The 44,923-nt window shown below is 69.4% G+C and carries 40 protein-coding genes, 1 tRNA gene, 1 pseudogene and 1 riboswitch; of the genes and pseudogenes, 18 read left to right on the top strand and 24 right to left on the bottom strand.

Going from position 1 to position 44,923, the window contains the following annotated elements; genetic code table 11:
- Positions 1-114: 114 nt before the first annotated feature.
- The 9 genes and pseudogenes from H9641_RS20880 to H9641_RS02110 all read right to left on the bottom strand — a co-directional run.
- A pseudogene (locus H9641_RS20880) lies at positions 115-321 on the bottom strand (IS3 family transposase); the annotation flags it as partial.
- 948 nt (positions 322-1,269) lie between these two features.
- Positions 1,270-1,809 carry a hypothetical protein gene (locus tag H9641_RS02145; RefSeq protein WP_191800556.1) on the bottom strand — a complete coding sequence of 180 codons (540 nt, stop codon included), beginning with the start codon at positions 1,807-1,809 and terminating at the stop codon, positions 1,270-1,272.
- Positions 1,810-2,162: 353 nt separating this feature from the next.
- Positions 2,163-3,266: a glycosyltransferase family 4 protein gene (locus H9641_RS02140; RefSeq protein ID WP_191800554.1), complete on the bottom strand. Its 1,104-nt coding sequence runs from the start codon at positions 3,264-3,266 to the stop codon at positions 2,163-2,165.
- Between the two features lie 8 nt (positions 3,267-3,274).
- Positions 3,275-4,804, bottom strand: a complete 1,530-nt coding sequence (locus H9641_RS02135; protein WP_191800552.1) for a DUF6270 domain-containing protein — start codon at positions 4,802-4,804, stop codon at positions 3,275-3,277.
- Positions 4,801-5,949, bottom strand: coding sequence for a non-hydrolyzing UDP-N-acetylglucosamine 2-epimerase (gene wecB / locus H9641_RS02130; protein WP_191800550.1), 1,149 nt, complete (start codon positions 5,947-5,949; stop codon positions 4,801-4,803). The genes H9641_RS02135 and wecB overlap by 4 nt, the downstream gene beginning before the upstream one ends.
- Before the next feature lie 2 nt (positions 5,950-5,951).
- Positions 5,952-6,887 (bottom strand): ABC transporter ATP-binding protein, encoded by a 936-nt coding sequence (locus H9641_RS02125; RefSeq protein ID WP_191800548.1) that lies wholly within the window; start codon positions 6,885-6,887, stop codon positions 5,952-5,954.
- Entirely contained in the window at positions 6,874-7,815 is a 942-nt protein-coding gene (locus H9641_RS02120; protein ID WP_191800546.1) for an ABC transporter permease, read from the bottom strand. Before H9641_RS02120 ends, H9641_RS02125 begins: the two co-directional genes overlap by 14 nt.
- Complete coding sequence (locus tag H9641_RS02115; protein WP_191800544.1) at positions 7,812-9,560, bottom strand: glycosyltransferase family 4 protein; 1,749 nt, start codon at positions 9,558-9,560, stop codon at positions 7,812-7,814. The genes H9641_RS02120 and H9641_RS02115 overlap by 4 nt, the downstream gene beginning before the upstream one ends.
- Positions 9,557-10,789 (bottom strand): glycosyltransferase family 4 protein, encoded by a 1,233-nt coding sequence (locus H9641_RS02110; protein ID WP_318244324.1) that lies wholly within the window; start codon positions 10,787-10,789, stop codon positions 9,557-9,559. The genes H9641_RS02115 and H9641_RS02110 overlap by 4 nt, the downstream gene beginning before the upstream one ends.
- Positions 10,790-11,097: 308 nt before the next feature.
- Here H9641_RS02110 and H9641_RS02105 point away from each other — a divergent pair, with 308 nt between their 5' ends.
- Complete coding sequence (locus tag H9641_RS02105) at positions 11,098-12,201, top strand: LCP family protein (protein WP_318244323.1); 1,104 nt, start codon at positions 11,098-11,100, stop codon at positions 12,199-12,201.
- Between the two features lie 189 nt (positions 12,202-12,390).
- Entirely contained in the window at positions 12,391-12,567 is a 177-nt protein-coding gene (locus tag H9641_RS19870) for a DUF6270 domain-containing protein (protein ID WP_225219759.1), read from the top strand.
- A gap of 101 nt (positions 12,568-12,668) precedes the next feature.
- Here H9641_RS19870 and H9641_RS02100 read toward each other — a convergent pair whose 3' ends face one another.
- Entirely contained in the window at positions 12,669-13,136 is a 468-nt protein-coding gene (locus H9641_RS02100; protein WP_235534045.1) for a hypothetical protein, read from the bottom strand.
- A 107-nt stretch (positions 13,137-13,243) separates the two neighbouring features.
- Between H9641_RS02100 and H9641_RS02095 the strand changes: the two genes are divergently transcribed.
- Together H9641_RS02095 and H9641_RS02090 are read left to right on the top strand one after the other, a co-directional pair.
- On the top strand, positions 13,244-13,711 hold the full coding sequence (locus H9641_RS02095; RefSeq protein ID WP_056645445.1) for a MarR family winged helix-turn-helix transcriptional regulator: 468 nt from the start codon (positions 13,244-13,246) through the stop codon (positions 13,709-13,711).
- Positions 13,708-15,051, top strand: coding sequence for an MFS transporter (locus H9641_RS02090; protein ID WP_191800540.1), 1,344 nt, complete (start codon positions 13,708-13,710; stop codon positions 15,049-15,051). The genes H9641_RS02095 and H9641_RS02090 overlap by 4 nt, the downstream gene beginning before the upstream one ends.
- 87 nt (positions 15,052-15,138) lie before the next feature.
- On the opposite strand, the gene serC is transcribed toward H9641_RS02090, so the two are convergent.
- Positions 15,139-16,272, bottom strand: a complete 1,134-nt coding sequence (gene serC, locus H9641_RS02085) for a phosphoserine transaminase (RefSeq protein WP_318244322.1) — start codon at positions 16,270-16,272, stop codon at positions 15,139-15,141.
- Between the two features lie 132 nt (positions 16,273-16,404).
- Here serC and H9641_RS02080 point away from each other — a divergent pair, with 132 nt between their 5' ends.
- The 3 genes from H9641_RS02080 (at position 16,405) to H9641_RS02070 (ending at position 19,576) form a co-directional block, all read left to right on the top strand.
- A complete protein-coding gene (locus H9641_RS02080) occupies positions 16,405-17,121 on the top strand; it encodes a metal-dependent transcriptional regulator (RefSeq protein WP_191800538.1) in 717 nt (238 codons plus the stop codon).
- Positions 17,122-17,341: 220 nt separating this feature from the next.
- Positions 17,342-17,531: riboswitch (cyclic di-AMP (ydaO/yuaA leader) on the top strand.
- A gap of 149 nt (positions 17,532-17,680) precedes the next feature.
- Positions 17,681-18,319, top strand: a complete 639-nt coding sequence (locus tag H9641_RS02075) for a C40 family peptidase (RefSeq protein WP_225219758.1) — start codon at positions 17,681-17,683, stop codon at positions 18,317-18,319.
- Positions 18,320-18,631: 312 nt separating this feature from the next.
- The gene (locus H9641_RS02070; protein ID WP_191800534.1) at positions 18,632-19,576 is read left to right on the top strand and encodes a universal stress protein; all 945 of its coding nucleotides are present in this window, start codon (positions 18,632-18,634) and stop codon (positions 19,574-19,576) included.
- Between the two features lie 83 nt (positions 19,577-19,659).
- Here the strand turns inward: H9641_RS02070 and H9641_RS02065 are convergent, their stop codons facing one another.
- From H9641_RS02065 to H9641_RS02045, 5 genes are all read right to left on the bottom strand, one after another.
- Positions 19,660-20,502 carry an ABC transporter permease gene (locus H9641_RS02065; RefSeq protein ID WP_191800532.1) on the bottom strand — a complete coding sequence of 281 codons (843 nt, stop codon included), beginning with the start codon at positions 20,500-20,502 and terminating at the stop codon, positions 19,660-19,662.
- Positions 20,502-21,563 (bottom strand): ATP-binding cassette domain-containing protein, encoded by a 1,062-nt coding sequence (locus H9641_RS02060; protein WP_191800530.1) that lies wholly within the window; start codon positions 21,561-21,563, stop codon positions 20,502-20,504. Before H9641_RS02060 ends, H9641_RS02065 begins: the two co-directional genes overlap by 1 nt.
- A 157-nt stretch (positions 21,564-21,720) precedes the next feature.
- Positions 21,721-22,992: an aminotransferase class I/II-fold pyridoxal phosphate-dependent enzyme gene (locus H9641_RS02055; protein ID WP_191800528.1), complete on the bottom strand. Its 1,272-nt coding sequence runs from the start codon at positions 22,990-22,992 to the stop codon at positions 21,721-21,723.
- Between the two features lie 10 nt (positions 22,993-23,002).
- The gene (locus H9641_RS02050) at positions 23,003-24,379 is read right to left on the bottom strand and encodes an aspartate aminotransferase family protein (RefSeq protein ID WP_191800526.1); all 1,377 of its coding nucleotides are present in this window, start codon (positions 24,377-24,379) and stop codon (positions 23,003-23,005) included.
- Complete coding sequence (locus H9641_RS02045; RefSeq protein WP_191800524.1) at positions 24,376-25,338, bottom strand: dimethylarginine dimethylaminohydrolase family protein; 963 nt, start codon at positions 25,336-25,338, stop codon at positions 24,376-24,378. Before H9641_RS02045 ends, H9641_RS02050 begins: the two co-directional genes overlap by 4 nt.
- A 401-nt stretch (positions 25,339-25,739) precedes the next feature.
- Here H9641_RS02045 and H9641_RS02040 point away from each other — a divergent pair, with 401 nt between their 5' ends.
- Positions 25,740-26,732: a PadR family transcriptional regulator gene (locus H9641_RS02040; RefSeq protein ID WP_191800523.1), complete on the top strand. Its 993-nt coding sequence runs from the start codon at positions 25,740-25,742 to the stop codon at positions 26,730-26,732.
- A 369-nt stretch (positions 26,733-27,101) separates the two neighbouring features.
- Here the strand turns inward: H9641_RS02040 and H9641_RS02035 are convergent, their stop codons facing one another.
- From H9641_RS02035 to H9641_RS02015, 5 genes are all read right to left on the bottom strand, one after another.
- Entirely contained in the window at positions 27,102-27,683 is a 582-nt protein-coding gene (locus tag H9641_RS02035; RefSeq protein ID WP_191800521.1) for an SRPBCC family protein, read from the bottom strand.
- Positions 27,680-28,693 carry a hypothetical protein gene (locus tag H9641_RS02030; protein WP_191800519.1) on the bottom strand — a complete coding sequence of 338 codons (1,014 nt, stop codon included), beginning with the start codon at positions 28,691-28,693 and terminating at the stop codon, positions 27,680-27,682. The genes H9641_RS02035 and H9641_RS02030 overlap by 4 nt, the downstream gene beginning before the upstream one ends.
- Positions 28,694-28,757: 64 nt before the next feature.
- On the bottom strand, positions 28,758-29,237 hold the full coding sequence (locus H9641_RS02025) for an OsmC family protein (RefSeq protein ID WP_082608424.1): 480 nt from the start codon (positions 29,235-29,237) through the stop codon (positions 28,758-28,760).
- A 94-nt stretch (positions 29,238-29,331) separates the two neighbouring features.
- Positions 29,332-29,679, bottom strand: a complete 348-nt coding sequence (locus H9641_RS02020; RefSeq protein ID WP_191800517.1) for a hypothetical protein — start codon at positions 29,677-29,679, stop codon at positions 29,332-29,334.
- A gap of 136 nt (positions 29,680-29,815) precedes the next feature.
- On the bottom strand, positions 29,816-30,487 hold the full coding sequence (locus H9641_RS02015) for an Abi family protein (protein WP_191800515.1): 672 nt from the start codon (positions 30,485-30,487) through the stop codon (positions 29,816-29,818).
- Positions 30,488-30,703: 216 nt separating this feature from the next.
- On the opposite strand from H9641_RS02015, the gene H9641_RS02010 reads away from it, so the two are divergent.
- The 3 genes from H9641_RS02010 to H9641_RS02000 all read left to right on the top strand — a co-directional run bounded on the left by H9641_RS02010 (position 30,704) and on the right by H9641_RS02000 (position 33,714).
- Positions 30,704-31,543 carry a thymidylate synthase gene (locus tag H9641_RS02010; protein ID WP_191800513.1) on the top strand — a complete coding sequence of 280 codons (840 nt, stop codon included), beginning with the start codon at positions 30,704-30,706 and terminating at the stop codon, positions 31,541-31,543.
- Positions 31,540-32,130, top strand: a complete 591-nt coding sequence (locus H9641_RS02005; RefSeq protein WP_191800511.1) for a dihydrofolate reductase — start codon at positions 31,540-31,542, stop codon at positions 32,128-32,130. Before H9641_RS02010 ends, H9641_RS02005 begins: the two co-directional genes overlap by 4 nt.
- A 114-nt stretch (positions 32,131-32,244) precedes the next feature.
- Positions 32,245-33,714, top strand: a complete 1,470-nt coding sequence (locus H9641_RS02000; protein WP_191800509.1) for an ATP-binding protein — start codon at positions 32,245-32,247, stop codon at positions 33,712-33,714.
- Here H9641_RS02000 and H9641_RS01995 read toward each other — a convergent pair.
- Both H9641_RS01995 and H9641_RS01990 read right to left on the bottom strand, forming a co-directional pair.
- The gene (locus H9641_RS01995; RefSeq protein WP_191800507.1) at positions 33,711-35,084 is read right to left on the bottom strand and encodes a sensor histidine kinase; all 1,374 of its coding nucleotides are present in this window, start codon (positions 35,082-35,084) and stop codon (positions 33,711-33,713) included. The genes H9641_RS02000 and H9641_RS01995 overlap by 4 nt on opposite strands.
- Positions 35,081-35,737, bottom strand: a complete 657-nt coding sequence (locus tag H9641_RS01990; RefSeq protein ID WP_056645481.1) for a response regulator transcription factor — start codon at positions 35,735-35,737, stop codon at positions 35,081-35,083. The genes H9641_RS01995 and H9641_RS01990 overlap by 4 nt, the downstream gene beginning before the upstream one ends.
- A 144-nt stretch (positions 35,738-35,881) precedes the next feature.
- On the opposite strand from H9641_RS01990, the gene H9641_RS01985 reads away from it, so the two are divergent.
- The 6 genes from H9641_RS01985 (at position 35,882) to H9641_RS01960 (ending at position 42,140) form a co-directional block, all read left to right on the top strand.
- On the top strand, positions 35,882-36,496 hold the full coding sequence (locus tag H9641_RS01985; protein ID WP_191800505.1) for a hypothetical protein: 615 nt from the start codon (positions 35,882-35,884) through the stop codon (positions 36,494-36,496).
- Entirely contained in the window at positions 36,493-37,650 is a 1,158-nt protein-coding gene (locus H9641_RS20560) for a peptidoglycan-binding protein (RefSeq protein WP_318244321.1), read from the top strand. The genes H9641_RS01985 and H9641_RS20560 overlap by 4 nt, the downstream gene beginning before the upstream one ends.
- Complete coding sequence (locus H9641_RS01975) at positions 37,647-38,495, top strand: ABC transporter ATP-binding protein (RefSeq protein ID WP_191800503.1); 849 nt, start codon at positions 37,647-37,649, stop codon at positions 38,493-38,495. The genes H9641_RS20560 and H9641_RS01975 overlap by 4 nt, the downstream gene beginning before the upstream one ends.
- Positions 38,489-39,688, top strand: coding sequence for an ABC transporter permease (locus H9641_RS01970; RefSeq protein ID WP_318244320.1), 1,200 nt, complete (start codon positions 38,489-38,491; stop codon positions 39,686-39,688). Before H9641_RS01975 ends, H9641_RS01970 begins: the two co-directional genes overlap by 7 nt.
- Before the next feature lie 166 nt (positions 39,689-39,854).
- Positions 39,855-39,927: transfer RNA gene (locus H9641_RS01965), tRNA-Arg, on the top strand.
- A 125-nt stretch (positions 39,928-40,052) separates the two neighbouring features.
- Entirely contained in the window at positions 40,053-42,140 is a 2,088-nt protein-coding gene (locus H9641_RS01960) for a DUF262 domain-containing protein (protein ID WP_191800501.1), read from the top strand.
- 35 nt (positions 42,141-42,175) lie between these two features.
- Here H9641_RS01960 and H9641_RS01955 read toward each other — a convergent pair whose 3' ends face one another.
- A complete protein-coding gene (locus tag H9641_RS01955) occupies positions 42,176-43,360 on the bottom strand; it encodes an alpha/beta hydrolase (RefSeq protein ID WP_191800499.1) in 1,185 nt (394 codons plus the stop codon).
- Between the two features lie 839 nt (positions 43,361-44,199).
- Here H9641_RS01955 and H9641_RS01950 point away from each other — a divergent pair.
- Positions 44,200-44,844 carry a vitamin K epoxide reductase family protein gene (locus tag H9641_RS01950; protein ID WP_191800497.1) on the top strand — a complete coding sequence of 215 codons (645 nt, stop codon included), beginning with the start codon at positions 44,200-44,202 and terminating at the stop codon, positions 44,842-44,844.
- Positions 44,845-44,923 lie beyond the last annotated feature (79 nt).

Raw genomic sequence — 44,923 nt, 5'->3', positions numbered from 1 at the left:
CTTGCCATGATCAGATCTTCTCGCTTCCTCCAGGGCGAACCTGGAATCAGCGTGTCCACGATCAGGGGTCAAGGCCCCCCAAGGAGTACCGCGACGGTGCGTTTCGTACCGGGTTTAGTGGTGACTTGGAACTGATGCTTCGATGGTAGTCGGAGCGAGGTTTTGATGGCGGTGGGCGGACTCGAACTCGGTCGGCGGGACGAGTCCGATCTCGCCGAGCACGCGCCGGTGGTTGAACCAGTCGATGTACTCGGCCGTGGCGATCTCGAAGTCGTCGATGCTCTCCCAGGGGCCATTGTTGCGTACGAGATCGGCCTTGAAGAGCGTGTGAAAGCCTCTGTCAGAGCGTTGTCGTAGGAGTCACCGGCCGATCCGACCGAGGCCACGACACCGGCTTAGGCGAGGCGCAGGGTGTGGCGATTGGCGATGTAGAGGGCTCCTCTATCGCACCCTACAGATCAGCTCGACCCCGAGCTCACGTCCCTCGACGACCTCACCACGGTGGACGTCGAGCTGGGCCACTACCTGGGCGATGGGCGGTCGAGCTCCGCCGCGAGGAAATCCGACGCCGTGCGCAGAATATGGTTCGCCGGCCGGCAACCTACGGTTCTCCCGCCAAAGCTCAGCCAACCACTGCCATCGCTCGCCGTGGTCACGGACCGAACACCAGCATCGACCTCCGCCCGCGTGACCCAGTTCCGCAACGTCTCAGGATTGATCCCGAGCTGCTCAACAACCCTGGCCAAAGCGCCCTGACGGGTCGCAGGATCAAGCCGCGGATCGACCGACATGCGGATCGCACAGTCCCGAAGCCCCTCCGGGGGTTTCCTCGGTGCAGCCATGACTTCCATCCACTCGGGGAATGAAAGCCTGGGCCAGACCCGCCACGAGACACTGCGGCGGACCCGCCAGAAGTCCGCCGAGCCACCATAACCACACACAGCGCCACGGCGATCGGGCCCGACAGCAGATGCCGCACCCCACGCGCCTGACGGGGGATCGGGAATGTCGGCCAGTACGTCATCTGATGCTCGCGCCGCGAAACAGTCCCACCCGCGGACAAAGCGATACAAGACGACGACATTCGCGAGTGTGCTCCCGGGCCGGATGAAGGCGTCGGAACCTGTCATTCAACCCGAGACCTGCAAGCCCGCACCGGCATGTCGGCCAGCAAAGACGCAGGCCACAGCCCCACATGCCAACTTTGCCGGGAGCCTGCTTCAGACCCCAACTACACCCACAAATGCGACGATTCTTAAAGACGGACCGCTAGATTACCTCCGCTTCCCGGAAGCCGAGGTTGGAGAGGATGCTTGACCAAGCTCCGTCGTCCAAACAACCTTCCAGTAGGCTTCTCAGGACGACCTTAGAGGGTGGAGTGTGCCCAGGCCCCCAGGCATCCTTAAGCATCCAGATCGAGTTCTCCGGCATGTTCGCCTTGACAAACGGGTTGTAATGACGTTCAACATGATATGCATCCTGCGTGTTCTGAAGAAGTGCAACAGTATTTCCCTGACGAGTTGAATACAAGTCGCACAAATCGGTTACGGCTCGCCGCTCCACGTACTCGAGTGGGTCGTACTCGTTCGCTTCGATGTTCCAAGCGGAGCACGCATATTCGCGCACCTTCCCCGAGATGTACCTTCGAATACTCGTCTGAGGATTGTAGGCAATGCAGAGACTTCCGGCAAACTTGGCAGAGTAGAAGAGTGAAGCATAGCCACCTGCGGAGCCGCCGAAGAACACTACTCTGCCTGCCCCATGGGAGTCCACTATGGCCTTCAGAATGCAAACTAAGTCGGATTGCAAGTGCGGAGCGTAGGAATCGCCAATGTGCCAACCGATAGTGATATCAGGAGCGCTCGTCAGTGCAGGGTCGGAAACAAAGACACGATTGAAATTGATTCCACGTGAGATCTCCTGACCGGCAAAGTAGGGAAGTCGAACGTCGCGAGGAGCTGCGCCGTGAAGGAAAACGACCGTGGTGTCCGTTACGGATCTACTCGGAACATTGTAGATGTCGAGTGGCCGCCCGTTTTGCCGGATCACAAGCATTCCCGATGGGACTTTCGAAGTTTGAAGGAACGACTCAACTGATTCGAATGTAGAAATTTGATGCTGTGACCCATCGATGGTTCGTTTCCGCACGTTCATCTCGGTTCCTAATCGACTTCACTGACGAGGTTGCTTCTGTTGGGCCACTGGGCGCTCAAAGTTGAACGCATTATGACGGCTTCATAGATTGCGTGAAGACGCCTGGTGCTCGCCCCGGAATTGTAAAATAGGTCCACCACACGTCGTGTTTGATGGCTCAGTTGTTCCCATAGATCGGGGTCTTCTGCAAGGCGTCTACAATTCAGGTAGACGTCCCGCCCGCGGACCATCTCACTACCGGGATTTCCAGCAAGTAGGGAGAGTGGATCACCAAATGGAGGAAGCGAGAAGCTGCCAATCTGACGGGTGAGGATCGTAGGAACCCCGCGCCGCATCGCATCGAGAGCCGCGCGGCCCGGAGCAATAGCCAAGAACGACCGATCATACATGGTGGAAAGCTCCGTAGCGTCCAACCAGCCAATGAGGCTTGTTCTAGGTGCGTATCGTCCGGACCAGACATTGGCCACTCGGCGCACAACCTCTCCGACGTGGGAGCCTGTTCCCGCTATCGTGAACATCCACCGCGGGTCTTCGTATTCCTGACAAGACGCCGCGAAGTCGTCCAATATTGAGAGGACCGGTCCAAAATCGCGATCAATCCGCGAAGCAATCGCAATCATGAATGGGGAACGTGCAGGCTGAAATGGGTGAACCGCTCCCCGCTCCACCTTGAACCGATTATCGATCGTAAATACTCTGGATTGATCAATACCTGGCGTTGCCCGAAGCCTGGTCGAGATCGCGTCGGTTACTCCGATGATGGCACTCGCCTTTGAATGCCACTCGCTAATCTTGTCATCGTACCAGCCGTGGATGGTGACGACGACTGGGATCTTGAGCACTTCCGCGGCAGCGAACGCAAACTCACGAGCGCCAAAAGGGTGCGAATGAATCAGATCCCAAGGCCCATATTTCTGCACGTCACGCATAGCGTCTTCGGTATCTGCCGGATCGGTTGCAATTACATTCAATCCAAGGTTCTTGAGTCGGTCGAGAAAGACACCTCTACGACCAAGGACGGTCACTTCTACGCCGAACTGGGGGGCCGAGACGGCAATTTCCTCGATATGATCGTGAAGCCCACCAGACTCTGCAACATAAGAGACCGGCATGAGAATCCTCATCTCTGATTCGCCAATATCATACGATCAAGTTGTGCCAAGATTGAATCTTGCAACTTCTCGGTCGAAATAGTGGCGAACGGTGCCTTTTCATTCGTGAACGTGTGAATCTTCGTGGTTCGCTTGGCTATCGGTGAAGAATTCATTTCCAACAAATCGGCAATGACGCGGAGTTGGCTGTTCCACTGTTCTGGATGGGACTGGTTAACAAAGACCTCGAACGAAGGCGGAGAGGCTCCTGCAGGCATTGCTCGAATGTCAGTCAGATCAGTCCCAGGTTCCGAGGCGTTATCATATATACGTTGAACAATCGCCCGAGGGGCTTTTCGTTCGAACCAGCCTAGGTCTGGATTGCAGAGAATTGCAGCGGGCGCCCCGTCACGGATACTTAGCTGGGCTGCGATGAATCCAGAAGCCCCGGATCCGACATAGATGCGATTGCTGCCATCCTGGCCTAGGACCCGATGGATCAAATGGAGCATTGCGGGAATCCCGGGGGTGCCCTTGGTCCCAAGCCCCCACCCTATTTGTATCGAATCGTTCGAGGTAAGGGTTGGATCGTTTAGAAAGACAAGATTCGCGGCACCATCGAGGTCTAGTGATTCGCGAAGCCAATTGGATCCGCTTCTCACTTCCTCCTCGGTCAAGTTCTCGATGGCTATTACGGTGGGCCTCGATGGGCTGAGGGTGCGAAATTCGTGAAGTATGTGCACATCGCCTACGGTGCTCAACTGGCGGGGGTGGTGCTCTTCTTTAAGGCGTGGAGTTGGAGTTGATTGTGATACCGCATCTGCTGATCCGGTGATGTTCCTGGCTAGCGAACGATATACTTCGTCTGTGTAGTGGAAGGCCGCGACGCCCCACCTACTGTTCCGATCGGCTCGTGGTGAGGGGTGTGTGATGCGAGCGCGCCCGAGAAGTTCCTCGACGTACTCTAGGTAGGGCTCCATTAGCTGGTTGGCTTGGTTTGCGGTAAGGCCGTAGCTTTGAGGTGTTTCTTCGGAATTGTTGTCGAATTGGGCCCATGGGGGTGCTAAGAGGATCGTCTTGTCAAGGAGGTTCAAGTTGCTGAGACGCTGTGCAAGGCGATTGCAGGCTGACGTCCAGATGGAGAAATGTTCGCTCGTCCCGAACTGGATGTGCCTGAGCGATGCGCGCGCGACCTTCGCAGTCATTCCGACCTGATCGAGTTCTACCATGCGTGTGACGTAGCTCCGGTCGGACATTTCAAAAACGCCGGTTCGTTCGTCGGTGATGTCCCATATGATTAGGTCAGGGCGTGCGTCTTCGAGGCTTGCGAGGAGATTGCCTTCCAGGCTTCCGCGTACCATTCTGCGCTGGAAGCGCGATGTCAGCGGAGTCAGGTCGATATCAAGTGTTGTCGGTGGAGAGATTGCGCTGAGTATCGATTGCCGTGCTATGTACTGTACGAGTTCGAACTTCTGTGGTTCGAGATGGCTAAACGTGTCACGAGATACGCAACTGCCAAAGACCAGGGTCTTTATTCGGGATGAAGCCTGGCCGGTCATGATGTGAACTCATCAATGTGGTCACTCGAACCGATCAGGCGGTTCCGAATCGCAGATACGGTCCGTCGAGACGCTTCGCCATCTCCGTAGGGGTTCACCGCGTTGGCCATTTTCGCGTACTCGATCGGGTTGCTGAGGAGCTCGGTGACGTCTGCGACGATTCTCTCCTCGTCGGTGCCGATCAGTCGAACTGTCCCGGCGGTCACCGCCTCTGGACGTTCAGTATTCTCGCGCATGACGAGGACAGGCTTTCCGAGGCTCGGGGCCTCCTCCTGAACGCCGCCAGAGTCCGTGAGGATGACCGTCGAGAGTGAGAGCATCCGGGTGAATTCGCCGTAAGCCAACGGTTCCGTCACGGTGATGTTTGGAAGACCGACGAGGTGGGGGAGGACCGCTTCGCGCACGATGGGGTTGCGGTGAGCGGGAAGAACGATCTCCGTCTCAGGGAAGGCGGTGGCGATGCGGGCAAGTGCTCTGCCGACGCCTTCCATCGCGCCACCCCAGTTCTCCCGCCGGTGTGTGGTCACCAGGAGAATGCGGCGTTCGGAGGCAGCGAGGGACTCCAGTGCCGGGTCCGAGAAAGGGAGCTCCTTTCCGACCGTAGTGAGCAGTGCGTCGATGACGGTGTTGCCGGTCACGACGATGTCGGCGTTGAGCACCCCCTCGGTGAGGAGATTGGCCTTGGAGACTTCGGTCGGCGCCAGGTGCAGTGCTGCGATCTGGGTCGTGATCTTGCGATTCGCCTCCTCCGGGAACGGAGAGGAGATGTCACCGCTCCGAAGGCCTGCTTCCAGGTGGATGACCGGAATCTGCCGGTAGAACGCGGCGAGGGCGGCGGCCGTCGACGTGGAGGTATCGCCCTGGACGATGACCGCCGTCGGCTTCTCCTTCTCAAGGATTTGGTCGAGTCCGTCGATGACACGCGCGAAGATCTGCGCGAGCGTCTGTCCATGGCTCATGATGTTCAGGTCGTGGTCGGGGACGATCCCGAACAGCTCGTTCACTTGGTCGAGCATCTCGCGGTGCTGGCCGGTCACAACTGTCACCGACTCGAAGTGAGCGCTCTCCTCGAGGGCCCGGATGACCGGAGCCACCTTGATGGCCTCAGGACGGGTGCCGTACACGGTCATGATGCGGGGGCGCATCGCTACCTACTCTCTGCATTGTCGGCGCGGGTCTTCGGCCGCTGCCCTCGTACGTGGCGGGGGGTGTAGAGCTTCCCCGGGGGTTCTTCGATCTTGACGAACGTGTCCTCACGCTCGCTGAGCGCGTCCTCGATGATCGTCTTGGCTTCCTCTGGTTTCTCCTTGGCGATCGCCCAGGCCCACTTGCGGTAGCGCAAGGCCACATCCTCGGCGGGACCATCCAGGATGAGACGGCCGTGATTGAGCCAGATGGCCCGGGTGCAGGTTTCCTCGATGGTCTGTGCAGCGTGGCTCACGAGGAAGACGGTGCCCGCGTTCTCGCGGAGCTTCTCCATCCGGACCTCGCTGCGCTCCTTGAAAGCGGCATCCCCGGTCGCAAGAGCCTCGTCGATGAGGAGGATGTCGGGGTTCGCTGCCGTCGCGATGGCAAACCGAAGGCGAGAGCCCATGCCTGACGAATACGTCTTCATGGGGAGGTAGATCGACTTCCCGAGGCCGGCGAGCTTGATGACGTCCGGCACAGCCAGCGCGGTCTCCTCGGGGGTGAGTCCCATCGCGAGGCAGCCGAGGCGGACGTTCTGTTCCCCCGACAGGTCGGGGACGAGGGCTGCGTTGACACCGATCAGGACCGGGGTGCTTTCCGCGAGCACCTGTCCGCGGGCAGGCTTCTCGAGCCCGGCAATGATTCGCAAGAGCGTGCTCTTGCCCGAGCCGTTCTGACCGACGATCCCGATCTGCTCGCCGGAGCGGGCGACGAAGGAGATACCGGCGAGAGCACGGACCAAGACCATGGGCTGCTGGCCCAGGAGCGTCTTGGCCGCACGGGCCAGAGGGTTCGCTCGGCGCCTCTCGGACGCGTCGGTCGACGGGACGCGATAGCGGACGTGGACGTCCTGGACCGCCACGGTCGCGGACGCGAACGGATCAGAGACGACCATAAGACTCCTCCCCCTGCCAGAAGACGAGGAAGCCCACGATGAGTGCACCGAATGCCCAGGCACTGAGAGCGAGCCACATGGAGCCCGGTACCGACACTCCGTAGAGAAGGCTGTTCCGCACGATGGTCAGCACCATGAACATCGGGTTGGCTTCCATGAGCGACAGGATCGTGGGGTGGTCGATGAACCTCTCGTAGGAGAAGAACACGGCTGAGCCGTAGAGCCACAGGCGCATCGCGAAGGAGATGAGCTGGTTGAGGTCCGGAAGCTTGGCGGCGGCGCGCGCGAGCAGCAGTGCCAGACCCGTGCAGAAGATCACCTGGAGTGCTAGGACCAAGGGGATCAGCGCGAGCCGCCAGGTAAGGACCTCAGTGGGCGGAAGAATGAGGATGATCGCGAACATGGCCGCGAGCACAGGGATCATGTTGAGCATCTCGCGGAGCACCACGGAGATGGGGAGTGCCGCCCGGGGAAACGCGAACGCTCGGATGAGGTTCCGTCCTGCGGTGATCGACCGTGCGCCGCCGGTCACACAACGTGTGGTGAACGAGAAGAGGAAGGTGCCGATGATCAGGTAGCCGACGAAGTTGTCGACACCACGGCCGGACTGCAGCAGCAGTCCGAAGATCAGGAAGTACGTCAGCCCGTCCAGGATCGGCTTGAGCACGAGCCACGCCGTGCCGAGCAGCGTCTCGCGCGTCCCGCTCGTGACCTTGGCGCGCGCGTCGGCCCACAGGAAGTAGCGCCGGTCCCAGAGCTGGGCGAGGTACTCGCCCAACGGCGGACGCGCTCCGACCCGCGTCAGGCGCCCCGCCGAGATGACCTCGACCTTGGTCTCGGGCCCCTCGAAGAGCATCGAGTAGAGGTCGACCGGGCTGGCCTTCCCCTCCGTCTGCCCCGTCGTGGGAGCCTTCGATGATGCGGTCATGCGGTGAATCCTAGGCAACGTCGGTAGATACCTCGGTACGCATCCGCGTTTTTCGCCCACGTGCGCTCGCTCGCGAGTACTCGACCTCGGGCAACGAGCTCCCCGGCGACGGCCGGGTCGTGCTGCAGCGACTCGATCGCATCCGCCCACCCGGGTAGGTCGTCGGGGTTGACGAGCAGCCCCCCGTGCGGTGCGTCGAGCACCTCGGCCAGGGCCGGCAGGTCGCTCGCGATCACAGGACGCCCGATCGCCATGGCCTCGACCGGCTTGAGGGGCGTGACCAGGCGGGTCACGCGGTCGTCGCGGCGCGGCACGAGGAATGCGTCGAGCGCTGACATGTACAGCGCGGCCTGCTCGTGGGGCACCCGCCCGGGGAAGGTCGCGTGCGGCCCCAGTCCCAGCTCGTCGGCCAGGCGCAGCAGGCCTGGCCGGGCCACACCGTCGCCCACGACGAGAGCCGTCACGTCGAGGCCGCGCCGACGCAGCAGCGCGACCGCGTGCAGGATCGTGTCGTGCCCCTCGTACCCGACGAGGCTGCTCACGGTGCCCACAACGAACGACGCCTCGGGCAGCCCCAGCGACGCACGCGCAGCAGCGGGTGTCGGATGCTCGGCCAGGAGCGACGAGCGCACGGCGTTCGGCACCACCGAGATCCGCTCGGCCGGGACTCCCCGGGAGACCAGCTCGTCGCGCATGGTCGCGCTCAGGGTCACCACCGCATCGGCGGCTACCGCGAGCTCGGTCTCCTTGGTGCGCAGCAGGGCGCGTCGTTCAGACCGCTCCGCGACCTCACGGGCCTCGGGTGTGCTGTGCGACGCGACCCACGTCTCCTCGGGCAGCCCGCGCACCTCGTAGACCCACGGGATCCCCAACCGCTCCGCGGCGGCACGCGTGACCTCTCCGTTGGTCCCGGGCGTCGTGGTGTGCAGGACGTCGGGCTCGAACCTTTCCGCAGCCCGGACCAGCAGGTCCGTTGCGTCCGAGAAACGGCGCGCCGGATCGTTCGGCAGGCCGGTCGGGATGAGCCGTCGGTAGGGGATCCCGTCGACCACGTCGACGCCCCGCGCACCCAACGAGCCGATCGTCACGGGATAGCCCGCACGTGTGGTGGCCTCGACGCGCAGCCCCGCGTCGCGCTGCGCGGTGAGGACCGCGTGGCTGCGCAGGGTGTACCCGCTCTGGGTGTGCGGCAACGAGTTGGTGAGGTGGTGCAGCACGGCGAGCGGCGCCGTCGGACCGGGGGAGGGCGCGGCAACCTCCCGCAGCCGGACCTCCGCGCGCGGCGCGAGCGCGTCGACCTGACCCAGCAGGCTCGCCAGGACCCGCTTCTCGGCGCGACCCGACGCGTGCGCAGCACGCAGGGCCGCGACGTCGCCTCGCTGCCACAGCGCCCGCAGTCCTGCGGGCCCGGGGGAGAGGACGCTGTCCAGGAGGTCGGGACGTCCGACGGCGACGGCGACCTCGGCGCCGATGCGCGAGCGCCCGCCCGACGTCTGGAGGAGCCGTGACGACTCGTCGGCGGCACCGGACGAGTCGCCCGCGAGGTAGCGCGAGAGAGCGCGCGAGGCCGAGGGGGACGGTGCGAGCCCCAGCGCACGGACCACGACGGCGCGGACCCGGGCCGGCGAGCGCCGCACGGCCTGGATCACGAGCCACACCGGGTCGTCGAGGACTGCGTGCGTCGCGAAGGACGCGGCGAAGCGGACGTTGCGCGCGAGCTCGCGCGCGGAGGACGGGCGGCTCATCGGGTGAGGCCGTCGAGCAGCGCGAGGTAGGTCTCGGCGAGGACGTCGTCGTTCGCGTGGGCAGCGACCCATGCGCTGGCTGCGTGGCTCGCAACGGGTGCTACCCCGGACGTGGCGTAGCCCGCCCAGAGGTTCGCGAGCGCCTCGACGTCCCCCGGGGGCACCACGTCGCCCGCCTCGAGGGACAGGACCAGCTCGGCTGACTCTCCCGCGACGCACGCCGTGACGTGGTGGCCCGACGCCATGACCTCGTACAGCTTGGACGGCACGGTCCACTGGAACGGCTCCCAGTCGCGCAGGGAGACCACCAGGGTGTCGGCCCAGCCGTAGAGGGCCTCGATCTCGGCGTGGGGGATGGGCGGGCCGATCGATACGGGCGCGCCCAACGACCGGGCGAGTGCGGCGAGCTGCGTCGCGTCGTTGCCGGCGCCGACGATCCTGACCTCGATCGGCAGCCCACGGGACTCGACCACGGCAGCCGCGCGCACCACGACCTCGAGCCCCTGGGACCTGCCGAGCGTCCCGGCGTAGACGACGCGGAACGGACGGGGTGCGAGGTCCGTGCCCGGAGCCACGGCAGGCTGGCTGACCACGGGGAAAGCCGTGCCGTTGCGCACGACGGCCACGTTGCGAGCACCACGGGAGCGGACGACGTCAGCGAACGTCTCGGTGGTGGTCACCACCAGGTCGGCGCGGGACTGCAGCCGCGTGATGACCCGGTGCGCGAGAGTCGTCGCGAACGCCCGGCCAGGGCGTCGCTGGGCGAGCGAACCGGTCATGATCCCGCTCGGGCGGATGAGGTCGGGCCAGGCGTCGCGCATCTCGACGACCAGGGCCGCACGGAAGATCCGTGCGAGCGCCCAGGCCGCGAACATGCTGGGGATACCGGGCACGGTCCCGATCACGACCGTGGGGCGGACGGTACGGCGACGCAGGCGCCGCCAGCCGAGGTGGATCGAGCTCAGGGCGGCCACGAGATGGTCCAGCGTGCGCGAGACCAGGGAGGTCGTGTGCTCCCGGTAGCGCACGCGGATGATGCGCTCGCCGTGTGCGCCGCGCGAGACCGTTCCCGGAAGGTGCGCTTCCGCCCCGGGGGCGAGGATCCCCGAGGGGTAGTGCGGCGGCGGAGTGAGGACGCTCACATCGATGCCCGCCGGGACGAACCGGGCGACGAGTGCTCCCCACCGGCGCTGCGGGGCCCCCGTCTCGGGCGCGTAGTGATGGGTCACGAGGAGGACCCGATGCCCCGACGACGGCTTCCGTCGCGCATGGAGCGCTCCCCTCGGTGCGCGACCGGTCATGTCCCCTGGTTTCTCTCAGCGATCCCGGCAGGTCGACATCGACACTGCTCGTGGTCTGGGCTGGTTCGCCCGAAATATTGCACGTGTGTCCCACGTGTTCGACGCGAAACCTCCACAGTCTATCTCCGTGCCAGGGGACCGTTGGTACGCCAAGAGATGGGTAGGTGGGGTGAACATCCGCGCGAGGGCGCCGATTCGGGGACCCTGAGCCCTGACGGTGTCCTAAGATCCTTGCCGTGTCAGACAACGAGCTGCTCCCCGTCGGGACCGAGTCCACCCCAGGTTCCGGCGACGTCGGGGCAGGTCGCCGTCATGTCCGCAAGCGCCGGCGCGGCGCCAGGACGGCGCTGATCGTCCTCGGAACGCTCGTCGCGGTGCTCTGCCTGGGCGGGGTCGCAGCTGTGGTCGCCTTCCGGAACAATCTCGACAGCAACATCGAGAAGCTGGCTGACCCGTTCGAGGGGATCCAGAACCGGCCGGAGGCCGCGCCAAGTGACCCCGAGGTGCCCGACGAGGCCGTCAACATCCTGGTGCTCGGGTCGGACAGCCGCATCTCGGCGGGCGACCCGTCCCAGTGGAAGGCGGGGGCGCAGCGCACCGACGCGATCATGCTCGTCCACCTGCCGGCCGACCGGAAGTCCGCCCAGGTGGTCTCGTTCCCGCGTGACAGCTGGGTGCCGATCCCGGGGCACGGCGAGGCGAAGATCAACGCGGCCTTCTCCTACGGCGGCCCGGCACTCATGATCGAGACCGTCGAGCAGCTCACGGGCGTGCGGATCGACCACTTCGCGCTCACCGACTTCACGTCCTTCACGTCCTTGACCGATGCCCTGGGCGGCGTGCAGATCCGCATCCCCGAGGACATCAGCGACGGCAAGAAGGTCCAGTTCGAGGCCGGCGTGCACATCATGACCGGTGAGCAGGCCCTCGCCTACACGCGTCAGCGCCACGGCCTGCCCAACGGGGACTTCGGTCGTGCGCAGCGTCAGCAGAACTGGATGCGCTCGATCCTTGCCAAGGTCAACAACAACCGTAACGACGTGCCTCTCATGACGTCGTTCTTCACGGCCTTCAGCCAGTCCGTGGCGGTCGACGAGCAGTTCACGATGGACCGTATCCAGAACCTGTACATGAGCGCGCGCGGGCTGTCGACCAACGACGTCACGTTCCTCACGGCCCCGCACAACGGCACGGGCCGCTCGGCGGACGGCCAGTCGATCGTGGTGCTCAACCGTGAGCTGCTCGACCCCCTCATGGCGTCGTTCGCGAGCGACAGCGCCGCGCAGTTCATCGAGGAGAACAAGGGAGTGCTCACGGTGCTTCCCGCGACGGTGAAGTGAGCATCCCAGCTCCCCCGGGCACGTCGCCTGTGGCGTGACTGTGGCGACGTGCAGGTGGACGTGATCGTCGTCGATCTCGTCGGCTGACGGTTCGGGATCCTCGTGGACGACCGCTCATGCGTCGGGACCTCGTCGGCGGGGATCTTCCATGCCTGCAGCGACTCGCCCGCGATCTCCGATCGGACTCGGATGTACGGGCGGTTGCGGAGGGACCTGGCGCCGCACCAGTTCGTCCGGGTGCCGGCGCATCTTGCGGTCGGCGACCCCGACCACCGGTGGGGGCGCTCGCCCGTCCACTACGTCGAGGAGTACTACCGGACCTTCCTCGACCTGCTCGACCACGCGACGGCGTCGCCTCGCCGCTGAGGTCGGCCTGCACCGCCACTGAACAGTGGCTTGGTCCCGCCGCTGAGCGTCGCGGGGCGTCGCTCAGCGGCGGGACGGGTCGAGGGGCCCAGGGAGGTCGGTCAGGCAGCGGTTCCGTCGAGCACGACGAGCCCGTCCCGGAACGACACGTCCGCGACGCTGGCGCCGGGGAGGCGGGCCTGGAGGAGACGCTGGACGTCGAGCGCGATCCTCGCGTCGGGCAGGACGCGTACCGAGCCGGCCGGCAGCCCCTTGGCGGTGACGACCGTCTCGATCCGGCTCGCGGCGAGGCCGAGGAGCTTGTGCGCGGGCAAGCCGCCCGCGTGCGCGTCCACGGAGAACGTCGCGACGCCGTCGGTCACCTCGACCACGCGCAGCGTGGCGCGGACCGTGGGCGCGAGGCGGGTCGCGAGCTTGAGGGGGGCGGGCAGGCGCTTGACCTGGCGCGGTTCCGCGACGAGGTCGAGCGCGTCGTCGCGCCCCGAGACGGAGGTGATGAAGGACGGCAGATTGCGGCCCATGAGCCCGAGGAGGTGGAGCGTCTCGGCGAGGGTGAGTTCCTGATGCACGGCGCACACCATAGCGGACGTTCGGGGCGAGTCGGGTGCCCCGTCGGGAGCGTTCTCGTCCCACCCGAACCCTTTCCTTACCTAAGGTAATGAGTTAGGGTAAAGAGATGCCTGCTGCGGAACCGATCACGTCCTCGTCCCCCACGAAGGCGCAGTGTCGGCCCGCGACCCTCGGTGGTGACCTGCGGGTCGCCCTGACCCGCGTCTCGCGCGCGCTGCGCTCGCAGCGCGGAGGAGCTGACCTTCCCGAAGGACAGTTCGGGGTCCTGACCGTGCTCCACAAGCACGGCGGCATGACCCCCGGCGCGCTCGCCACGCACGAGCGCATCCGGCCGCCCTCCATGACGCGCACCGTGAACGCGCTCGTCGAGCTCGGCCTGGTCCACAAGGTCGAGCACCCCACGGACGGGCGCCAGGTCGTCGTCGCGCTGACCGACGCCGGCGTGCTCGAGGTCAAGGAGACCCGGCGCCGCCGCGACGCGTGGCTCACCCAGCAGCTGACCAGCCTGACCCACGAAGAAAGAGAGACCTTGGCCCGCGCCAGTGACCTGTTGACCCGGATCGCCGCACGATGAGCGCGACGTTCTCCTCCCTCAAGTACTACAACTACCGCCTCTGGTTCGGCTCCGCGCTCGTCGCGAACGTCGGGACCTGGATGCAGCGCATCGCCCAGGACTGGCTCGTCCTGACGGTGCTCACGGCGAACTCCGGCGTCGCCGTCGGCGTCATCACGGCCCTGCAGTTCGCGCCCGTCCTCGCGCTGTCCGCGTGGGCCGGCGTCCTGGCGGACCGCCTGCCGCGCCGCAAGATGCTCATGGCCACGCAGGGCGCCTCGGGCGTGCTCGCGCTCGGGCTCGGCGCCCTGGTGCTCTCGGGGCACGTCGAGCTGTGGCACGTCTACGGGTTCGCGCTCGCGCTCGGGTGCGTGTCCGCGCTCGACGGCCCCGTGCGCCAGACGTTCGTCGCCGAGATGGTGCCGAGCGACAAGCTGTCCAACGCCGTGGGCCTCAACAGCGCGTCGTTCAACGCGGCCCGGTTGATCGGCCCCGGCGTCGCGGGCCTGCTGATCGCCGCGGTGGGCACGGGCTGGGTGTTCATCATCAACGGCATCAGCTTCGGCGCGACCATCTTCGCGCTGTCCCGGATGCGCACGCGCGAGATGCACAAGCTGCCCAGCGCGTCGCGCGAGAAGGGGCAGATCCGCGAGGGCATCCGCTACGTGCGCGGACGCTCCGACATCATCGTCATCATGGTGGTGCTGAGCGTCGTCTCCACGTTCGGGCTCAACTTCCAGCTCACGTCCGCCATGATGGCGCGCGTCGAGTTCGGCATGGGCGCGGGCGAGTACGGGATGCTCGGGTCGATCCTCGCGATCGGCTCGCTGACCGGCGCCCTCATGGCGGCGCGGCGCGAACGGCCGCGCGTGCGCCTCGTGATCGGGTCAGCGTTCGGCTTCGCGGTGGCCACGGGGGTCATGGCCCTCATGCCGAGCTACACGACGTTCGCGCTCGCGTGCATCCCGGTCGGCTTCGCGTCGCTGACCATGATGACCGCGGCCAACACGACCATCCAGATGACGACCGACCCCGTGATGCGTGGGCGCGTCATGTCCCTGTACATGATCGTGTTCCTCGGGGCGACGCCCGTCGGCGCGCCGATCGTCGGCTGGATCGCCGAGGCCTACGGGCCCCGCTGGGCGATCGGGATCGGCTCCATCACGGCGCTCCTGGTCTCGGTGGGTGCAGCGATCTGGGCCATGCGGAACTGGAAGTTCACGGTCAGCTACCGCGTGACGCAGCGCCCGCACCTCCTGGTGACCTACCCCGTGGGCGGCGCTGCGCGGCGCGCGAGCCGCAGCGACACACGCGGGCAGCTGGGCGTCGACGACGCGCAGGACGTGGCCGAGGCGGCCTGACCTCGCTCGGCCGCGGGCCGAGCCGACACGCCAGGAGTGGCCCGCCAGACTTCCCGGGGCGGGCCACTCCTGGCGTGCGGGGGAGGCTCAGGCCAGCGCGTCGACCACGAAGTCGATGCTCTGCGTGAGCAGTTCGACGTCCGTGGGCTCGATCGCGGGGAACATCCCGATGCGCAGCTGGTTGCGGCCCAGCTTGCGGTACGGGAACACGTCGAGGATCCCGTTGGCACGCAGCGCCGCGATGACCTGGGTCGCGTCGATCGACTCGTCCAGGTCGATGGTCCCGACGACGGTGGACCGGTCCTCGGGGCGCGTCACGAACGGCGTGGCCCACTCGCGCGACTCGGCCCACGCGTAGAGCGTGCGTGCCGAGGTCGCCGAGCGGGCGCTCGACCACGCGAGGCCGCCCTGCTCGTTGAGCCAGTCGACCTGCTCGGCGAACGTCACGAGCGTCGAGACCGACGGCGTGTTGAGCGTCTGGTCCTGGCGCGAGTTCGTCAGTGCGGCCTGGAGCGAGAGGAACTCGGGGACCCACCGGTCGCCGGACTCGATCTCCTCGAGGCGCGCGACGGCGTCGGGCGACAGGATCGCGACCCAGAGCCCGCCGTCGGACCCGAAGACCTTCTGCGGCGCGAAGTAGTAGACGTCGGTCTCGGCGAGGTCGACCGGGAGGGCGCCCGCGCCCGACGTCGCGTCCACGAGGGTCAGCGCACCCTGCTCGCGCGAGCCCTGGACGCGGCGCACGGGGGCCATGGCCCCCGTCGAGGTCTCGTTGTGGGGCCAGGCGTAGACGTCGACGCCGTCCGCGAGCTGCGGCACCGCGACCGACCCCGGGGGAGCGGTGAGGACCTGCGAGGGCTCGAGGAACGGCGCGCGCGTGGTCGCGGTCGCGAACTTGGCGCCGAACTCGCCGAACGCGGCGTGCTGGGCGCGCTCGCGCACCAGGCACAGCGTCGCGACGTCCCAGAACGCCGACGAGCCGCCGTTGCCGAGCACGACCTCGTACCCCTCGGGGGCGTCGAACAGGTCCGTGAGACCCGAGCGGATCCGGCGGACAAGGGACTTGACCGGCGCCTGACGGTGGGACGTGCCGAGCACGGACGTGCCGGCCTCGACGAGCGCGCGCACCTGTGCGTCGCGGACCTTGGAGGGGCCGCAGCCGAAGCGGCCGTCGCTGGGCAGCAGGTGCGGGGGGACGGTGATCTGGGTGGGCTCAGGCACAGGGCAACGATAGTCCGGCCTGGCGCGAACACCGGTGGGCGTCCACAATGTCGGTGGCTCGGACCTAAACTAGGGTCAGCGGCCCGCCGGTGCGGCAGGTGCCCCCAAGCCCTCAAGCGACAGGAGCGCGACGTGACCGACCTGATCGACACCACCGAGATGTATCTGAAGACCATCTACGAGCTCGACGAGGAGGGCATCGTCCCCCTGCGTGCGCGCATCGCGGAGCGACTCGGACACTCGGGACCCACCGTCTCCCAGACGGTGGCCCGCATGGAGCGGGACGGTCTCGTCGTCGTGACGGGGGACCGTCACCTCGAGCTCACCCCGGACGGCCACTCCAAGGCCCAGCGCGTCATGCGCAAGCACCGCCTCGCGGAGCGCCTGCTGACGGACGTCATCAAGCTCGACTGGGAGTTCGTGCACGTCGAGGCCTGCCGGTGGGAGCACGTCATGAGCGAGCTCGTCGAGAAGCGCCTCATCGGCCTGCTCGACCACCCGCACTACGACCCGTACGGCAACCCCATCCCGGGGCTCTCGGAGCTGGGTGAGGACATCCAGGAGATCGAGTACCTCGACGGCGTGGTCTCCCTGCCCGCGTACGTGGCCGCCGCGGACCGTGCGGGGCGCGAGCCCGGCGGGCTGCGCGTCGTCGTGCAGCGCATCGCGGAGCCGCTCCAGACGGACACGGACCTGCTGGCCCGCATCGCGGCCGCGGGCATCCTGCCGCGTCAGGAGGTCACGGTCACGCCGGAGGCGGGGTCGTTCACGGTGTCCGCGGAAGGTGCGGAGACGGTCCTCGACCTGCCCGACGACGTCGCTCGCCACATCTTCGTCACCGCGCCCTGAGCGCAGCGCGCGCCGCGTCCTGACGCCGCCCCGCACCCCCTTCGTGGGGTCTGGGGCGGGGTGCGTCCGGACCGTTCACGGGGTGCCCGGGGCAACGATCCTGTGGTGGTTCGTCCTGCTATACCAGGCTTTTCCAGGGCGTCGTGACGGGAACGTGACATTCACCCGGAGGTCGTGTACGTTCGGTTCTGCTTCACGGATGAATCGTCCGTCGAGGCCCTCGCGCGGAACGCCGAACCCTGTCACCGCGAGAGGAGCACCACGACCCGATGACAGGGACGGGGGACCCAAATTCGGGTACCGGAAACGGTGCCCTTGGGGTGAAGCCAGACGGACCTCGGTCCCGACGGCCGGGTGATTCTCCCACCCGAACCCGACAGCTGACCTCGCAGGCGTCCAGGAGAGGTATCCAGTGAACGCAGTCACGACCGGCGCACGCCACCGTGCAGCGCGACGCCCGCTTTCCACACTTGCTTCGGCGGCGACGGCTTCCTCCGTCGGCCGCCGCACCGCTGTCGTCGCTGCCTCGTCGGGACTGATCGTCTCGATGCTCGGCGCGATGCCCGCCACCGCTGCGCCCGTCGACCACGACACGGCCAAGCTCAACACCGTCGACCTGAACGCACTCACGACGCAGGCCCGTGCCGCGCTCGAGTCCGCTCCGTCCGTCACGGTCGCCGCTGAGGCCGGCTTCACGATCGAGAGCGCGGCCGTCGCCGTGACCCCCGCTCCTGAGCCCGAGCCCGAGCCGGTCGTCGAGCGTGCCACGCAGGTCACCTCGCGTTCCGCGGCCCGCACCGCGACCACCTCCGCCACGACCTCCACGACCGAGAAGGCGGCCTCGGTCTCCATCCCGGCCTCGGCCAACGGCAGCGCGATCGTCTCGATCGCCAGCCGCTACGTGGGCGTCCCGTACGTCTACGGGGGCACCACCCCGGACGGCTTCGACTGCTCCGGCTTCACGAGCTACGTCTTCGCGCAGGTCGGCATCACGCTGCCTCGCCAGTCGAGCGCCCAGGGCAACGTCGGCACCAAGGTGTCGCGCGCCGACGCCCAGCCCGGCGACCTGATCTGGACCCCCGGCCACATCTCGATCTACGCCGGCGACAACATGCAGATCGACGCGCCGCGCCCCGGCAAGACGATTCAGTTCCGTCAGATCTGGCAGTCGAACCCCACGTTCATCCGCGTCGCCTGAGAACCCGCAAGGTCCTCTGAGCGGCTCGCTCGCACGGAACCCCGTCGCCCCGCCTCGTGCGGGACGGCGGGGTTCTGTCGTCGGTCCGGTAGTCGGCTCAGGCGGAGTGCTGCGACGGCCCTCCTGCGCCAGGAGACGACGGTCTCGGGAGCTGTTCCGACGCTCGGAAGGTGGGGAAGGGCAGGGACGTCAGCGGTGCTGACACCGCGATGACGTACGACAGGAACGAACCCTGTGCCTCGGTGGACTTTGCCTGTTCTTTCGATAGGTTTGTCTCAGGATGGTGCTTCGCCATCGGGAGGAGATGAAACCATGACTCGTGCAGAGATCGTGCTCGTCGGGGTCGACGGTTCGGCGCCCAGCCTGCACGCCCTGGACTGGGCTGCTGCGTACGCGCGACAGGTCGGCTGGCCCCTGCACGTCGTGTGTTCGTACTCGCTCCCGTCGTTCACCGCGGCCTCGCTCGACGGCGGCTACGCGGCCCTGGACGACACCGCAATCCAGGAGGGCGCCAAGGCCGTCCTGGCCGAGGCGACCCAGCGTGCCGAGGCGGCGGGCGTCAGGACGACCGCCGCGATAGCGACCGGTGACGCCGCAGGTGTCCTGGTCGAGCTCTCCAAGGACTACGGCCTCGTGGTCGTCGGGACACGGGGCCGTGGTGGGTTCACCGAGCGTCTGCTCGGCACCGTCTCGTCGGCGCTGCCTGCGCACTCGCGGTGCCCCACGGTCGTCGTCCCGCTCAAGTCGGGCGGGGACGACGGTGACCTCCCGGCGATCCAGCCGCTCAAGCGGATCGTGGTCGGCGTCGACGGCTCGCCGTCCGCGGACATCGCGCTGCGGCACGCCATCAGGCAGGCCAGGGCGTGGGACGCCGAGCTCGTCGCGGTCGCCGGGGTGCCCGTGGGGGCCGGTGCGGGGCTGCTCGCGTGGCTGCCGGCCTCGATCGACCACCAGCAGGTCCTCGACGACATCACCGAGGGCCTCAACGTCATCGTGGACCGGCACGAGGCCGGGAACCCCGACGTCCCCATCAAGCGGATCGTCCTCGACGGCACGGGCGCCGAGCTCCTCACGGAGTTCTCGACGGCCTCGGACCTCGTCGTGGTCGGGTCGCGCGGGCGCGGAGGGTTCACAGGCCTGCTCCTGGGATCGACGAGCCAGGCCGTCCTGCACCACTCGGCCTGCCCCGTCATGGTCGTGACCAAGCGCTGCGAGGACGAGAAGCCCCCCGCGGCGAAGGACGCGACGACGGACTGACGTCGCCCGCCCACGTGAGCACGCTCGAGCGGGCGTGACCCTCGAGGTCGCGCCCGCTCTGACGTGCCGACGGTCTGGCGGGATCAGTTGCGGGTGCGGTACAGGTGCATCGTGATCGGCGCGAAGACGGCCGTGAGCAGTACCGAGGCCAGCAGCACCCAGCCGATCTGGTCGAACGTCGCGGTGCCCGCCATGAGTGCGCGGACCGCGGTCGCGAGGTGGCTCACGGGGTTGATCTCGGCCCAGGCGCGCAGCGCGGAGGGCATGGTGTCCGGGTTGACGAAGATGTTCGACGCGAAGGTCAACGGCATGAGGACCAGCATCGAGACGCCCATGACCGCGTTGGGGGTGCGCATCACGAGACCCAGGATCGTGAAGATCCAGCTGATCGCGAACGCGAAGACCAGCAGCAGGGCCACGGCCAGCAGGACGCCGACCACCCCGCCGGCGGGCCGGAACCCGATCGCGAGCCCCAGACCCACCGTGATGGCCGACGCGATCGTGTACCGGACCGTGTCTCCCATAAGCGCGCCGACGATCGGGGCGGGACGCCAGATCGGCAGTGACCGGAAGCGGTCGAACACGCCCTTGGTGATGTCCGTGTTGAGGGTGAACCCCGTGTAGACCGTGATGATCAGGACCGTCTGCACCAGGATGCCCGGCAGCAGGTACTGCAGGTAGGTCGTGGTGTCCCCGGCGATCGCCCCGCCGAACAGGTACGTGAACATGAGCGTGAAGATGATCGGCGTCAGCGTGACGTCGAACAGCTGCTCGGGGACGTGCTTGATCTTGAGCAGGGCCCGCCACGCGAACGTCAGGGTGTTGGCGAGCGGCGAGGGTCGGGTCGGGTGCTGGTCGATCGCGATGGCCTCGCGCAGGGTCTGTGCCTCCGGGGTGGTGATCACCTCGGTCTGGGTCGCGGCCATCAGGCCACCTCCTCAGCGTCGTTCGCCGTGTCGCGGTCGTTCGCCGTGTCGCGGTCGTTCATGGCACCTCGGCCGTTCGTGGCGACTCCGTCGTCCTGGTCCTCCTCGTCGACCGGCTGGCCCGTGAGAGCCAGGAAGACCTCGTCGAGGCTCGGTTGCCCCAGCGTGAACTCCGGTACCGCGATGCCCGCGTCCGCGAGAGCGGGCAGGAGCTGTGCCGCCAGGTCCGCGCCGTCGTCGGGCACGCGCGCCGAGAACGCGTACGGGTCCGGCGCGAGCACGACCTCCGCGCGCAGGACGCGCTCGACGATCTCCGCGGCCCGGAGCCGGTCGCCCGAGTCCGCGAGCCGCAGGCTCACCGACCCTTCGCCGACCGAGCGCTTGAGCTCGGTCGCGGTGCCCTCGGCGATGACCTTGCCGTGGTCGATCACGGCGATGCGGTCCGCGAGCTGGTCGGCCTCCTCCAGGTACTGGGTCGTGAGCAGCACGGTCGCGCCGTCCGCCACGAGCACGCGCACGATGTCCCACACCTGGTTGCGGCTGCGCGGGTCGAGCCCTGTGGTCGGTTCGTCGAGGAACAGCACCCGCGGGCTCATGACGAGGCTCGCGGCGAGGTCGATGCGGCGGCGCATGCCGCCCGAGTACGTCTTGACGGGCCGGTTCGCGGCCTCGGCGATGCCGAACGCCTCCATGAGGTCCATGCCCCGGCGCCTGGCCGCGGGCTTCGAGAACCCGTAGAGGCGCGCGATGACGATGAGGTTCTCCGCGCCGGTCAGGTCCTCGTCGACCGACGCGTACTGGCCCGTGAGGCCTACGAGCGAGCGGACGGCGTCGGGCTGGGCCAGGACGTCGTGCCCCAGGACGTGGGCTGTTCCCGCGTCGGGGCGCAGGAGGGTCGTGAGCATGCGGACGGCCGTGGTCTTGCCCGCGCCGTTGGGACCGAGGACCCCGTAGACCGTGCCGGTCGGCACGGCGAGGTCGATCCCGTCGACGGCCCGGGTCTCCTTGAAGTGCTTGACGAGGCCATGGGCCTCGATCGCGAGATCTGGTGCGCTGGTCATACGTGCTCCCTGTGTCGTGGGTGGTGCACGGGTCTGTCCAGGGTCGACCTGCGGCGGCGCGAGAACTCATCGGTGCCGCTCGGCCGAGATCTCCATCATGCGACGACGGGCGGCCCCGGACCAGGGGTCCGGGGCCGCCCGTCGGGTGCGGTGCAGGTCAGGCGTCCGCTGCGGCCTTCTCCGCCGCGGCGAGCAGGACGCACGTCGCGACGCCGTCGATCGCGACGCGGACCTCGTCGAGCGGGGGCAGCGTGGGGGCCAGACGGATGTTGGCGTCCTGCGGGTCCTTGCCGTACGGGAACGTGGCACCCGCGGGCGTCAGGGCGATGCCTGCCTCCTTGGCGAGCTGGACCACGCGCGCCGCGGTGCCCGGCACGACGTCGAGCGACACGAAGTACCCGCCGAGCGGCGCGGTCCAGGACGCGACGCCGTCCGTGCCGAGGCGCTCTCGCAGGATCGTGTCGACGGCCTCGAACTTGGGCGCGATCACGTCGCGATGCTTGCGCATGTGGGCGCGCACGCCCTCGGCGTCGCCGAAGAACTCGGCGTGCCGGAGCTGGTTGACCTTGTCCGGGCCGATCGACTGGGCTGCGAGGTGCTTCTTGTACCAGGAGATGTTGGCCGGGGAGGAGCCCAGGAACGCGACCCCCGCGCCGGGGAACGTGATCTTGGAGGTCGAGGCGTAGAGCAGCACACGGTCCGGGTTGCCGGCCTCGGCGGCCAGGGCCAGCGCGGGCGCGGACTCGGTCTCGACGTCCGTGAGGTGGTGCACCGCGTACGCGTTGTCCCACATGATGCGGAAGTCGGGGGCTGCGGCAGGCATCGAGACGAGACGCTGGGCGACCTCGCGCGAGACGACCGAGCCGTCCGGGTTCGCGTAGGTGGGCACGACCCACATGCCCTTGATGCTCGGGTCGTCCGCGACGAGCGCGGCGACGGCCTCGGCGTCGGGACCGTCGGCCGTCATGGGGACGGTCACCATCTCGATGCCGAACGCCTCGCACAGCGTGAAGTGGCGGTCGTAGCCCGGGACCGGGCACACGAACCGGACCTTCTCCTCGCGCGACCAGGGGCGCTCGGAGCCGGGCAGACCGAACAGCATCGCGAACGCGAGCGTGTCGTGCATGAGCGTGAGGCTCGCGTTGCCGCCCGCGAGGAGCTGGGCGACGGGGACGTCGAGCAGCTCGGCGAAGATGCGGCGGATCTGCGGCAGGCCGTCGAGCCCGCCGTAGTTGCGCACGTCGGTGCCGTCGGCGTCGGTGACCGTTCCTGCGCCCGGCAGTGCCAGGAGGGCGTCGGAGAGGTCGAGCTGCTCGGCGGAGGGCTTGCCGCGCGTCAGGTCGAGCTTCAGGCCGAGGGACTGCAGGTCAGCGTAGGCCTGCTGCCACTCGGCGAGGCGGGTGGAGGTGTCAGAGGCAGGAGTGGTCACCCTCCGGACTCTACCGATCTGCGGCGAGCTGCGTCAGGGCGTCACGCAGAGCGGCCATCCCGAGGTCGAGGTCTGGACGTTCGATCACGAGCGGGGGCGCGAGCCGGATGGTCGAGCCGTGCGTGTCCTTGGCCAGGACGCCGCGCGCGAGCAGGGCCTCGCACAGGTCGCGGCCCGTCCCGCGGGCCGGGTCGAGGTCGATCCCGGCCCACAGCCCCACGCCTCGCACACCCGTCAGTAGCCCGTCGTCGACGAGGCCCGCGAGGCGTTCGTGCAGGTGCTCGCCCAGGTCGCGGGTGCGGGCCTGGAGCTCGCCTGTCTCGAGGAGCCCGACGACCGCGAGGCCGACCGCGCACGCGAGCGGGTTGCCGCCGAACGTCGATCCGTGCGTCCCGGGCGTCAGCACGTCCAGGATCTCGTGCCTCCCGACGACCGCCGAGACCGGTACGACGCCGCCGCCCAGGGCCTTGCCGAGCGTCACGAGGTCCGGCTTCACGTCCCACAGCTCGCACGCGAGCGTGGTCCCGGTCCTGCCCAGGCCGGACTGGATCTCGTCCGCGATCAGCAGGACGTCTCGCTCGTCGCACACGCGGCGCAGCGCGGGCCAGTAGTCGTCCGGGGGCACGACGACGCCCGACTCTCCCTGGATCGGCTCCATGAGGACGGCGACCGTGGTCTCGTCGATCGCGTCCGCGACGGCGCGCGCGTCGCCGTACGGCACGAGGCGGAAACCAGGTGTGAACGGGTCGTACCCGTCGCGCGCGTCGGGGTCGTCGGAGAACGACACGATGGTCGTGGTCCGTCCGTGGAAGTTCCCGTGCCCGACGACGATGCTCGCCCGCCCGGCCGGCACGCCCTTGACCTCGTAGCCCCACTTGCGGGCGATCTTGATCGCGGTCTCGACGGCCTCGGCGCCCGTGTTCATGGGCACCATCACGGCGCTGCCGCCGTCGCCGGGACGGCCCCCGTCACCTGCTCGCCCGGCCGACGTGACCGGGGCGGCGCCCTGGACGAGCGGCCCGACCAGGCGCGTGAGCCGGTCCGCGAACGGGTGCAGCAGGTCGTGGTCGAACGCGCGCGACGTGAGCGTGACGCGCCCGAGCTGCTCGGTCGCGGCAGCGATCAGCCCGGGGTGGCGGTGCCCGAAGTTCAGGGCCGAGTACCCCGCGAGCAGGTCGAGGTAGCGGCGGCCCGCGACGTCGGTGACCCAGGCGCCGTCGCCCGTCGCGATCGTCACGGGCAGCGGGTGGTAGTTGTGCGCGAGCGAGTCGTGGCGTCGGCTTCCGGTGCCCGACGGCGCCGCTCCCGTCGTGCGGGCCGGTGCGGCGTCGGCGGTGGTGCCCGGGCTGGGCGCGGGGGTGGGGACCGCCTGGCTCTGGGCGCTCACGGCCGGATCTCCAGGGTGCAGCACTTGGACCCGCCGCCCCCGCGCAGCAGCTCCGATGTGTCGACCCCGATGGTCTCGTAGCCCCGCTCGGCCAGCGCCGCGGCGAAGCGGGTCGCCGCCGGGGTGTGGATCACGTGCAGCCCGTCGCTCACGGCGTTGAGGCCCAGGACCAGCGCGTCGTCCTCGGGCGCGTGATGGGCGTCGGGGTAGCGCTCGGCCAGGAGCTCCTGGGACGCGGGGGAGAAGGCCGGCGGGTAGTAGGCGACGTCGACCGTCGCCTCGGCGCGAGCACGCGTGAGGTGCGCCGCGTCGCGCGGGGGAGCGGCGCCGTCGGGCAGGGGGGAGAGGAGAGGTGGCGGCGTGCCGTCCGGCGCGACACGCGGAGTGCCCGCGCCGCCGCCGCTGCCCTCGCTGCCGCGCAGGACCACGAGCGCGGTGTCGAGGTGGTAGAAGCGCGGATCGACGAGCTCGAGCGTGAGGACCTCGCGGCCCCACAGGTCGGCCGCCTCCTGGTGGGCGCTGACCTCGGTGCGGAATCCCGTCCCGGCCAGGACGACGTCGCCCGCGACGAGCAGATCTCCCTCGCCCTCGTTGACGTGGTCGGCCGAGTGGGTCACGTAGCCGCGGTCCGCGAACCACTTGAGGTACGCGGGCCCCTCGGGGGCGCGTTCGGGGTGCCGGAAGAGCGCCGAGTAGACCAGGCCGTCGACGACGGTCGCGCCGTTGGCCGCGTAGACCATGTCGGGCAGGCCGGGTTCCGGCTCGATGAGGTCGACCTGGTGCCCGAGGTCGAGGTACACGTCGCGCAGGCGCTCCCACTGGGAGACGGCGAGCGCGGTGTCGACGGGGCGGGCGCGGTCCATCCAGGGGTTGATCTCGTAGCTGACCGTGAAGTACGTGGGGCGGCACATCAGGAAGTGCCGCGGGGTCTGCGTGGGACCCGGGGTGCTGGTCGTCATCTGCGCCTCTGTCGTGGTCTCGGTGGGCGTGGGACGTGCGACGGTGCGGGGTGTGCGTCGTTGCACGGTGACTGCTGCGGTCCCGGGTCGCGAGCCGGTCCGGGTCCTTCAGGTCACTGTACGACCCGGACGGTGTCTTGGGTGGTCGGCCGGCGGCCGACGGAAGGTCTCGACACTCGATCGAGATCAGGGGTTGACTATCGATACGTCAGCGATATATCTTTAACTCATCGACGCAGAGGGTGCGGAACAGCGCACCGCGTCGAGGACCCGGATGTCAGGCCGAGGGCCCGTCGCAGAACCGACGAGAACCCGCCGGCACCCGCCACCCGAGCCCAGCGCTCGGGCCGCCCCGCAGAGGGGCTCCACAGACAGAACAGACTCATCACAGGAGACACCACATGCGTACCCCCCACCAGCACCCAGAATCTTCCCGTCCGCCCCGCGACCGTTCCGGCCGCGCAGGCGCATTCGACTCCTTCGAGGGCCGACCCCGTCGCCGACGCGACGACTTCCCCGAGTCCGGAGAGGGCTTCGGCCCGGACTTCGGCGCCGACTTCGGCGGGCCCCGCGGTCGCCGTGGCGGCCGACCCGACGGCTCCGGCCGCGGTGAGCCCGGTCGCGGACCCGAGGGGTCGGGCCGACCGGGGCGTGGCCCCGACGGCCACCACGGTCACCCGGGTCACCACGACCATCACGAGCACGGCGGATCCGACGAGCGCTTCGACGACCGGTTCGAAGGACGCGGGCCCCGCGGGCACCGTGGCGGACCCGGTGGTGGCCCTCGCGGGCACCGCGGCCCTGGCGGCCGTGGCCCCGGCGGTCGTGCCGGGCGCGGTGACATCCGCGCCGCGGTCCTGCTCCTCCTGACCGAGGCGCCCATGCACGGGTACCAGATCATCCAGGAGATCGGCGAGCGCACCTCGGGTGCGTGGCGTCCGAGCCCCGGCGCGATCTACCCGGCGCTGAGCCTGCTCGAGGACGAGGGCCTCGTGACCATCACGGCCGAGGGCGGGCGCAAGCTCGCGAGCCTCACCGACGACGGTCGCACCTACGTCACCGAGCACGCCGACGAGCTCGGCTCTCCCTGGCAGGACGCGGCCGACGGCGGCGTCCGCCCGGCGCGGCAGCTCCGAGGTTCGCTCCAGCAGGTCGCCGAGGCGCTCCGGCAGGTCGCCCGGTCGGGCTCGGACGAGCAGGTGGCCCAGGCCGTCGCGCTCCTCGAGCGCACGCGCCGCGAGCTCTACCTGATCCTCGCGGGACCGTCCGACGCGTCGGCCGCCGCAGCGACGGGTTCGGGGGCTCCGACCGACGTCGACCCCACGATCGTCGACGCGGCCGCGGACGCCAGCCCGGAGCCCACCGACGGCACCGAGGACGCGCCGCAGGCGTGAATCTCGGCAGGTCGTGACCGTCGCCGAGCATGCGGTGGGCGTCAGGAACCGGCTGGTTCTGAACGACGACCGCATGCTCGACGAACGACGACCGCATGGTCGGCTCGGCGACGAGCCGATGACCGACCGGTGACCCACCGGTCACCCGGGCCCCTAGGGTCCGTGCAGGCATGGTGCCGGCGCGGACCCCAGGGGCCGTTCGTCGTGCCCGGGGATGCGCCCGCCGCCGAGCATGCGCTTGGCGTCAGGAATCGGCTGGTTCCGAGCGACGACCGCATGGTCGACGAACGACGACCGCATGCTCGGCAGGGGCCACACACGGATCTCGGCGCCGGCCGATGGGCCGACGGGGCCGACGGGGCGTCGGTGTCAGAGCCCGCGCGCGACGATCCGGTCCAGGCGGCGCAGCGACAGCCGGATCATGAGGTCCAGCACGCGCGCGGCGAGCGGAGCGGTCACGGCCCGAGGCAGAGGGCCCGCGAGGTACACGTCCTCCCACCAGGTCACGGCGCAGCGTGCGACGGGCTCGCGCGGGGTCGCAGCCGGCAGGTGATGGGCCGCGAGGGGCACGACGACGATCCCCGCCTCCCCGAGCAGCACGGGCCCGAGCTTCAGGTACGTCGCGCGACCGGCCTGGCCGCTGGGACCTGGCCGTTCCCACGTCGTGATCCGCATGCGGTCGGGGAAGCCCGGGGCGCCCTGCGGCGCGAAGGGGCCCGAGACCATGGTGAACTCAGCGCCGACCCCCGGCTTCCAGGCCGTCGCCGGGAGCGGGGAACCGTCCCGGCCGTGGAACGTCCCACGACTCAAGGGGACCCAGCGTGGGTGCGTGCGCACGTCCGCGACCAGGGCGAAGGCCCGCTCGGCGCTGAGGGGCAGGACGTGCGTGAGCTCGACCCGGCCGGGGCCGCCCGAGGTACGGCCGGGGCCCTGGTGGCGCTCTGCCGTCACGAAGACTTCTTGGACCGGCGCCAGCGCACCGACCGGATGCCGCGCGGCGCACCGTCGGTGCCGGTCTCGCCACGGCGTGCTGCCGCCCGTTCGGCCGCCTCGTCGACGACTCCCGGCCCGGTGCCGGGTACGGGGGCGTCGACCAGGCTGAGCCGGTCGGCAGGTGCGGGGACGAGCAGAGGGGGAGCGGCGCCGTCGGGCACCTCGATGACCTCCAGGACAGGCCGGAACGCCGGGGGCGGCGGTCCGAAAGCCCGCCGGGACTGGCTGATCACGGTCTTGCCGAGGGCCCGCGCGCCCGCGACGCCCACGACCGCGCCCACACCGAACGGCACGAGCCGCCCGATCGCGAGGCCGCCGTGCTTGACCATCTGCGTGCGCATGAACTTGTTCGTCAGGGCCTTGTTGACCTGCTTGAGCGTGCTCGACGGCATGCTCGTCATGAGCACCTTGCCCCACGCGAGCGCCGACCCGCCCGACGCCTTCTCGACCGCCTGGGATCCCTTGTCCCCGAGGACCGAGGCCATGAGGAGGGCGCGGCGGCGCGCGGCGTCGTCGACCTCGAAGCCGTACACGTCCGCGACCGCGAGCGAGAACGCGGCCGACGACCCGAAGAACGTCGCGACGTCGCTCGCGGTCAGCGCGATGCCCACACCCGTGCCGACGGCCGGGAACGCCGCGGCGGCACCCACCGCGCCGCCCGCGGTCCCGATGACCATGAGGTACTCGCGCTCGAGGATCCCGATGATCTGCGCGGGTGACGAGTGCGGGTTGCGGCGGCGCAGGCCGTCCACGTGCGCGTGGATGACCGACGACGGGATGGTGACGGCCTTGTCCAGGGCCGCGTCGAGCAGCGGCGTGCTGCGCAGGTCGCCCCAGTCCTCGGTGGGCTGGCCCTCGGGCGCGTCCTGGACCGCGGTCAGGTGCCCGTACTGCGGCTCCGGCCGGACGCTGTCCGACGTTCCCCAGACGGCCACCTGGGACTCGGTGTCCTTCTTCTTGCGACCCATCGGACGACTCCCTCCTGTGGCGGCTGCTGCCCCTCGTGCCCCGGACCGCGGTGCCACGTGTCGACTACTCGCCGACCGCACCCACGACCGGGCCGAAGGTGTGCTCCACTGTCGCACCGTTCTTGACGGTACGCCCCACGGTGCACGTGGTCTCGATCGCGCGGTCCGCGACCTTGAGGAGGCGCTCGCGCGCGTCGTCCTCGAGACCCGACAGATCGATCTCGAAGTGCTCCGTGATGGCCGTGTACCGGTCCTCGGCCATGTCCTTGGCGCCGTCGACGCGGATCGTCACCTGGTAGTCGTCACCCAGCCGGCGCGCGAACGGTGCGTCGCTGCTCATGCCCGCGCACGCGGCGAGCGCGATCTTGAGGAGCTCACCCGGCGTGAAGACGGCCCCTTCGCTCGCCGGGCCGATCGACACGCTCGCGCCGCGCGCCGAGAAGCCGGTGTACGTGCGGGTGCCGGTGCGCTCGACCCACAGGGCGTCCGTCGGGGACGGCGACGACGTGGGGATCTCTTCGGCTGCGGCTGCGGTGTTCGTCATGCTGCTGATCTTTCCATCCTCGGGGTACGGCCGTTCCGTGCGACCGGTGCCCGGACCAACGCCGCCGGGGGACCGCGCATTCCCCGCGCGGGCGTCAGGGATGTTCGACGTAGGTGCTGCCGGGGCCTCCGGTGATTCCGAGGAACTCGACGAGCCGTGCCTGGAGGTGCGCGATCGCCCGGGCATCCTCCTCAGGGTGGTGGAGAGCGTTCTCGTCCCGTCCCGGGAGGACTTCCGCGAGCAGGGCGGCGCTCCATGTCAGTGGGCTGCTGCCGTGGGCGGTCTTCTCCCCGAGCCGGGCCCGGAATCCGTCGAGCACCCCGTCGTCGCGTGCCGTCCCGAACCCCTCGACGAAGCTGCAGACCCGTTCGTACGTCTCGCGACCGATGAACATGCCCGGGCGGGTCAGCACGGTGTCGGTCAGGTACTCCCAGGGCTGCATCCGCTGAGGCTAGCGTCACGCCGGTCACGGAGCTCGTTGGTGATCGCCAGATCGGGAGCATCAGGTGAGGACGGCAGCTGAGAACGCCCTGGGCACGACCGCTCGGCGTGACGGGCAAGAGTGTCTCGGCGGTCTCCTAGGTGTTCGGCGGGGGTGTCGATCGGAGCGATTCTGGTCGTCGAGCCAGGACGGTGGACAGAGAGCTGGTGGCATCGATCCACCATGCCAGTCGCGGAGCGATCCGTTCGGCTGTGCCGAGGATGCGGGTGTATTCCGCATTCAGGTCGTAGTGGATCAGCGGCTCGTGGTGAGCGATGCGGTTCCGGAGCTTGCGAATCTCGTCGATCTCCGCATGCAGGGTTTCCCGTCGCGCGTTGCTGAACGCCTGCTTGAGGGCTGGCGCCCAGAGGGTTCTGTTGTACCCGTCTGCGAGCAACGACCACCAGAACCCCAGGCTGAGCTCGGCAACGACTCGTCCAGGAACGATCTCGCGGCCAGCTTTGGTGACTGTGCGCTTCGCAGAAGCGATGTTGCGCCTGGTGCTGTCGGTGAGACCGATCGAGTCCTGGTCGAACCAGGGGGAGTCGGCGGTGCCGAACGTCTTACCAAGCTGGGAGTCGATCGAATTTCGCAAGGCAACCTCGAAGTAGTGGATCGACGTGAACAGCGTCCCGGAGACGTCAAGGTTCCACTGGTAGAGCTCAAGTGCACGCTTCATGTTTCCGTCGCACTCGTCGGTGTACGTAGACAGTCGGGGAACCGACAGGAGGCGCACCATCTCGTCGCGTACGGGTGGGTAGATCGACACGCGGGCTCCGTCGCTCGGTGGTGTGAAGTACCGAGACTAGCGGCATCGCTCGTCTAGGCGATCGTCGGGCCGTGTAGTAGATTCGGTGCACACACAGAGAGCCCCGGGATCAACGGCCTACCCACCACGGTGAGGGAAACCCCCCGGGGCCTTGTGCTGTCCAGGCACAGGACGCGTCGGCTAACCGTTCCGTCGACCTCTTCTAGACTGGCACCCGTGGTCACCGTCAGCGACAGCTCCAGCGCGCCCAGCAACCCACCCGTCCCGACGCCCTACGAGGACCTCCTCCGGCTCGTCCTGGAGACCGGGACGCACAAGTCGGACCGCACGGGGACGGGGACGCGCAGCGTGTTCGGCCACCAGATGCGCTTCGACCTGTCGCAGGGCTTCCCGCTCGTGACGACCAAGCGCGTGCACCTGAAGTCGATCGTCTACGAGCTGCTGTGGTTCCTGCGGGGCGACTCGAACGTGCGCTGGCTCCAGGAGCACGGCGTGAAGATCTGGGACGAGTGGGCCGACGAGGACGGCGAGCTGGGCCCCGTCTACGGCGTCCAGTGGCGCTCGTGGCCCACACCGGACGGGCAGCACGTCGACCAGATCAGCCAGGTCCTCGAGACGCTGCGCACCAACCCGGACTCGCGCCGCATGATCGTCTCGGCGTGGAACGTGGGCGAGCTCGACAAGATGGCCCTGCCGGCCTGCCACATGATGTTCCAGTTCTACGTGGCCGACGGCAAGCTCTCGTGCCAGCTCTACCAGCGCAGCGCGGACCTGTTCCTGGGCGTCCCGTTCAACATCGCCTCGTACGCGCTGCTCACGCACATGGTCGCGGCGCAGTCCGGCCTGGAGGTCGGCGACTTCGTGTGGACGGGCGGCGACTGCCACATCTACGACAACCACGTCGAGCAGGTGCGCGAGCAGCTGAGCCGCGAGGCCTACCCGGCGCCCACCCTGCGCCTGGCCCCGCGCGACTCCTTGTTCGACTACACGTACGAGGACGTCGAGGTCGTGGGCTACCAGCACCACCCGACGATCAAGGCACCGGTGGCGGTGTGAGCCGTCCGACCGTCGGACTGGTCTGGGCCCAGGCGCACGATGCCGCGGGCCGCCCGGTGATCGGCGCGGGTGGTGTCATGCCGTGGCACCTGCCCGAGGACCTCGCGCACTTCCGTCGCGTCACCACGGGTCACCCGGTCGTGATGGGGCGCGTCACGTGGGACTCGCTGCCTCCGCGCTTCCGCCCCCTGCCGGGGCGCGTCAACGTGGTCGTGACGCGCCAGGAGGGCTGGGTGCCCGACGACGCCGCTCACCCGGGCGCCACCGGCACCGGCGTCGTGGTCGCCTCGTCCGTCGAGGAGGGGCTCGCGCTCGCGTCGGCTGCTGCCGAGGAGTCGGGCTCGGGGCAGGTCTGGGTCATGGGGGGCGCGCAGGTGTACGCCGCGGCCCTGCCGCTCGCGGACCGCTGCGTCGTGACCGAGATCGACCTCGAGGTCGACGGCGACGCGTTCGCGCCGGCGCTCGCGGCAGGTCCGGCGGGTGGCTGGGAGCTCGTGGCCGGCGGCCCGGGCGCACCGGACGACGGCTGGCAGACCTCGGCAGCAGGTGTTCGGTTCCGGATGCTCACGTACGCACGGCGGAGCTAGCGCACGGTCGAAGGCGCCTGCGCGTGCGCTCGCGCGCACCCTGGTCGATCCTTGTCCTGCACGGGCGGCGCGACGACGGTCGCCCGACGTGACCTGCGACCACGGAGGCCCCGCATGACGACCGAGACCACGCTCGCCGAGTCCTTCGACGGCCGACGCTTCACCTACCGCGTCCCGCGGGTGTCGAGCATCGGCCCGGGAGACTTCGTGACCATCGGCGTCGCGTTCCCCGAGACCGCGGAGCACCCCGGCGAGGCCCTCGTCATGGGGCAGGTCCTGACGCGGGCGACCAAGGCGGGGGACGCCGTCGGGCACGGGCGGATCCTCGGGGAGCTCCGCCCGGACGGCACGGTCGTCACGTCGGGGGGCGACCCGTTCACCTCGCAGGACCTCGCCCCCGCCGGGGCGGGCGTGCTCGAGGCGCTCCAGGCGCGCGAGCGCGCGACCCTGCGGATCGGCGACCTCCACCACAGCCGGGGCAACGTCGACGCGCTGCTCCAGCCGCACCGGTTCAACCGGCACACGTTCTTGTGCGGGCAGTCGGGCTCGGGCAAGACGTACGCGCTCGGCGTCCTTCTCGAACAGCTCCTCATCGACACCGACCTGCCCATGGTCATCCTCGACCCGAACTCGGACTTCGTGCGGATCGGCGAGCTGCTCGAGTCCGCATCGCCCGGGGACGCCGAACGGCTGCGCGAGCTCGACGTGCGCGTCCTGCGCAACGACGGCGAGCACCACCCCGTCACCGCGCGGCTCACCGCGATGGAGGCCGCGAGCCAGGCGGCGGTGCTCCAGCTCGACCCGTTGACCGACCGCGGCGAGTACAACACGTTCCTGCGGATGCTCGAGAGCGCGACCGGCCCCGAGGTCGGGGCCGCCGCCCCCGCTGCGAGGCCGCCCAGCATCGCGACCGAGGGCATGCTGAACCCGCACTCGATCCCGTCGGCCCTGCGCGCCACGGGCGAGGCCGACGCGCTGCGGCTCGCGCAGCGTGTCGAGAACCTGGGGATCCTCGACTGGGACGTCTGGGCGGGGGTCGGGCAGTCCGTGAGCGAGGTGCTCGACGAGGGCCCGCGCGCGGTCGTGGTCGACCTCGGCAGCCTGCACACGCACGAGGAGCAGCTCGCGGTCTCGCTCGCCCTGCTCGACGACCTGTGGGCCGACCGTGCCACGCGCAAGCCTCGCCTGATCGTGATCGACGAGGCGCACAACGTGGTCTCGGCCGAGCCCGCGACCCAGCTCCAGCGGCTCACGACCGAGCGCGTGATCCAGATCGCCGCCGAGGGACGCAAGTTCGGGCTGTGGCTGCTGCTCTCGACGCAGCGGCCCTCCAAGATCCACCCGAACGTGCTCTCGCAGTGCGACAACGTGATCGTCATGCGCATGAGCTCGCCCGCCGACCTGGTCGAGCTCGAGGCCGTCTTCGGGTTCGCACCGCCCGAGCTGCTCGCCGCGACGCCGTTCTTCCACCAGGGCGAAGCACTCATCGCGGGCGGGTTCGTGCCGGCCCCCGCGATCATCCAGATGGGCGCCCGGCGCACGGTCGAGGGCGGTTCCGACGTGCCGGTGCCGATGCCGGGCTAGACGCCCGCTCCGGCCCCCACGCCCGCGCCCCCGGGTCGGGCCGGCTCGGCGGCCCGCCCCGGCCGCGCGCCCGCAGCACCCGGTAGCCGTGCGACGACCGTCAGCCCGCCGCCCTCGCGCGGCTCTGCGGTGACCTCGCCGTCGTGCGCGGCCGCGACCGAGCGGACGATCGACAGGCCCAGCCCCACACCGCCGCGCACGTACCCGCCCTGCCGGTCGGCCACGGCCCCGTCGCGCCCGAGCCGCCGGAACGGCTCGAACAGCGCCTCGACCTCGTACGACGGGACGACCGGGCCCGTGTTGGACACCGCGACCTCGACGGTCCCGCCCGGACCGGGGCGCGTCGCGACAGCGACCCGGCCGCCGGGCTCGTTGTAGCGCACGGCGTTGTCGACGAGGTTCTGGACGAGGCGCTCGAGCAGCACGGCGTCGCCGAGCAGGGGCGTCGGTGCCGTGTCGAGGCGCAGGTCGACGCCGGCGTCGCGCGCCGAGACCCCGGCGGTCGCGACGGCCTGCGCGGCGACCTCGGCAAGGTCCACGGTCTCGGTGACGATCGGCGCGCGGTCCGCGGCGGCGAGCGTGAGGAGCCCTTCGATCAGACGTTCCTGGCGCGCGTTGACCGCGAGCAGCGTCGCACCCAGGTGACGCGTGTCCTGGTGCGTCTCGGGGTCGTCGAGCGCGACCTCGAGGACGGTACGGCTGATGGTCAGCGGGGTGCGCAGCTCGTGCGAGGCGTTGGCGACGAAGCGCCGCTGCCCGTCGAACGACCGGTCGAGGCGTTCGAGCATCGCGTCGAACGTGTCGGCGAGGTCCTTGAGCTCGTCGTCGGGCCCGGAGTGCGCGATGCGCTCGTGGAGGTTGGTGTCCGCGACGCGCCGGGCCGTGGCCGTGATCCGGTGCAGCGGCGCGAGCACGCGCGAGGACATGACCCAGCCGAAGCCCACCGCGAGGACTCCGATCCCGAGCAGCGCCACGACGGACCACGTGAGGACCGTGCGCAGCGTCTGGTCGCGGGCTTCCTGGTTGTTGAGCTGGACGACGTCGCGCAGGTCGGTGAAGGACCCGGTGCTGGAGGTGACCGTCGCGGCGGGCGTCAGGTCCTCGACCGGGCTGTACGGGTAGGCCTCGCCCGTGATCAGCGCGGCCGTCGAGGCCGGGTCCAGGGTCGCGTACAGGCTGGGGTCGGTCGCCTGGACGGCGCCGACCGCGATGCCCACCGAGTCGAGCGGCTGCCGGTCGATCGCCGCGGCGAGGAGGGCGTACAGGACGGCGATCAGGACGGCCCCGGCGACGGCGAACGCCGCGGCGTAGACGGCCGTGAGGCGAGCGCGCAGCGTGGGGCGCAGCACTGGGCGCGGGAGCGGCCTCATGCGACCCGGTACCCGACACCCGTGACGGTCTCGACGAGCGAGGCGTCCTCGAGCTTGCGGCGCAGCTGCTTGATGGTGAAGCGCACGACGCCCGTGAACGGGTCGATGTTCTCGTCCCAGACCTTCTCGAGCAGGTGCTCGGCCGACACGGGCCGCCCGTCGGCGCGCAGCAGCTCCTCGAGCACGCCGAACTCCTTGCGCGACAGGTGCACGAACCTCCCCTCGCGGTAGACCTCGTGCCGGCTCGTGTCGAGGCGCAGGCCCGAGCGTTCGAGCACGGGCGGGGCAGCGGGGCGCGCCCGCCGGCCGAGGGCCCGGACGCGGGCACTGAGCTCGGCGAACGCGAAGGGCTTGACGAGGTAGTCGTCGGCGCCCAGGTCGAGCCCGTTCACGCGGTCCAGCACGCCGCCCGATGCCGTGAGCATGAGGACCCGCGCGTCGCCGCCCGAGGCCACGAGCGCCCGGCACACGTCGTCGCCGTGGACGCCGGGCAGGTCCCGGTCGAGCACGACGACGTCGTACGCGTTCACGTCGATCCGCGCCAGGGCCTCGTGCCCGTCGAGCGCGACGTCGACCGCCATCGCGAGCCGTCGCAGTCCCGTCGCGACGGCCTCCGCGATCAGCTCCTCGTCCTCCACCACCAGTACTCGCACCTGAGGAGCATGCCGGTGGGCACTGTGAGATCTCTGTGAGGTCGCGGCTCACGGCAGCCTCACGGGCCGCCCGCTGAACTGTTCGAGCACCCCGTCTCCGAGGCCCGTGCGGCCCGGGGACCGACCACGACGTGAGGACGCACCATGACCATCCACCAGACCCCGGCCCCGACCACGGGGCGCAGCAGAGTCCGCTCGCGTCGCAGCGCGGCGTCGGTCGCGTTCGTCGTCGCGCTCCTGTCGGTCACGCTCTCGGCGTGCGCGCCCGACGACGCCCCGGGCGTCGCGAGCGCGGGTGGCGGCAAGGGCGAGACCAGCCAGGCGAAGGACGGGAAGTCGTACGAGGACATGACCGACGCCGAGCGCGACGACCTGTCCCGCAAGTTCGCGGGCTGCATGCGGGACAACGGTGTGGACATGCCCGACCCGGACTCCGAGGGCGGTGTCGCGATCACCTCGGAGGCCGGCGGCGACATGGAGGAGATGGACAAGGCCTTCGAAGCCTGCAAGGACTTCTTGCCCAACGGCGGTGAGCCGGTGAAGCCGAGCGCCGAGGACCTCGAGTCGCAGCGCGAGTTCGCGAAGTGCATGCGCGAGAACGGGGTGGACATGCCCGACCCGGACCCGAACGGGGGCATGACCGAGGCGCTCCAGGTGCCCGAGGACCTCGACGCGTTCGACGCGGCGCTCGAGGCGTGCAACGGCGAGGGCGGCGCGAGCCTCTCGGTCGGCGGCGCGGTCACGGAGAGCGGCGAGTGAGCCGTCGGAAGCACGTCGCCCCGGACGGCGACCCCCTGGACGCCGGGAAGACGGCGACGGGCGAGGCCGCCCCGCGACGGAGGCGTCGCCGCGGGGCGATTGTCGGCGGGGTTGCCGGCGCCGTCGTGATCGGCGCCGGGGCCGTCCTGGTCCTGGGCGGGTTCGGCCGGGGTGGCGAACCCGTTCCGGAGGCGTCCGGACCGGGATCGACCGCGACCGTGACCCGGCAGACGCTCGTCGAGCGGAGCACGGTCAAGGGCGCGCTGGGGTACGGCGAGGCCGTCGTCCAGGGACACCAGGGCGCGGGCGGCGACGGCGGGGGAGGAGGCGGGACCGTGACCTGGTTGCCCGGGGTGGGCGACGTCGTCGACCGCGGGGGTGTCCTCTTCAAGGTCGACGAGCACCCCACGGTCCTGCTGCTCGGCGGCCTGCCGATGTATCGCGACCTGGGCGTCGGTGCCGAGGGTGACGACGTGCGCCAGCTCGAGGAGAACCTCGCGGCGCTCGGGTACACGGGCTTCACCGTGGACACCAAGTTCACGGCAGCGACCGCCAAGGCCGTCGAGAAGTGGCAGAAGGGCCGCGGGCTCGACAAGACCGGGGGAGTCGGCCCGGCCGACGTGCTCGTGGTGACCGGCCCGGTGCGGGTCGACGCGCTCAAGGTGCGCGTCGGGGCGCCGGCCGCGGCGGAGATCCTCACGACGACGGGGGTCGAGCGGGCGATCTCGGTTGACCTCGACCTCGCCGACCGTGGGCTGGCCGTCGAGGGCGGCGCCGTGAGCGTCGCGCTCCCCGGAGGGGGGACGGCCGACGGCGTGGTCTCCGCCGTCGGGAGCCCCAAGATCGTCAAGGACGAGAGCGGGATGCCCGGGGCGTCCGACACCACGGTGATCCCCGTGACCGTGACGCTCGCGGACGGGACCGAGGCCGACGCCGGCTCGGTCAAGGTCACGTTCGTCAAGGCCGAACGGCCCGACGTGCTCACCGTGCCCGTCGCTGCGCTCCTCGCGCTGGCCGAGGGGGGGTACGGCGTCGAGGTCGTCGAGGGCGGCTCGACCCGTATCGTCGCCGTGACCACCGGGCTCTTCGCCGACGGGAACGTCGAGGTCACGGGCGACCTGGCCGAGGGCGACGTCGTCGGGATGCCGTCGTGAGCGCCGCGACCGTCGCGCTCGCGCCGTCCGCGACCGTCCCCGGGGCGGGCGCCTCGGGAGGCGGCGTACCCGTCGTCACGCTGCACCAGGTGTCGCGCGTCTTCCCCGGTGGGGTCGCCGCGCTGCGTGACGTCCACCTCGACGTCGACCGGGGCGAGCTGCTCGCGATCGTCGGGCCCTCGGGCTCGGGCAAGTCGACCATGCTCAACGTGATCGGCACCCTCGACCGGCCCACCTCGGGGCACGTCATGATCGACGGCTTCCTCGTCGAGGACCTCGACGACCGCGAGGTGTCCGCGCTGCGCGCGAGCCGCATCGGGTTCGTGTTCCAGCACTTCCACCTGGCCGTCGGCGTCTCGGCGCTCGACAACGTGGCCGACGGGCTCCTGTACCGGGGGGTCGGGCGGCGCGAGCGACGTCGTCGGGCGGCGGAAGCGCTCGAGCGGGTGGGGCTGGGTCACCGGCTGACCCACCGGCCGCACGAGCTGTCGGGCGGGGAGAAGCAGCGCGTCGCGATCGCCCGTGCGGTCGTCGGGGACCCGCCGCTCCTGCTCGCCGACGAACCGACCGGAGCGCTCGACACGACCGCCGGGGCCGGGGTCATGGACGTGCTGCGCGCGCTCAACGCCGCCGGGACGACCGTCGTCATCATCACGCACGACCGCGAGCTCGCGGCCTCGCTGCCCCGGCAGGTCGCGATGCGGGACGGTGAGATCGTCGCGGACGTCTCGGGACCGGTGGACGCGGGCAGGGGGACCGTCTTCGACGCGACGGTGGAGGCGGTTCCGGACGGCGTGGCCGGCGGCCACCCGACCGGCGCGTCGACCGAGGGGGAGCCGTGCTGACCGTGCTGCGCCCCGCCCGGCTCGGGCCGCCGGACGTCCTGCGTGTCGGCGCGACCGGGCTCCGGACCCGCCCGCTGCGGGCCGTGCTGTCGGCGCTGGGCATCGCGATCGGCATCGCGGCCATGGTCGCGGTCGTCGGGATCTCGAGCTCGTCGCGCGCCGAGCTCGACCGGACGCTCTCGGCGCTCGGGACCAACCTGCTGCGGGTCGCACCAGGCACCGACCTGTTCGGGGAGGCGGCCAGCCTGCCGCCCGAGTCGGTCGACATGGTGCGCCGGATCGCGCCCGTCGAGACCGCGACGTCGGTCGCGCTGCTCAAGGCCAAGGCATACCGGACGGACCTGATCCCGGCCGGCGAGTCGGGAGGGATCGGTGTGTACGCGACCGACCTCGACCTGCTCGAGTCGATCGGGGGGAGCGTGGGCCAGGGGGAGTGGCTCTCGGAGGCGACCGCGCAGTACCCGGCCGTCGTCCTGGGGCACGCGACCGCCGAGCGGCTCGGGATCTCCGCACCGGACCCGGCGATCGAGGTCTGGATCGGCGGCCAGTGGTTCACGGTCGTCGGGATCCTCGACCCCGTGCCGCTGGCACCCGAGATAGACCTCGGGGCGCTCGTCGGCCGGGAGGCCGCGGCGCAGTACCTCGACTGGGACGAGCTGCCGACGACGATCTACACGCGTACGCGTGAGGACGCGGTCGAGCAGGTCCGCAGCGTGCTCGGGCCCACGGCCAACCCGCAGGCGCCCAACGAGGTCGACGTCTCGCGCCCCTCCGACGCGCTCGCGGCCCAGCAGGCCACGGACGAGGCGTTCACGGGCCTGCTCGTCGGGCTCGGTGCGGTCGCGCTGCTCGTGGGCGGGATCGGGGTCGCCAACACCATGGTGATCTCGGTGCTCGAACGACGGGCGGAGATCGGCCTGCGTCGCTCCCTCGGGGCGACGCGTGGACAGATCCGCGGGCAGTTCCTCGTCGAGTCCCTGGTGCTCTCCCTCATGGGCGGGGCAGCGGGGGTCCTGATCGGCGTCGGCATCACGGCCGGGTACGCCACGTCGCAGGGCTGGCCGGTCGCCGTGCCGCCCCTCGTCGCGGCGGGCGGGCTCGTCGCGACGCTCGCGATCGGGGCCATCGCCGGCCTCTACCCCGCGGTGCGGGCAGCGCGCATGGCGCCGACCGAGGCGCTCGCGGCCGTGTGACCGCGCAGGTGGGGTGCCGGGCCTCGGGTCCGGCACCCCACCGCGGGTGGGACGGGATGCCGGGGGATGTCCCTGGCTCGGGGTGGGCGCGGTTGGGACAGTCCGGGGCCGGGACGCTAGGCTGTCGGGCGTCCCACCGGGCCCGATCCTCCGTGTTCGCGCCCACGCGCCTGTAGCTCAGGGGATAGAGCACCGCTCTCCTAAAGCGGGTGTCGCCAGTTCGAATCTGGCCAGGCGCACCGAGCTCCCCAATGCGGATTGACACTCTCGTCGACGAGAGTGGACTTGCCACACGTTGCGACGCGCTTCCGCACTACGGCTGGCCGACGAACACACTGCCGCGATTCGACGGAGGTTGTTGCACATGGAAGCCCACCCGAGGGAGCTCAAAGCGGTCTTCCGTGGCGATGTCCGATTGACTGTCCCGCTCTTTCAGCGTTCGTATGTGTGGAGTGTCGCCGATCAGTGGCTCCCGCTCTGGCAGGACGTTCAGACAACCGAGCGGAGGTTCGCCCGTGGGGACTACTCGCCGCACTTCCTCGGTGCGGTGGTCCTTCAGCACAAGCCCGGCGGGCTGGGCAGCCTCGAAGTGCGCGAGATCATCGACGGACAGCAGCGGCTGACGACGCTTCAACTTTTTGTCGCGGCAGTGCGCGACGTCGCAGCATCGTCGGGTAATGACCCGAGGCTGACCCGGCGACTCTCCAAGCTCGTCGAGAACGACCCGGATCTTGTGCGGGACGAAGACGAGCAGTTTCGGCTCTGGCCGACGAACCGAGACCGCGACTCCTATGCGGCGGCGCTCCGCGGAGAGCACAAGGAGACGGCCTACAGCGCGAGCCTCCCGCGCACCGTCCAGGCCTATGCATGGTTCCGTGAGCATGTCTACGCCTGGTCGACATCGGAACCGGGGCACGTCGATGCGGCCCTCGCCCGGCTCGCCGACGTCATTACCGATGGTTTGCAGGTCGTCGTCATCGATCTGACGTCGACCGACGATGCTCAGGTCATCTTCGAGACTCTGAACGCGCGCGGCACTCCACTCCTGGCTGCTGACCTCATCAAGAATCTGCTGTTCCGGACGCTTGAGGCTGGGCAACGGCCCGTCGAATCGCTTTACCAGAAGCTGTGGAGTCCCTTGGAAGATCGCCACTGGGAAGGCGAGTTGCGCCAAGGGCGCCTCGTACGGCCGCAGCTCGACGTCTTCATGAATTACTTCCTGATCACCTTCTTGCAGCAGGAAGTGCTGTCGCACGACCTCTTCTCATCGGTCCGCAAGGATGTGCGAGCCGACGCAGAACGGGCTGAGCAGATGCTTGAGTCGATCAACAGGTACTCCGAGGTCTACCTTGAAGTCGAGGCGTGCACTGCTGGTACTGCGCACGAACAGACGGCGCTACGGCGCCTGCGGATCGCTGATTCGCAGACCGTTACCCCGCTCCTTCTGTGGCTGTTCGAGAACGTCACCGGACGCGAACGCGAACAGGCTATCGCCGCTCTTGAGTCGTTCGTGGTTCGCCGCGCGATCTGCGGATGGTCCACGGCGAACTACAACCGGATCTTTCTTGAGATTTTGCGCCGACTAGGGGCAGGTGAAGGCCCTGTGGACGAAGTGGTGCGACAGCACCTCGCGGGACTGACTTCTGGCTCGGGGCTTTGGCCCACAGACAAGAACGTCGTTGACGAGCTGGCGGGGCGGCAGGTCTACCTTCGCCTTCGGCGTGATCAACTTCGACTTCTGCTCGAGGCGATCGAGAGCCACGTGTCGTCGACTAGAACCGAGCCGATGGCCGTTCGGAAGCTGTCGATCGAGCACCTCATGCCGCAGGCCTGGGAGAAGCACTGGGAGCTCCCCGAGGGGTTGAGCGAAGATGATGCCCAACGGCTGATGGAGGAACGGGATCGCTTGCTCCACACGTTGGGCAACCTCACGCTCGTCACTGGCGTCCTCAACAGCACGATGTCGAATGCGGAGTGGTCTTCCAAACGTGAGCATCTGCTCGAGTTTTCCGCGCTGACGATGAATCGGCGCCTGCCCCTTCGCTGGGACATCGACGAGATCGTCGAACGTACTACCACGTACGCACTCCTCGTTTGCGATATCTGGCCTCGCACTGATCGTCTCGACTCAACTGACGACATTCAGGTTGCTGTAGAGAGGGCAACCGCTGATGAGCTTTCCGTCGCGGGCATCTCGGCCGAACGGCGCGACGACCGAACCAGTTCCCGGGGAGACATCGCCGCTCACATCGAGTTCGTCTTTGGCGATGTCACACCTGGTACCTTTCTGACGATCTCCGAGATAAGCAAGATCTCAACTCCGGCCTATCCGGTGAAGTCGCCGTCGCCCGGAGCGCTGTCGGCGCGACTCTTCCCGCAAGGCCGAGAGACGACCGTCGCAGGGGTGCGGCCTGACATGCAGCGAGGAGTCAGAGGGGCCACAAAGCTCTAGACGTCCGGCAAGGAGACCTAGAGGGCTCCTCCGGCCTACCTCTCGTCCCGCCGCTCGACCGACGCCCTCGTCGCTTCCGGCGCCGGGCCCCGCGCCACCACCCGCCCGGCGAACTCCTCGACCGCGGCGACGACCGCGTCGAACCTGATCGAGTGGAACAGGTCGAACCCGTGCCGCGCCCCGGGCAGCTCGGCGTACACGACCGGCGACGACGAGACCTCCCGCAGGTGCCGCACGAACCGGCGCGCTCCCTCGACCGGCACCAGGGTGTCCTGGTCGCCGTGCACGACGAGGAACGGGGGAGCGTCGGGCCGCACGTAGTCGTCCGGCGACGAGTCGACGGCCAGGTCGCGGCCGCTGCCGTAGTACTCGCCGAAGTAGCCGTAGAGGCAGACCGCCCCGACCACGGACGTGTCGGCGCCCTCGAATCCGGGCTGGAACCGCGCGTCTCCCGGGGTGAGTGCCGCGAGCGCCGCGAGGTGTGCGCCGGCCGAGCTGCCCGCGACGACGACGCGAGCGGTGTCGGCCCCGTGCTCGGCGCCGTGCTCCCGGACCCAGGCCAGCACCTGCTTGGCGTCGACCAGGTGGCCGGGGAAGTTCGTCGTCGGGCGCAGTCCGTAGTTCGCGCTCACGCACACCCAGCCGTGGCTCGCGAGGCGCGAGAGCATCGCGCGGGCCTCGAGCTCCTTGCGCCCGCTCACGTACCCGCCGCCGTGGAAGTACACGAGGGTCGGCCCGTCGGGCGGGCGGGACCGGGGGCCGTACACGTCGAGCCGGTGCTGCGCGCCGTCGCCGTACGGCAGGTCGCGCACGCGCACGACGTCGCGTCGCCGCACCGCGAACGGGGCCAGCAGGATCCGGCGCCAGGGCAGCCCGCGCGTCGTGACGGATCCCGGCGCGGTCGCGAGGCCCGCGACGAGCGTGCGGTCGAGCGCGGGCACAGCGCGCAGGCCACGTCGCGCGACCACGACGAGTCCGGCCGCGGTCAGGACGGCCAGCGCGAGCCCGACCCGGCCGGCGGGCGTCGCGCCGTCGCCGTCGACGACCGCGATCACCGACAGGGCCGTCAGCGCGGCCAGCATCACGAAGGGTTGCTCGTTGACCAGGACGCTCAACCGGAAGCTCAGGCGTCCGAGCCCGGCCGGGTGCCGGGCGGGCACGAGCGAGGTCGTCGTGCAGCACGCGAGCAGCAGCACCGGGACGAGGTACCCGATCGCCATGGCTCGCTCCTTCGCCGCCCGCCCGTGGACGCGTCGTCGTCCGCGTCTTCCGGTCTACACCGGTGGGCTTGGCTGCGCGCGGCGTGCGGGGGACGGTGCGCGTCGCCGGGGCGCCGAAAACCCGCAGGCTGCGCGGAAGGAATGCCGAGGCGTGGCAGGGTGGTCGCGCATGCGCCGGGCAGTCCGGAGGGACCTTCGAGAATGGTGCAGCCGAGCACGGTGCGCGGTGATCGACGGATAGATGGTTGAACGGTGAACCACATTCCTCGGTCGGCTCTCCTGGCGGAGCCGACGCCGTGCGAGTGATCGTGCTTCCCCTGGCTCGCACGTGTCGCTGTTCCACCGGTATTCCGGTCGAAGGGGGCCGGCGCCTCGGGGCGCATCCCGTGGTCGGGCGCCCTCCGTCTCTATCACCGTCCCGGCCCAGGTCCCTCTGGCCTCGGCAGACGCGCCCGCGCAGGACGTGGGTCCACGCGTTCGGACGTCCGTCGAGGAGTGGGCCGCGTCGACGGATTCCCGACGGCGGAGATCCGGCACGTATTCTCGGCGGTCCGTCTCCTCACCATTGTCACGGGAGTGGCGAGCCGTCCGCCCATGACCGTACGACGCGTCGTCTCGAGGAATTCATGAAAGACCGTCGGATCCTCTTCTCGGTACCGTTCGACGGGATTGTCGTCGCGCGCCGCAGGTTATTGTGCTGAGTATTCGAGGGAGGGACGTCCATCTGCTGATCGCACCCTGTCCGCGAGACGCCGCACCCGCACGTGCAGCGGCCGCCGCGCACCTAGGCTGGAGGCGCCTCGGGGATGGCCGGGGCCACTGCCTGAAGGGCCGCACGCATGAGCGACGTTCTGCACGACGACCAGACCCTCGACCCGCTGACCGTGAAGGGCTTCCGGCACAGCCGCCGGTGGGTGTTCGGCACCATGCTGTTCTCGGCGCTGGTCAGCCTGACCGCGTCGTTCGTCCTGTCCTACGACGCGGTGCTCCTTGCAGCGAACCCGACGGCCGAGCTCTCGTGCAACGTCAACGAGGTCCTGTCCTGCGGCGCTGTGGGGGTCGCGTGGCAGTCGTCGTTGTTCGGCTTCCCCAACGCGTTCCTCGGACTGATCGCCGAACCCGTGGTCATCACGATCGCGGTCGCGAGCCTCGGCGGGGTGCGGTTCCCGCGCTGGTTCATGTTCTCGGCACAGGTCGTCTACACGCTGGGCCTGATCTTCGCGTACTGGCTCTTCTACCAGTCCATGTTCGTGATCGGCGCGCTGTGCCCCTGGTGCCTGCTGGTCACGCTCTCGACGACGCTCGTCTTCATGACGCTGCTGCACTGGAACATCCTGGAGAACAACCTCTACCTCCCGGCCCGGGCCCAGGAACGCGCCATGTCGTTCGTGCGCTCGGACGCGGACGTCTTCCTCACGGCGGCCTGGATCGTCCTGATGATCGCCGGGGTCCTGCTCAAGCACGGGTCCAAGCTCTTCGGCTGAGTCCCGCGCAGGGCGGGGAGCGACCTCCTGCCCGACGGCGCCCCCCACCCTCGCGGCCACGCCCCACCCGGGGCGTGGC

Source organism: Oerskovia merdavium (assembly GCF_014836755.1).
Taxonomy (GTDB): Bacteria; Actinomycetota; Actinomycetes; order Actinomycetales; family Cellulomonadaceae; genus Oerskovia; species Oerskovia merdavium.
Note: the sequence above shows the minus strand (reverse complement) of the source record. Positions and strands in the feature narration are given on the sequence as shown.

Bases quoted from the DNA above. Each gene is read 5' to 3' on its own strand.
- H9641_RS01960 (WP_191800501.1), top strand. From the start codon at position 40,053: ATGGAAGCCCACCCGAGGGAGCTCAAAGCGGTCTTCCGTGGCGATGTC.
- H9641_RS02120 (WP_191800546.1), bottom strand. From the start codon at position 7,815: ATGACCGCATCATCGAAGGCTCCCACGACGGGGCAGACGGAGGGGAAG.
- H9641_RS01995 (WP_191800507.1), bottom strand. From the start codon at position 35,084: ATGAGGCCGCTCCCGCGCCCAGTGCTGCGCCCCACGCTGCGCGCTCGC.
- H9641_RS02000 (WP_191800509.1), top strand. From the start codon at position 32,245: ATGACGACCGAGACCACGCTCGCCGAGTCCTTCGACGGCCGACGCTTC.
- H9641_RS02095 (WP_056645445.1), top strand. From the start codon at position 13,244: ATGCCTGCTGCGGAACCGATCACGTCCTCGTCCCCCACGAAGGCGCAG.
- H9641_RS02025 (WP_082608424.1), bottom strand. From the start codon at position 29,237: ATGACGAACACCGCAGCCGCAGCCGAAGAGATCCCCACGTCGTCGCCG.
- H9641_RS02040 (WP_191800523.1), top strand. From the start codon at position 25,740: ATGCGTACCCCCCACCAGCACCCAGAATCTTCCCGTCCGCCCCGCGAC.
- H9641_RS02135 (WP_191800552.1), bottom strand. From the start codon at position 4,804: ATGACCGGCCAGGCTTCATCCCGAATAAAGACCCTGGTCTTTGGCAGT.
- H9641_RS01985 (WP_191800505.1), top strand. From the start codon at position 35,882: ATGACCATCCACCAGACCCCGGCCCCGACCACGGGGCGCAGCAGAGTC.
- H9641_RS02140 (WP_191800554.1), bottom strand. From the start codon at position 3,266: ATGCCGGTCTCTTATGTTGCAGAGTCTGGTGGGCTTCACGATCATATC.
- H9641_RS02045 (WP_191800524.1), bottom strand. From the start codon at position 25,338: ATGACGACCAGCACCCCGGGTCCCACGCAGACCCCGCGGCACTTCCTG.
- H9641_RS01955 (WP_191800499.1), bottom strand. From the start codon at position 43,360: ATGGCGATCGGGTACCTCGTCCCGGTGCTGCTGCTCGCGTGCTGCACG.
- H9641_RS02060 (WP_191800530.1), bottom strand. From the start codon at position 21,563: ATGACCAGCGCACCAGATCTCGCGATCGAGGCCCATGGCCTCGTCAAG.
- H9641_RS02070 (WP_191800534.1), top strand. From the start codon at position 18,632: ATGACTCGTGCAGAGATCGTGCTCGTCGGGGTCGACGGTTCGGCGCCC.
- H9641_RS02125 (WP_191800548.1), bottom strand. From the start codon at position 6,887: ATGGTCGTCTCTGATCCGTTCGCGTCCGCGACCGTGGCGGTCCAGGAC.
- H9641_RS02030 (WP_191800519.1), bottom strand. From the start codon at position 28,693: ATGGGTCGCAAGAAGAAGGACACCGAGTCCCAGGTGGCCGTCTGGGGA.
- H9641_RS02020 (WP_191800517.1), bottom strand. From the start codon at position 29,679: ATGCAGCCCTGGGAGTACCTGACCGACACCGTGCTGACCCGCCCGGGC.
- H9641_RS01950 (WP_191800497.1), top strand. From the start codon at position 44,200: ATGAGCGACGTTCTGCACGACGACCAGACCCTCGACCCGCTGACCGTG.
- H9641_RS02115 (WP_191800544.1), bottom strand. From the start codon at position 9,560: ATGAGCCGCCCGTCCTCCGCGCGCGAGCTCGCGCGCAACGTCCGCTTC.
- wecB (WP_191800550.1), bottom strand. From the start codon at position 5,949: ATGCGCCCCCGCATCATGACCGTGTACGGCACCCGTCCTGAGGCCATC.
- H9641_RS02075 (WP_225219758.1), top strand. From the start codon at position 17,681: ATGCCCGCCACCGCTGCGCCCGTCGACCACGACACGGCCAAGCTCAAC.
- H9641_RS02090 (WP_191800540.1), top strand. From the start codon at position 13,708: ATGAGCGCGACGTTCTCCTCCCTCAAGTACTACAACTACCGCCTCTGG.
- H9641_RS19870 (WP_225219759.1), top strand. From the start codon at position 12,391: ATGTACGGGCGGTTGCGGAGGGACCTGGCGCCGCACCAGTTCGTCCGG.
- H9641_RS02065 (WP_191800532.1), bottom strand. From the start codon at position 20,502: ATGGCCGCGACCCAGACCGAGGTGATCACCACCCCGGAGGCACAGACC.